Origin of the sequence: Bifidobacterium aemilianum (assembly GCF_003315635.1) — a bacterium.
GTDB lineage: Bacteria > Actinomycetota > Actinomycetes > Actinomycetales > Bifidobacteriaceae > Bifidobacterium > Bifidobacterium aemilianum.
Map to the genome: position 1 here is coordinate 115,344 of NZ_PDCG01000002.1, position 57,671 is coordinate 173,014.

Here is a 57,671-nt window from a genome sequence, read left to right on the forward strand (position 1 = left end):
TGCAAGTACTAGTGCCCGATCGAAGATTCCTGAAAAAGCCTGCACTAGGTTCCGGTCGACCGTATCTACTCAATCCCCGCGTCCAAGAAACTGATGGAAGCGCAAAAGCTTGCCCCGGTTCCGGGGTCACGGACACCAGAGGGGTTTGCCTAGACCTGGAGGCTGTCCCCATCAGTCCATTACCCTTAGCTCCGCCAGGCCCTGCCCCCGGCTACTCCCCTACAGCCTTCCGGATGACGCTGATGGCCGGTTGCCTCAAGGTCGTTCGCGCGGTGAAGAGGGTGGAGAGTGTGCCGGTGGCTACGATTGGCAGGCCCAAGGTAAGGAAGAGCTGCCAGGGGAAGGCCAGACGCAAGCTGCCCGACATGGGCAGGAAGGCCACTGCCGTAAGGACACCAACCAGAAGCGTGGCAGAGGCCGCCACCAGTATGCCGGTGACCATGAGGATGAGACCGTCCAAGGCCACAGGGCCAGTAGCTGGCCAGGGCCGGCGCCCGAGATCTACACCAGGGCCAGGTCCAGCTTACGTTACTTGGAGGAGATGACAAAGCTGGCCACAGCACCGACCAAGGCAATCAGCAGGGCTGCCCAGAAGGCGGTGACCAACTGCAGGGAGACCGCCATGGTTCCCGTCGAGGAGAAGATGCCGCCGACCAGAAGCAGGCAGGCCGTCAGGGAGACGATGGTGGAGCCGAAGGGCCGGCCCCGGCTTCTTACCACTGCCTGGGCCCGGGCTATCTTCCACACTGGCGAGGCGACGGGGACCAAGCGGGTCCAGAACCTGGTACCCCAGCCGATGACAGTCCCACCAGAACGGGCCAGAGCCACCAGCAGGAGGATGATGGCCAAGACAAGTTCCGGGCCCACTGGTGTCAAGGTGTTCATTACCTGCTCGACAGTGAGGCTTGCGGAATTCCTCATGGCCAACTGAAGGGAGCTGACGGCCGGCAGCAGAAGAAAAACCAGAGCCAGGCAGAGGGAAATCAGGCCTCGCCTATTCCCATGCTTGCTCGAAGGGAGTTCGCTGACAGCTTGCCGTAGCGATTGGACTGGAACCATCTCCTTCAGGTCCTTGAGCGTCCTGCGGGCGGCCACGAATGCCGTAAGTAAGCCAATAGCCAATCCGAGCAAGGCATGTGATGGAAGACCATGCCAGGCGAAGGCAAAGGATTGAGACAGGCCGAACACTGAGACATGGAAACGCATGATCATTGGGGCCAGCGTCGGCGCCAACAGCACACCAACCAGGGATGCCAGCAGTGTCAGCACAGCCACCTGGGCCAGTGTGTAGAAAAGCACCTGCCGAGCTGTGGCCCCCAGCAGCGACAGTAGGGCCAGGCCTTGCCGCCGCTGGCGAATCGACGCTTAAAGCGTCATGGCAATGACCAGACCTCCCAGCACCACAGCCGTGGCATTGTCCATGCTCAGGGCAGAGACGAGATGCTTGGCCTCCTCCCCGGTCTTGCCAGGAAACCTGCATAGTAGTCCGCGACACCCGGGCTCACAACAGGGAGCACAGGTTCGTCTGGATAACCACCAACACGAGAAGGACTCCGGACCATATGCCCTTGTTGGCTTTCAGGTCGCTATACACCCACGTCATACTTCCACCCCTTTCCTAGGGAGTCCAGGAGCGGGACCAGAGACGTGGCTTCGCACTCCCCGCCTTGCGCGGCAGCCCGACAACCTGCCATCAGAGTGCCTGTGCTCCATGGGGAACGTTGCCAGGTGGCCGTCCACCATCCGGTAGACAACATCGCACTGACTTGCCAACCCAGGATCGTGGGTGACCACGATGAGGCACTTGCCGGGCTGGTGGGCGAAGGCCGCCAACCCGTCGAAGACCAGCAAACCTGTGTCTGGGTCAAGGGCCCCAGTGGGTTCGTCGGCGAACACCACAGCGGAGTCGGCCAGCAGGGTGTGAATCAGGGCGACCCGATGCTGCTCACCACCTGACAGGGATCAGGCCATGTCGTCATCATGCCCGATCAATCGAAAACGTGACATACGGGCCGACAGCCGACCCGGTTCAGCCTTGCGGCCGGCCAAGGTCAGCGGCGGCATGACATTGTCCAGGACCGACATGGCGGGGACAAGATTGTAGGACTGAAAAACGAAGCCGATATGGGCCCGGCGAAAGATGGCCAGGCCACGCTGGTCCTTGGCGGACAGGTCCTCCACCAGCACCCGCACACTGCCCCTGCAGGGCGCCTCCAGACCCGAGAGACAATAGAGCAGTATGCTTTTGCCGCAACCGGAGGGACCGGCGATGGCCGTCATCCCTCCTCCTGCAGCAAAGCGGACAACATCCAAGACCCTGGTTGCTGAACCATCACCTGAGACAAAATTCTTGGCAAGCCCATCGGCTTCGACCATAGTGCCCTGACGCACATCCGTATCCATAAGCAATCCTCATCTATGGTACTGGAAGGAACCTGCCCCGATGAACTCTTAGGCCTCAGACTAGGGAAGGTGAATGGTGAGGGCCATAGGCCAAAAGTATGAGCCGCATGAGGGTGCATCAGCAGTATGGATGAGGGCGAATGCCCAGTAGACGAATCTGGTGGGTGATGTAGGAATCGAACCTACGACCCCTTCCGTGTGAAGGAAGTGCGCTAGCCGCTGCGCCAATCACCCAGATTGCAAACGTGGCTACTGACCGCTGGGGCCAATAATCAAAAATCGGAGTCTCCTCCGATTTCCGTGGGCGATACAAGATTCGAACTTGTGACCCCTTCCGTGTCAGGGAAGTGCGCTACCACTGCGCCAACCGCCCGGGTCTTCCGTGATGGGGAACTTACATTCCTCACCAAGAGGTGGGTACGAGAGTCGAACTCGTCTATACGGCTTTGCAGGCCGCTGCCTAACCGCTTGGCTAACCCACCGATAGGTCGTCAACTCTTCTGACCTCGAGCGGACAACGGGACTCGAACCCGCGGTCTCGACCTTGGCAAGGTCGCGCTTTACCAACTAAGCTATGTCCGCATGATTTCCGGCCGCTTGCTACTGCCGAAGCACAAGAAGATACTATAACGGCTAGCTTCACTCTTGTCCAATGACGCGTGTCGTGGCCCTATTACCGGCCTACGCGCCGCTTGCCCAGCCATGGACCGACCTGTAGGCAGAGACCATTCAGGAGGGAAAAGTCCCTCTTGTCTGGCGAGATTTTGCCCCAGAGGTGATTCACCCGTGGCGGAAGACACCCGTGGGCGGGAAGGCTTCAGCTAGATTGGGGAGCATGAGAGAAGAAGACGAGACACCGAAAACAGTGATGCTGGCTGCATTCGGAGGCTGGAATGACGCCTGTCAGGCATCAACCAACCTTGTCCGTCATCTGCTGACGCATTATGAATCCCATGAGGTCAGGAGCATGGACTGCGATGACTTCTACGACTACCAGACCACCCGCCCCATGCTCTGCCATGTGACCGGCAGTTCCCGGATCATATGGCCGCAGACCGCCTTCTATGAGATCCACATCTCCCCTGAACGGCACATCTTCGCCCAACTGGCACCCGAACCCAATTACCATTGGAAGGAATATTGCCAGCGGAGCTTGGCCATGGCTGCGGAATTCGAGGTCGACCAGATCATCACCCTGGGGTCCATGTTTGACGATTGCCCCCACACCCGTGCCCTACCCGTATCGCTGTCCGAACACGGCAACGAGTCCCCCGCCGACAGGGAATACAATGGCCCTGTAGGCCTTCCCTCCGTTCTCAATGCCATGGCCGACGAGGACGGCTTGGACACAGCCAGCATCTGGGTCTCGATTCCCCAATACCTGGGCAGTGACGAATGCGCGCAGGCCAGCCTGCAGATGCTGGGAAGCCTGTCAAGCCTGCTGGGCGTTAACCTGGACACTGCGGATCTGCCGGGAAAGGCGGCCCGTTGGAAGGCCCAGGCAGATGTGCTCACCCGCTGCAATGATGAGCTACAGGAGTATGTCAGGCACCTTGAGCATGAGTATGACATGCAGGAGGAGGCCAACCGTTTGGCTGATTTCGGGGCCCCCCAGGCTCAGCAGCTGGTCAAGGAGGCCGAGGAGTTCCTCTCACGCATGGGTGAGTGAGTCAGGACTGTGCTGTTCGCCAATCTCAACGTAGGGTTGCTATCGCTCATGGGCGAGCTGAGTCCCAAAGCCACTAGCCAGCAAGGTCCAAGTCCCAAGGAATCAAGCAACCCATTCACGGCTGCTCACTGCCGCTAAACGATAAGCCGGCTGCCTGCCTTGCGCCTAAAGCAAGGCAGGCAGCCATCTTATCGTTTACTTGATCGCCGATAAGCCGGATAGGGGCGCTCAGGCTCCGGCGGCAACCGGCAGGTTGGCCACAAAGGCCGAGGCGGAGGCCAACTCGGTGGCCGGCAGGACCTTGCTGATCAACAGGATGGCGACGACTACGGCCAGGCAGATCCTATAAATAGCAAAGGCCTTATAGGAGAAGGTCGACACGAACTTGAGGAAGCCGATGATGACCACATAGCCAACCAGGAAGCTGACTATGGTGGCGGCGATGGTGGCCCCCCAGCCTGGGAACATGACGTCTGACTTGATGTCTCGTATGGCCTTGTAGGCCTCTAGGAGGCCTGCCGCGAAGACGGCCGGTATGGCCATGAGGAAGCTGACCCGTACCGCCGCCTCACGGGTGTAGCCCATGGCCCGCCCGAAGGTGATGGTGCCGCCGGAACGGGAGACGCCAGGGATCAGGGCCAGCATCTGGCCCAGGCCGAAGATCAGGGCCTCCTTTGGGTTCATCTCCTCAATGGTCTTGGTCTGCTTGGCCCTCTCGTCAACCACCCACAGGAGGATGCCGAAGAGCAGGAGCATGGCCACAGTGATCCACAGGTTCCTCAGGGTCGTCTCAATGGTGTGCTGGAAGAGGAAGCCCACGATGGCGATGGGCAGGGTGCCGATGATGATGTACCAGCCCAGGGAGGCGTCCTTGTCACCCTGGCCCATCCGCGACTTGAGATCGCTGCCGTTCCTGCCGAAGAGGCAGGAGAACCAGTGGGAGAGGATTCGGACTATGTCATGGCGGAAGTAGAGCAGCACGGCCAGCTCGGTGCCCAGCTGGATGATGGCCGTGAAGGCCGCTCCAGGGTCCGAGCCCAGCATCAGGTCGCCGATGATGCGGATGTGGGCGCTTGACGATACAGGCAGGTACTCAGTAAGCGCCTGCACCAAGCCCAGAATGATGGCCTCAACAAAACTCATGCTTCCTCATTTTCTCATACCGGTCATGCCGGTTCCAAGCTTTTAGCTGTAACCAGCCTACTCACATATGCCCCACAAGCACGAGGGACGGTCGATATTGTCTCATATCGCGCACACAATTGAGACAGCCGGCATGGCGACCTGCATGGTGGTTCTGACTCTGAAGCCAAGCGTCGCCAGTGTTTCCGGGCAGGCCAAGCCGGGCGGCAGGAGAGAAAGGTGTTGACATGGCAACCTATCGCAAGAGCAGGGCTTTCGCACCCGAGGGTTTCTTTGAATGCGAGGGCCGCGGGCTCGAATGGCTGGGTCAGGCCCAGGAACAGGGAGGCCCACGGGTCGTCAAGGTCTACGGTTGGGGCAAGGACTGGTTGGACATCGAACAGGTCTCCTCAGCCTCCCCCACGGCCAAGGCGGCCCGGGACTTCGGCCGGCAGCTGGCCCATATGCACGATGCCGGCGCAGACTTCTTCGGTGCCCCCCCGGCCGGCTACACTGGAAGCTGCTACTTTGGACCCCTCCAGGACCCGGTGCCCATGGATACTGGCCAATGGACCGATCCAGCCAGCTACCTGGCCCATGGACGGCTGATCCCCATGGTTGAGATAGCCATGCGACGCGGGATTCTGGGCCAGAAGGATATGGGACTCACCCAGCAGGTCATCGACCTCCTGCCGCAGATACTGGGCGGCGCGGCCGACGACAAGCCGGCACGGGTCCACGGCGACCTGTGGAGCGGCAACCTCATGTGGACGGCCGACCAGGATGAATGCCAGGCGGTGCTGATCGACCCGGCCGCCCATGGCGGCCACCGGGAGGAGGACCTGGCCATGCTGGACCTCTTCGGTGCATCCTACCTGCATGAGATCATCGAGGGCTACCAATCGGCCCACCCCCTGAAGGCCGGCTGGCAGCAGCGGACCACCCTCTGGCAGCTCTACCCCATCGCCGGCCACTGCGCCTTCTTCGGCGGCGGGTACGTTAGCCAATACCGGTCGATGTGCCGGTCCCTGCTACAGCTATGAAATGCAATGACTGACACCGCTAGGGTCGCCGGTGCAGTCAAGACCACACACAGAAGTACAGTCAGGCAGTGTAGCCAAAAAGACAACAGGTCCCCGCCAGTGCCAGCAAAGCATTCCAGGCGGGGAGCTCTCATATCAGGGCCCTATGGGATCAACCCAAGGCATCCTTGAGCTTGCTGAAGAAGCCCTTCTTACCGCTACCGGTGGGTTTGGAAGTCTGGGAGATGGACTTGGCACCGGAATCATGGCTTTCGGCGAATGCCTCTATCAGGCCCCGCTCCTTGTCGTTGAGCTTGCTGGGGATGAGCACGTTGACATGGACGATCAGGTCGCCCCGCTCCTCCTTGTGGTTCATTCGCGTGACACCCAGGTCCTTGAGCACCACGGTCTGCTCGGGCTGGCAGCCGGCGGGAATGCTGACTGTCTGCTCACCATCGAAGGTGTCGATCGGCAGCTCGTGGCCCAAGACGGCCCAGCTCATGGGCACCTGAATCCAGCAATGGAGGTCATCATCATCCCGGGCGAACTGCTTGTCGGGCTTGATACGCACGTCGATGTAGAGGTCTCCGGCAGGGCCGCCGCCCTCACCGACCTCGCCCTGGTGGGGCAGCCGCAGCCGCATGTCATCGGCAATGCCGGCGGGAATGGTGACACCCACCTCACGGGAGGAACGCACCCGACCATGGCCCAGGCAGGAGGGGCAGGGGTCGGAGATGATGGTGCCGTGGCCCTCGCAGCGCTCGCAGGGGGCGGTGGTCATCATCTGGCCCAGCATGGTGCGAACGACCTTCTGCCGCATGCCCTTGCCCTGGCAGTCCGGGCAGGTGACCGGCGTCTTGCCGTCGGCGGAGCCCGAGCCCCCGCATTGCTGGCAGAGTCCGAAGGTGTTGATGGACACATGGGCCGTACCGCCGAAGACCGCCGTCTTCAGGTCGATGCGGGCCGAGGCCAGGGAGTCACGGCCTGGCTGGGTCCTGGGCACCGGCCCCTGGGAACCGCCACCGAATGCCGAGCCGAAGAACTGGCCGAAGATGTCACCCATGTCGAAGTCGCCGCCATAGCCACCGGAGGCGTTGGGATTGTTGGGGTCGACGCCTGAGTCATACATCCGGCGCTTGTCCGGGTCCGAGAGGACCTCATAGGCGGTATTGACCTCCTTGAACTTGTCCTCGAACTCAGGACCGGCGATGTCCGGGTGATACTTCCGGCTCATCTTGCGATAGGCCTTCTTGATCTCATCGTCACTGGCCGTCCGCTCGACACCCAGAACCTCGTAATAATCTGCCAATGCTCATCCTTATAGTCGTTGATGTCCGCAAGTCATTGTGCCACAGTCCACGGTCAGCGCGGCGGCGGACCGGTGGCGGCCAGGCCTAGCCTTCTTCTCCGGTGGGGGAAATGAGGGCCGTCAGATAGCGGGCCACCGCCCGTACCGCGGTCATGGTCGCGGCGTAATCCATATGCGTGGGCCCAATGGACCCTACGAAAGCCACCGGTTTGTCAGGGCTGGGAGACTGACCGGCGGAAGCGCCCGTGGCCTGGACAGCGACCCCGGATGGTTCGCTGGCTTGGATATGCCCGGTATCCACCTTATGTATTCCCGGCTGCGCCCTGTCTCCTGCATACCCCTGAGCCTTCTGCCCTCTCAGATCAGGGCCGCGAGAAGCCTGAGCGCTTCCCTCCGACCCAGTGCCGCCATCAGTACGGTTGCTGGAGAAACTATGGCCATAGCCGCTGGAGACCACTGAGGCGTTGAGCAGGCCGGGCGTATGGGTCTCGGAGCCGATGGCCACTCCAACATCATTGGATTCCTCACTGAGCGAACTCATCAACCTCATGATGACCACCTGCTCCTCCAGGGCGTCGAAGAGGGGAGCCAATTCGTTCAGCGACTGCTGGTGGGCCAGACGTGAGGTCCCGGCCATATACATATCGGTCGCCTGCTCGTCCTCGGCCATGGAGGCGAAGGTGATTGCAAGCCCGTCAGCCAGGGGCCGAAGCGCCGAGAATTCAGGAGCCAGAGCCAAACCCCTGACCTCCATGGCCGCCTCGGATAGGGACAGGCCCTGGGAGGACTCATTGACCTTACGGGTGAAGTAATCCAGAAGGGAGGGGTCGGGCGGGGAGTCCACACGTAGGGTGTGCTGAACCACACTGCCGGTGTCGGTGATAACCACCAGAAGCAAGGTTTCCGTGGCCAGGGGCACCAGTTCCATATGCCGAAGGACCGATTTTGATAGGGCCGGTGAGGATATGACCGCAACCTGCCCGGTGATGGATGCCAGGAGCCTGGCGGAGCGTTGGAGGGTGTCCTGCAGGCTGACCGACCCGTTCAGGAAGGCTCCGATGGCCCGCTTCTGGGCAGGAGACAGGGTCATGACCGTCGAGAGCCGGTCGACGAAATAACGGTAGCCCAATTCGGTGGGGATTCTACCGGCGGAGGTGTGGGGTTGAATCAGATACCCCATATCCTCCAGGGCCGCCATATCATTGCGGACAGTGGCCGAGCTGACACCCAGATGGTGTTTCCTGGTCAGAGCCGAGGAACCGACCGGCTCCTGGGAACGGATATAATCCTCCACCACGGCACGCAGGATCAACATACGCCTTGTCTGTTCCATGCCCCTCCTCTCAGTGTATGCAGCACAACTGTCCACTGCTTTGATTGTATTAGCACTCTATGAGTTGGACTGCTAAACGTTCGTTCATAGATGATTCCTGGCCCGGCCATCCTCGGCAGGCTCCGGGACCGCAATATGGGATACAGCTCACTGTGAACGCTAACAGCACTGAAGCATCACAAAAGCTACCAAAATAAGCCAAAACCGAAATGCAAAGTCGGCTGCAAAAGCTAGAATCAAAGGGCAATGTGAGGGTAAGCAAGGCACGGCACAAGCCGCAGTCAGGCACCCGAAGTATTGGAAGGAAAGCAGACACTTATGACCGATTTCACCTGGTCGCAGCTGGACGAGCGCGCCGTCAAGATGGCGAAGGCTCTCTCCGCCGATGCCGTCGAGAAGGCCGGCAGCGGACACCCCGGATCCCCCATCTCCCTGGCTCCTATCGCATACACGCTCTACCAGCACTACATCAAGCACGACCCCAAGGATCCCCAGTGGGCCGGCCGTGACCGCTTCATCCTCTCCGGTGGTCACGCGTCATTGACCCAGTACGTCCAGCTCTACTTCTCTGGATATGACCTGTCCTTGGACGACCTCAAGCACTTCCGTGGCGGCGCCGACACCCGCACCCCAGGACACCCCGAGTACGGACTGACCCCCGGCATCGAGATGACCACCGGTCCTCTGGGCCAGGGTCTGGCCTCCGCTGTGGGCTTCGCGTACGGTCAGCGCTTCGAGCGTGGCCTGCTCGACCCCGAAAGCCCTGCCGGGCAGTCCCCCTTCGACCACAAGGTCTGGGTCATCTGCGGTGAGGGCGACGTCCAGGAGGGTGTAGCCTCCGAGGCGAGCTCCCTTGCCGGCAACCAGGGCCTGGGCAACCTGACGGTCATCTTCGATGCCAACCGCATCCAGATCGAGGGCGACAGCAATCTGACCTTTGACGAGGACATCCTCAAGCGTTACGAGGCCTATGGCTGGTACACCGACGAGTTTTCCTTCATCCAGCCCGACGGCTCCTACAAGGAAGACGTAGAGGGCCTGGTCAAGGTTCTGGACAAGGCCGCCCAGGTCACCGACCGCCCCAAGTTCATCAAGGTCGACACCCTCATCGCCTGGCCCACCCCCGGCAAGACCAACGACGAATCCTCCCACGGTTCCGCCCTGGGAGCCGAAGCCGTCGCCGGTCTCAAGAAGGAACTGGGTTACGACCCCGAGGTCAACTTCTATGTGGACAAGGAGGCCCTGGACCACGCCCGTCAGGTCGCCGACCGCGGCCAGCAGGCCCACGCTGAGTGGAACCAACGCTTCGAGTCCTGGAAGCAGTCCAACCCCGACAAGGCCGCACTCTATGAGCGCATGAAGGCCGGCAAGCTGCCCGAAGGTTTCGACCAGGCCATCGACAAGGTCCGTGAGGGCTTCGAGGCCGGCTCCAAGGTCGCCACCCGCAAGGCCTCCGGTGCCGTCCTCAACGGTATCGCCGAGGTCATGCCCGAACTCTGGGGCGGCTCCGCCGACCTGGGTGGTTCCAACAACACCAACATCAAGGGCGCCAAGTCCTTCGGCCCGGTCTCCACCCGCACCTGGCCCGATGTCTCCCCCTACGGCCGCCAGCTGCACTTCGGTGTGCGCGAGTTCGCCATGGGAGCCATCACCAACGGCATCCTCCTGGGTTCCGACACCCGTCCCTTCAACGGCACCTTCTTCCAGTTCTCCGACTATGAGCGCCCCTCGGTTCGCCTGGCCGCCATCATGAAGCTGCCCAACCTCTACGTCTGGACCCACGACTCCGTGGCCCTGGGCGAGGACGGCCCCACCCACCAGCCGATCGAGCATCTGACCGCCTTCCGCGCCATGCCCCAGGTCAACGTGGTCCGCCCCGCCGACGCCATTGAGACCGCCGAGGCCTACCGCGCCTTCTTCGACCGCGAGGAGACCCTGCCCACCGCCATGGTCCTGACCCGTCAAGGCGTTCCCACCCTGGCTGAGACCGCAGCCAAGGCCAAGGACGGCGTGCGCAAGGGTGGCTACATCCTCGTAGACACCGAGGGCACTGCGGATGTCATCATCATGGCCACCGGCTCCGAGGTCCAGTGGGCCGTCGAAGGCGCCAAGACCCTGGCCGGCCAGGGCATCAAGGCCCGCGTGGTCTCCATGCCCTCCATGGAGTGGTTCGAGGAGCAGGATGCGGCCTACCGTGAATCCGTGCTCCCCAAGGCAGTCAAGGCCCGTGTCTCCATCGAGGCCGGCATCGCCATGCCTTGGTATAAGTACCTGGGTGACAAGGGCAAGGCCATCTCCATCGAGCAGTTCGGCCTGCAAGGTGACGGCTCACAGAACATGATCGATCTGGGCATCACCGCTGAGCATGTCGTCCAGGCCGCCAAGGAATCCATTCAGGACACCAAGGCCTGAGCCACCACAGCTGGTCCCGGCAAGCCATGGCCCTGCCAGTACAGCCAGCATTGAAAGTTGTTCCATTGGGTTCTGTGGACACCGATCCGCAGAACCCGGATATAAGGAGAATACAAATATGACTGAAGCTACACAGCGCACCAGCGATTCCGGTGTCTCGATCTGGCTGGACGACCTGTCCCGCACCCGCATCGAGTCCGGCTCCCTTCAGGACCTGATCGCCAACAAGAACGTGGTCGGCGTGACCACCAACCCCTCTATCTTCCAGAAGGCCCTGAGCCAGGTCGGTCCCTACGATGCCCAGCTCAAGGAACTGGGACGTATCGACGTCGAGGAGGCCGTTCGTGAGCTGACCACCACCGACGTACGTAACGCCACCGACATCTTCCGCCAGATCGCCGAGGATTCCGACTTCGTCGATGGCCGCGTCTCCATCGAGGTCGACCCTCGTCTGGCCCACGACACCGAAGGCACCGCCAAGCAGGCCGTGGAGCTCTGGGAGAAGGTCAACCGCCCCAACGCCATGATCAAGATCCCCGCCACCCTGGAAGGCCTGCCGGCCATCACCCAGACCCTGGCCAAGGGCATCTCCGTCAACGTCACCCTTATCTTCTCCCTGGAGCGTTACGAGCAGGTCATTGACGCCTTCATCGAGGGCATGGTCCAGGCTGACCAGAATGGCCATGACCTCAAGCACATGGGTTCCGTGGCATCCTTCTTCGTCTCCCGTGTCGACACGGCTGTGGACAAGCTCCTGGAAACCAACGGTTCCGATGAGGCCAAGGCCCTGATGGGCAAGGCCGCTGTGGCCAACGCCCGCCTGGCCTACGAGCTCTTCGAGAAGAAGTTCGACGCCGATTCGCGCTGGGCCGCCCTGGAAGCCAAGGGCGCCCACAGGCAGCGTCCTCTCTGGGCCTCCACCGGCACCAAGAACCCCAACTACTCCGACTGCATGTACGTCGACGAGCTGGTCGCCCCCAGTGTCGTCAACACCATGCCGGAGAAGACCCTGGAAGCCCTGGCCGACCACGGCAACGGCGCCCCCTCCATCGAGGGCACCTACGAGGAGAGCCATGCCATCATGAACAAGCTGGCTGATCTGGGTATCTCCATCAAGGACGTCACCGAGAAGCTGGAGACCGAGGGCGTCGCCCAGTTCATCAGCTCCTGGGACTCGGTCCTCAACGACACCCAGGCCGGCATCGACCGCGTCAACGCCTGATTGCCTCCTGTACTGTTCTGACGCACAGTAGCAACTGACCGCAAGACCCCGCACAGACTTTCTGAACGGGGTCTTGCCATATCCCTACATGAGCCGTGTCAGGCGCATAGACACGGTGCAGGCCATCATGTCCGGCTAGTGAGGGCAGACCGCTAGGATCATGCCAACGACCTTCTCCCTCCCCTAGCAACTGGTGGATGGGGGGGGGGGGGACTCTCTGCCGGTTGTGCCGCTAAGTGTTGCTAGCGCCTGGGAACCGGGACCAGGACCACCACCCTTCCAGCACTTGGCGACTTCTGTTGAATCAGGAAAGGTTGCGGAAACGGTTTGCTCCTGTGCGATCATGCTTTGTCTTGGAACTGCGCCCTGAGCGATCAGCAGTGCAGACGTGGCCATATATCTCTAGTATCGGCCTGATGCGTGATGACTTCATACCGGATGACATCTCGATGACCACCGATCGCCGCAAGGGCATCAACCACCCTTCGCTCCAGTACGCCGAGAGGGTGCGAATCAACCTGGAACGCCACAAGGACCAGCTACTGGACCGTCTGCGCGATCCAAGCCTCGGGGCCGAAGCCAGGCGGCAGACAGAGCAGGCGCTCAAGGAGGTCAGACAGGATATAGCCACTATTCGCTACCGGCACGACTTCGCCCTCTTGCGAACCATGAGCGGCAAGTACAACAAGAAACAGATATGAAAAAGGCTTCCGGGAGAACCCAGAAGCCTCAATCGTGGAGCTAGGGAGATTCGAACTCCCGACCCCCTCCATGCCATGGAGATGCGCTACCAGCTGCGCCATAGCCCCGTATTCATTTGTTTAGTCCTTAACGAACCTCATTTAGAATACAACAGGCTTGCGAAGCAGGCAACTCGGCGTGTCTTGCAAATCGCCATCCAGTTGGAGCCAGCGTCAGCCCCTGTGCGGCCGACAGTTAATTGCCGCTCCCACTGGTCTGGCCGCCTCCAGGACTATTGCCACCAGTGGTACCGGGCCCACCTGTTGAGGATCCACTGCCATTCTTGCCATCCGTGTGTTTGGAGCCGGTGCCTCCAGCAGTGCCGGTGGAGCCGGGTCCGGAGCCCGGCTGGGTACCAGCATCGCCACCGGTCGAGCTGGAGCCCGACCCCGAGCCAGTGCCAGAGCTTGATCCCGAATCGTTTCCGGTGGAACCGGAGCCTTGGCTGCCGCTGCCACCCCTGCCTCCGGTTGAGCCTGTGGACTTATCGGCATTGCCACCGCCAGTTGATCCCTGGCTGCCCTGGCCATTGTCGGTGGAACCGTTCGAACCCTTGCCTGGCTCAGATGAACCGCTGGAATCCTTGCCGGACTGATTGGGGTTCGGCGTCTGGCCGTCGCTCCCACCAGTTGAGGGGGCCTGCTTGCCGCCTGTATCCTGCTCTTGCTCAGGGGACTGGGTGCCCACTCTCGAATTGTCGACCAGGTCACGGACCACGGTATCGGTACCCTGACCACGGGTGACCAAGCTGATGACACCCGCGGTGATGAGGACCGCCAGTAGGGAGCTGACCACGGCCACGACGATGGCCAGGCGCTTCTTGCCCTTGGGGGTCAGTTTGGAAGCGGCATGGCCGGCCTGATGGCTGCCAAGGGTCCGACCGTCGGCGGGGCTGGCCACCCTGACCGATGTTCCCCCCGGCCCCGATGAGACCTGCCGAGGGTGTGCTGCCATACCTGCCGGGGAGCCAAGCACTCTCGTCTCGTCGCCAGCAGTGATATTCGGCCCACCCAGGGCGGTAGCGTCCCTGGCCTTGGGGAGGACGGAAGTCTGGTCCGCCGCAAGGCCAGCAATCTGACCGATCCCAAGCCCGTCTGCCCCAAGACTGCTGATGACGCGAGTGGATTCATCCTCCCCTGTCCCGGCGGCTGGGTTCTCATTGGACTTGATGACCCCCGTCTGAGCTTCAGCCTCGGATTGGTCCTTGTCCCCATCATCCAAGGACAAGGCCGGCAAAGGAATCTTCTCTGAAGAAACCTTGATCACGTTCTGGTAGATCTGCGAGGCTATGGCCGAGACAATGGAACCTATGGCCACGCCGATAATGGAACCGGCTATGCCGATCTTGGCTGAAAGCCAGAAGGATGTCATGGCCGCCAAGGCTCCGGCGGCAATCTGCGAAACTGAAATGCCCTTGAAAAAATTCCTCACAAGCCTAGACATTAACCAATCATGCTGACCATCGGCTCACAGCGGAGCGAATACGCGCCTAACCCTTACAGATGGATCCCTCACCCGGAGTCAGGGCCACAGAGGGACCACAGGACCTATGGTCGCCTGGACTTGGGCCGGCCAATCATGTGACCTCCAAAGCTGATGGCCTCCACCTTCATCCGGTGGACCGCCGGAATTCTTCCCGGTTGAAGGACGGACATCAGCACTGCGGAGAAGATCAGCACAAAGCCCACCACCGAGCTCCAACCTATGGGCTCACCCCAGAAGAGGACGGAGAAAGCCACAGCAAAGAGGCATTCGGTGCATTCAAGTAGGGAGGCGGTGGTGGCCGGAACGTGGGCCAAGCCGATATTCTGCAGAATCTGGGCGGCCGTGGTGGCTCCAATCAGCAGGTAGAGGAAGCTCCATAGCACCTGCGGCTCCAACCATGCGCTTGAAGGACCCGGTTCGTAGATCAGCGCCCCGACCAGAAAACATACACCAGACACGGCGAACTGCATGAAGGTCAAAGCCAGGGGGTTGAAATGCCCGGCATAGTGACCCAGGAGGGTGATGTTGAAGGCGAAGATGAAGGCGCAGCCCAGCAGCTTGATGTCCCCAGGGGTCAGCTCCGTCACATGGGTGCCTGGCTTCAGGGAGACGAAGCCGACACCAGCCATGCAGATGAGTGCCGCCAACACATTGGTGAGACCCGGCCGGCATTTGGCCACCAGCCAACCGGCAAAGGGGGTGATGACACAGTAGGAGGCGATCAGAAAGGAGCTACGCCCCGGCTCCACGGTCTGCAGGCCCTGGTTTTCCAAAATCATATTGCCGTAATAGGTCAGGCCTATGAGGAGACCAGGAAGCAGGATCTGCTTGTTCACGGCCTTGAGGATCCTGCGACCAAAGAGGGCCAGCATGATCAGGCAGGCACCCAGCATTCGCAGAAACATGAGCCACTGGGGGGAAATGGCCCGTAATGCCACCTTGGCCATAAGGTAACTGCCGCCCCACAAGGCCGCACAAAGCAGCAGCATGATCCTGGCCAGGTTGGGAGGGAAGCTACGGGACAAGCGGCTTCGCAGGCGCTCGATGCGACGGGGAGAGCTACCGGCAGCAGCTATCGAGACAGGTTGGCCTCCCACAGGTGGATGCTCACCACCCTTGTTCTCCCTGCTGGGAGTGACCTGACGCTGAGGAGACGCGCTCATGGCGGACACCTGACCTTCCTGCGGGAGATTCAACAGACAGCTGTGAGCCCGGCACCCGCCCATGGGCCGGCAGGTCTGGACAGGTTCAAAGATAGTCCGGCACAGGACCCAGACACGCCTGCAAGATCACTACATCAGCCCTTGGCGTCCAACAAGGCGGATCAGCAGCCATCCAGCAAGGCTCTCCATCGTGACAGAGTAGTGAGAATTGTCACAAACCCTATCTCTCCTAGGTGAACCTCATGGAAAGGACCTATCCTGAAGGGGTACGCGTATATTCAATACGCTGTGAGGAATAGGGTGGCCCATCAACAAGTCGATGACCCCCGTAACGAAAGGATGGCATCATGGCTGCACTTACCGACGATATGAAGGAATTCATCAAGAACAATCTGGCGTGGATCACCACCATCAGCAAGGATGGGCAGCTGGACATCGGTCCCAAGATGTCCATGTTCGCCCTGGACGACAACCACCTGGCCTACCACGAGCGCACCGCCGGCCAGCATTACCGCAATCTGATGGACGGCAGCCAACTGGTCGTTGGCTATGCCAATCTGGATACCAAGAAGGGCTACCGTTTCCGCGGCAATGTCACCCTCCACACCGATGACGACATCTATGATGCCCAGGTGAAGGCCGCCGAGGAGCATGGCACCAAGAAGCCCGCCGTCATCCCCGTTCTGGAGATCACCGAAATTGATGACCTGTCCGCAGGTCCCAAGGCGGGAACCACCATCGAGAAGAACTGATTGACAGCATCGGCAGCTTAGGCCACACCTAGACTGCCTTTTGTTAGCGCCGACGGCCTCTCCCCAACTGGGGAGAGGCCGTCGGTTTCTTGTAGCTACCAGAGGCATAATCTTGCCTCATTCCCAGCATGTGTCTGCTTAGAATCGGGTGGTCAAGTTGCCGTATTCCGATCCGAATCCGACGCTCTGTCAGTCGAAACCTTGGCTGCCTTGCAGCTAGATGGAGAGCAGCAAGATACCCTGGCTGCTCACGGTGGCATGGGGGCTTGGATCCAGGTTGAGCTCCACTCGCAGCTGCTGGCCCTTGCCTCCCACGAGTTCATAGCTATAGGACCGATTGTCCAGGTGAAGGCTTCTGCTGCGGGCGCTGGTCATCCAGGGGTGCTGGCGGCGGATGGCGATCAGTGATCTGATCAGCTCGAATATATCCGCCCCCTGCGGGCCCAGGTCCTGCGGTGAGACGGGATAGGCCGGGCGTATGGCATCATCACCGCCCAGCCTATCCTCCTTGATGCCCTCCCAAGCTCGCTCGTCGCCATAATAGATCGAGGGAATGCCCCCGACGGTCAGGAGGGTGGTCGCCGCCAGGGCAGTCTTATGGACTCCCAGCCTGCTGGCGATTCTGGAGACATCATGATTGCCCATGAAGGTCTGGGGCAGGAAACTGTCGAGGAAACGGTTGTGCCGCTGCAGGGACCAGTCCAGCTCATAGAAGTTGCCACTCTCCAAGGAGCTCCATATGGCCTTCCACAGCTCGTATTGGGTCAGCGAATCCATGCCGGATTCCTGGATGATCGACGGGTAGTCGCCATGGATGACCTCTCCCAGGAACCAGGCCTGCGGGTAGTCCCTGCGCACGCGGGACAAGACCTGGGCCCAGAATTCGGTCGGCACGGCATAGGCCGCGTCAAGTCGCCAGGCATCGGCTCCCCTAGCCAACCAGTACTCCATGACTTTGACCACCAGTTCCACGGTTCGCTGGGAGCCGTGGTTGAGTTCAGGTAGATCACCGTGGCCCTCGAAAACCGGATAGGTCAGCTGACCGTCCTCCTGCCTCTCGACGCAGAAGAGGGGGTCCTCCTCCTGCTGGTCGGCCTGCAGGGCCTGCTGGAAGAGTGGGTTGCCATAGCCGACATGGTTGAAGACCCCGTCGAGCATGAGCCTGATGCCCTTGGACCTGCAGGCTTGTGCCAGACGGTCGAAGGCCTGGTCTCCCCCGAGTCTGGGATCGATATGGAAGTAGTCGAGGGTGTCATAGCCATGGGTCTGGGAGACGAAGATGGGGCCCAGCAGCAGGCCGTTGGCCCCCATGTCGAGCATGTAATCCAGCCAGTCAATCAGCCCGTCCAAGCCTCGTCGGTCAGGACTTGGACCATGAGTGGTTGATGGCTGGGTCTGCCCTGCCGAAACGCTGGCCTGTGGCCGAATCGGCGCCCCCAGAAAACCCAGGGGGTAAATCTGCCACCAGATGACCTGCTCCTTGGCTGTGACCATGGGCGCTCCTCTTGTTGGGTCTGGCGAATCCGGCCGTATGCAGCCATAGGCAAAGCTGACTTGCCACCACTCTACCGCAGTTTGCCCAGATACGGCCCTGCACATATGAAACATTCCGCCAGTCCCCGCAGGGAGTGGCGGAATGTTGAACTACAGGAAGTAGAAGGACAACTAGTCCTTGCGCATGGCATCCTTGGCGTCATTCTTGGCCTCGGTGGCCTTCTGCTCGGCCTGGGCCTTCTTCTCGTTGACGTTGGCCTTCACCTCGTCGGCCACATCGGACGCCTTGTCCTTGAGGTCCTCGGCGGCATCTGAGATCTTCTCTCCTGCGCTCTTGGCCATATCCTTTGCATCATCCATGAATCCCATGATGTCCTCCTTATGTGGTTTGACATATCCATGGTCGCCGCAGTGCCGCTCCTGCTGTGGAGCTTTCACCACGTTCAGAAAATCCGTATTGTTTTCCGATAGTTTTTATGATAGTCCGCTGACATCATGTTCAGCGGGTAACAAAAAATTGAAATTCGGGGAATAATTCGGCAGCTAGACGCATGTTGACGAAACGTCAACTTCACTCGCCTGTCTCCCAGGAATCACTGTCGGCCAAGGCCGGACCGTGGTTGTAATCGGCCAATCGCCAAACCAGGGTGCCGTCAGCCCCTTCCCTGGACAGGAGCCGCGACCAGTGGGCATTCCTCATGGAGACCAGGCTGCCGAAAGCTGGATCGACCCGGTCCAGGCCCAGAAGCATCTGCAGGGTCTCACCGATGAAGGCCCCATGCGAGAACAGGTAGAGATCCGTATTATCCCCGGCTCTCCTGACCCAATCAGTGATGGCCTCCAAGCCCCGCCTGGCCACCTCTTCCTTGGGCTCGGCCCCGTGTTTGAGCTCTCCGCCGGTTAGCTGCCTCCAGGACCGGTAATCGTCAGCATAGCCCTGGTCCAGCTCCTGGGCGCTCAGGCCCTCCCACTCACCGAAGCTGCGTTCCCGAACCCGCTCATCAGGGTGGACCTCGACCCCCAGGGGGTCGGCAAAGGCATGTGCGGTCTCCTGGGCGCGGCCCAGGTCCGAGCAGATGACCAAGGGATGGCCGCCGTCAGCCCCCTCCCCCATATACAGGCTCCGCAAGGCCGCCCCGGTCTGCGCTGCCTGCCAACGGCCAACAGCATCCAGGGGTATGTCTATCTGCCCTTGCAGACGGTGGGCGGCATTGTAGGCCGTGCGACCATGCCTGACCAGAATCAGGGAGCGGACATGGGGCATCCCAGAGACTGAACAAGCCTCAGCGGAATCATCTCGAAGCATCACTTCCCCTTCCTCTCTCATGGCAGTCCCGCCGGACGGTCCACGGGACCTGCTTCAGCCGGAATCAGTCCCCGTCCTGGGCCGAATCATCGTCACTGCACTCAGGAGCCTGGGGAACATGCAGATCAATGCGTGGGCAATCATTCCAGAGGCGGTCCAGCTGGTAGAAGTCCTGGGCCTCCCGGTGGAGAACGTGCACCACAAAGTCGCCATAGTCCAAGAGGACCCACTGGGCCTCCTCCAGCCCTTCGCGGGAAACGGGCTTGAGATGGCCGCCCTTGAGGTAGAGGTCCTTCTCGACCTCCTCGGCTATGGCCAGGACCTGCCGCTCGTTGGAGCCAACAGCAATGAGCATGGCATCGGTGATGGCAACCGGTTTGGTCACATCGTAGGCGACCAGACCCGTGGCTTTGAGGCGGTCAGCTGCCGCTGCCGCGATGCGGACGGATTCAATGGATGATTCCAGGGCTGACATAGGTCACCTTTCCCATTCGGGCTTCCAGCCCTCGACAAGATGCTGGGTGTTCTCAGAATAGACCATGGCCCCGTCCGGCACCTGGTGGCGAATGACCGAACCCGCACCCGTAGTCACATCATCACCTACCTCAACCGGAGCCACAAAGAGGTTGCCGGCCCCCACATGGACATTCGACCCGATGGAGGTGTGGTTCTTGTGGACCCCATCATAGTTGGCTGTGATGGTTCCGCCGCCGACGTTGCTGTGCTCACCCAGGTCGGCGTCACCTACATAGCTCAGGTGGGGCACCTTGGTCCCCTGGCCGATGTGGGCCTTCTTCATCTCGACGAAGGCTCCGGCCTTGCTGCCCTCACCCAGGTCGTTGCCGGCACGAAGATAGGTCCATGGTCCGATGGATGCATCCTTGCCGATATTGGTGGCCTCGACCCTGGAACGCTCCACCTGTGCACCGGCATCAATCCTGGCGCCGATAAGGGTGGTATAGGGGCCGATGACGGCATCGTGGGCCACCTGCGAGTTGCCCTGCAGGAAACAGCCCGGCAGCACGGTGACGTCCTCCTCCAGGACCACATCGTCCTCGATCCATGTGGTCTGCGGGTCCAGAATGGTCACACCCTTGCGCATCCATTCCTCGCAGACCCGCTGGTTGTGGAGCTTTGCAAGGCGCGAAAGCTGTATCCTGTCGTTGACTCCCTCCACGCTCAGGGGATCCTCGGCCTGGTAGGCCCCCACGGAACCCTTGGCCCGGGCGGCTTCCAAGGCATCCGTCAGGTAGAACTCCCCCTGGGCGTTCTGGTCGTCCAACCCAGCTATGGCCTCAATCAGGGTCTTGGCCTCAAACACGTATACCGAGCTGTTGACCTCCTTGACCGCCAGCTCATTCGAGTTGGCATCCTTCTGTTCCACAATGCGAAGGACCTGGCCCTGGCTATCACGGATGATCCGGCCGTAGCCGGTCGGGTCCTCCAGGCAGGCGGTCAGGATCGTGGCCTCGTGGCCGCTACGCTCATGCTGGTCAAGCAGCTGGCGAAGGGTCTGGCTGTCGAGCAATGGCATGTCGGAGGCCACCACCAGGATTGAGCCGGTCAGGGGGCCATGGCCGGCCTGTGACAACTGCTCCACTGCGCATTGCACCGCACGTCCGGTTCCTGGAATCTCATCCTGCTGGATGATGTTGACACTCTCCTGATAGGAGCTGGCCGCCTCGGCTACCCGCTGTGACTGGTAACGGACCACCACCGAAAGGGACTGGGGGCTCAGGGCCGCCACCGAGGCCATGACACGTTGCAGAAAGGTCTTCCCACAGAATTCCTGCAGGACTTTGGGCTTGGACGAGTGCATCCGTGAGCCTTCACCAGCCGCCAGGATGATTGCCGCTGTCAATGCCATGGATCAGATCTCCAGTTCTGTCGACGAGGCGTAAGCCTTCCAGAGGCGAAGCCGATCGGGCTCCACCGTGCACGAGACTCAATCGGCCTTCGCCAGAAGTTCCTCCACCTGGACTCGAACCAAGACTAAGGGTTCCAAAGACCCGTGTGCTGCCATTACACCATGGAGGAGCGGCGGATCAAACCGCCAAGTAAGTATTATGCCATACCGTTTGACTTTAGGGAAAGCCGCAGGGCCTGTTCAAGCCGAAACCTTGCTGAAACGAACGTTTTGGCAAGCGTGTCGTGTCACCCAAACACATCCTGAGGCTAACCTTCAGCCAAAGATGAGGCAGTCGGCTCAAGCGAAGAGAAAACCTTGGCCGTGATGCTCGGGGTAGGTGTCGAAGAGCTTGGCCACCGAGCCATCCTCAAAGACCGCGTGAATGGCTGATGCCAGCAGTGGAGCCATGGAGAGAACGGTGAGCCCATCCCAGCGCTTCTCTTCGGGAATCGGCACAGTGTCGGTCAGGACCACCTCGCGGGCTCCACAATTCTTGAGCCGTTCGACGGCCGGGCCGGACAGCACCCCATGGGTCGCCACCACGGTGACCGACTTGGCGCCGGCCTTCTTAAGGACAGCGCAGGCCCCACTGATGGTGCCGGCCGTGTCGATCAGGTCATCAACCAGCACGCAGTCACGGCCGGACACGTCGCCGACCACCCGGTTGGCGATGGCCTTGTTTGGTTGGGTGATGTCGCGGGTCTTGTGAACAAAGGCAAGGGGGCCGCCACCGAGCCGCTGGGCCCACTGCTCCGCCACACGAATGCGGCCGGCGTCCGGGGAGACCACAGAGACATTGTCCAATTGCGATTGGAAGCGATCACGGATGTAATCGACCAGGACCGGCATGGCTATGAGGTGATCCACAGGGCCGTCGAAGAAGCCCTGGGTCTGCGCGGCATGCAGGTCGACGCTCATGATGCGGTCGGCCCCAGCGGTGCACAGGAGGTCGAAGACCAGGCGGCAGGAGATGGGCTCGCGTCCCAAATGCTTCTTATCCTGCCGGGAGTAGCCCAGGAGGGGGCAGACGGCGGTGATGGAGCCGGCGGAGGCACGCTTGAGCGCATCAATCATGATGAGTTGCTCCATGATGGCCTTGTTGACATCTCCCGCATGACTCTGGAGCACGAAGACATCGGCGCCACGAACGGACTCGGTGAAGCGCACATACATCTCGCCATTGGCGAAGTCATAGGCTGTGGTCTCCAGGACGTCGATTCCCAGTTGTCTGGCCACATCCTGAGCCAGCCGGGGATGTGCCCTTCCGGTGACTAGAATAAGGTTCTTACTTGGCTTTCCCTCAAGGACTGCGCTCACCGTTTCTCCAAACATTGACGCTGAAGTGGACAAGCCCATCCTATCTGGCCGCATTGACCTCGCGACACGACGACTCCAGCACCGACACAAGCCTTGACAAAGCGGCCGGAACCGTACAATCCAGGCCTCTCATCGGTAGAGCCCATGCTTGTTGATGTACTGAACCACCCCATCCGGCACCAGATACCAGACCGGCTCACCGTTGGCTGACCGGCGACGCACATCGGTGGAGGAGATGGCCAGGGCCGGTATCTCTAAGGTGTCGACCTTGTGGTGGAGCCTATCGCCATCCGGCAATTGGGAATAGCCGGGCCGGGTCACGGCCACGAAATGGGCTAGGTCCCACATGCGGTCGGCGTCCTTCCAACGCAGAATCTCGGCCACCGCATCCGCCCCGGTGATGAAGAACAATTCCGCAGCCGGGTACTGGTCATGGATGTCACGGAGGGTGTCGATGGTGTAGGTGACCCCAGGCCGGTCGATATCCACCCGGGAGACCGTGAAACGGGGGTTGGAGGCCGTGGCGATGACCGTCATCAGATAACGGTCCTCCTCGTTGCTGACCTTCTGCTTGAGTTTGAAGACCGGCCGGCCGGTGGGCACGAAGATGACCTCATCCAGGTCGTAGACCCAGGCCACCTCGGAGGCGGCCACCAGGTGGCCATTGTGAATGGGATCGAAGGTGCCACCCATAATGCCGATGCGTTGGTGCTCGGCAGCCCGGCCGGAATGCTTCCTCCGCAATTGAGCGCTCATACCGAAGGCGTCGACGGGAGCCTGCAGGGAGAGCTCCGCCATTTTGCGAGCTGATTCCTTGTCTGCCTGGCTGTCGGCCCCATCGGGGAAACGATCACTCACTGCTTGCCTCCTGAGTGTTCAAGGCCGCTTCCACTGGCTTGAACGCCCTGTGTTCCCTTCCAGCCAGGCCCGGAGGGCTGGTGGTGGCCGGCGGATTCCGCACGGCCCTCATCAGCCTCCTCGGTCTCCTCCTCCATGGCCTCAAGGGCCGCGTCGGCAGCGGGGGGTTCGATCCGTCCCATGTCCTCATCCCACTCGGCCTGGACCACCCGGCGAATCTCCGCATAGGTCGGCAGGAGGAACTCGGGCTGGTAGAGCCTGCGGACCTGGGCCACCCGCTCGGAAATGCGAACCAGGCTGTCGGTCATGCCATCAATGTCTGCGTTCATCTCAGCCTGGCTGAAGCGGTCGATATACCCCTCCATGGCGCTCATGAGCTCGCCAGCCTTGGCAAGATCGCCTACCTCCAGTGTGGTGACCTCAGGGGAATCCGCATCCGGCCAGCCGATCAGGACCGTGTCCGCATATTCCAAGGCCGCCCGTTGTTCCGCAGAGGCGATGCCATCCTCAATCTGGACCAGGAAGACATAGCGCACAATGCTCAAGCGCTGGGAAGCCACGGTCAGACTCAGGGTCGGATCCTGCAAGTCCATGCCCCGATCCCTGGCCAAGGCCCTGCTGGCCTCAGTAAGCTTGACGGCGGCATCGGCATCCACGGAAACACTGGCGGCCGCCGGCCCCAATCCAGCGGAGCTCCCTCCCTGATTCTGGTCTTCCACCACATCCTCCTCCGTATCCTTCAGGCCACTTGTCCTACGATTGTAGACCAGAGTTTCAGGGACGGACCTGACCGGAGCCATAGCCGATCCATTTGCTGGTGGTCATCTCCCGAAGGCCCATGGGTCCACGGGCATGAAGCTTCTGGGTGGCGATGCCCAATTCGGCGCCGAATCCGAAGACACCACCGTCGGTGAAGCGGGTGGAGGCATTGGCTATGACCACGGCGGAATCCACCCGAGCGGTAAACGCCTCTATGGCCCGGTAGTCCTCGGCAAGGATGGCCTCGGTGTGCCCCGTGGAATGCCGGTTGATATGGGCGATGGCCTCATCGAGTGAACCGACCACCATCACGCCCATCTTCAAGGCCAGGTATTCAGTGTCCCAATCCTCGCGATCGGCCAGGCTCAGGTCCAGCCCTGGAATGGAACAAGCCGAGATGATGTCATAGGTCGTCTGATCTGACCTCAGCGCCACCTTGGCTTGGCTCAGGGCCTGGGCCACCTGGGGTAGGAAGGTCTGTGCGACGTCACGGTGGACCAAGAGCTTTTCAGCGGCGTTGCACACACCCACCCGCTGGGTCTTGGCGTTGAGGACGATGGGAATCGCGGCGGACAGGTCAGCCGAGCGGTCTACGTAGATGTGGACATTGCCCGCCCCCGTCTCGATGACCGGGACCGAGGAATCGCGGACGACCGACTGGATCAGCCCGGCACCCCCACGGGGGACCAGGAGGTCAATGTGCCCCCGGGCCCGCATCATGGCCTTGGCGCCCTGCCGGCCGTATGGATCCACTGATGAGACCAGGTCCTGGGAGAAGCCATGGTCCCTCAGGACCGGCCCAAGGGTCTTGATGATGGTCTCGTTGGTCTGCCTGGCCGCATGGCCCCCCCGCAGTAGGACGGCGTTGCCCGACTTCAGGCACAGGGAGGACACATCCACGGTGACATTGGGCCTGGCTTCATAGATTATGCCAATCAGCCCCATGGGAACCCTCACCTGGTTGAGGCGCATGCCATTGGAGAGTCGATAGCCTCGGATTACCTCGCCGATGGGATCGGGCAGGGATGCCACCTGGCGCACTGCCTGGGCGGCCGCGCCGATGCGCTCGCGGTCGAAACGCAGACGGTCCAGCTTGCCCTGGTCCATGCCGGCCTCAAAGGCGGCCCGCATGTCCAGACTGTTGGCCGCCTCGATCAGGTCGGCCTGGGTCAGCAAGGTGTCGGCCAGGGCTGTTAACAGCTCATTCTTGGCCTCACTATCGGCCTGGGCCAGCAGCTCTTGGGCCCGTCTGGCCTTATCGGCCTGGTCGCAGACCGCCTGGAAGACCTTGGGGTCCAATGCCTGATTGTCAGCCTCTTCCATACCGCCAAGGGCGGAACCATCAGTCCATCCACCATCTGTGCTCATCGTTCCGCGCCCCTTGAAAGGTTCAAAACTCTTGAATATGACAGCCATTATATACAGGTCCTGTGAGAGGCCAGGGCCAAACACGAGAAAGATGGGGCCCAGTGCCATACCAGTGGCTAGAATGCAGGAAGCACATACAGCATTCGATCCGACTCTGCGAGGTTTGACCAGTGGACACCTTCTTTCACAGCACACGGAGCACCAACGGCCATCTGACAGGCAAGCAGGCCATCCGCCAGGGACTGGCGGACGATGGCGGCCTGTTCGTGACCGACGCACTCGGCAAGGACAAGCTCAGCCTGGATGGCCTGGCAGACATGAGCTACCAGGAGATGGCCCTGCAGGTGCTGGGCATCCTCCTGCCCGACTACTCCCAGTCCGAAGTGCGCGATTGCATAGCCCAGGCTTACGGGGAACAATGGTCCGACCCCCTGATCACCCCCCTGCGCCCCCTGGGTGACGACTACCTGCTCGAGCTCTTCCAAGGCCCCACCTGCGCCTTCAAGGATGTGGCCCTCCAGATGCTGCCCAGACTCATGGCCAGGACCCTGCCCACTGGGCAGGAGGCTCAGGACGACCAGAAGATCATGATCGTGACGGCGACCTCAGGAGACACCGGCAAGGCGGCCCTGGCTGGCTTCGCCGACGTGCCCGGGACCGGAATCACGGTCTTCTACCCCTCCGGCAAGGTCAGCCAGGTCCAGGAGCTGCAGATGACCACCCAGACCGGATCCAATGTATCCGTCTGCGCGGTCGACGGTAATTTCGACGACGCCCAATCGGCAGTCAAGGCCATATTCGCGGACCGGGAGCTGGCCCGGGACCTGGACCAGGGCAACCGGGTCATGCTCTCCTCGGCCAACTCCATCAACGTGGGACGACTGGTCCCCCAGGTGGTCTACTACTTCTCCGCCTACGCCCAACTGCTGAGACTGGGCCGCATCAGCCTGGGCCAGGAGGTAGAGTTCGTGGTGCCCACGGGTAACTTCGGCGATATACTGGCCGGCTACTATGCCAAGAGGATCGGCCTGCCCGTCAAGCACCTGGTTGTAGCCTCGGACCGCAACAATGTCCTCTTCGACTTCCTGACCAGTGGCACCTATAACCGCCAGCGACCCTTCTACCAGACCAGCTCCCCCTCCATGGACATCCTGGTCTCCTCCAACCTGGAGCGGATGCTCTACTACATGTCCGGGGGTGACGCCCCCCTGATTCAGATGCTCATGAACGACCTGCAGGGTTGGGGAAGCTTCGAGGTGCCCGAATCCCTGCTCGCCAAGGTCCGAGAGCTCTTCGGCTGCGGCTGGGCCGACGAGAGCCAGGTCAGCCAGAGCATCAGCCAATGCTGGAAGCGCAGCGGCTACCTGATCGACCCCCATACGGCCTGCGGCTACTATGTGATGGATCAGATGCCCAGGGACACGCAGACACCCCGGGTCCTACTGAGTACCGCCAGCCCTTACAAGTTCCCGCGTGTGGTAGGGCAGGCTCTGGGTCTGGACCTGGATGGTGCCGACGATTTCGAATGCATGGACCTCCTGGCCAAGACGACCGGCACGACCGTACCACAGGCCCTGCGGCGGCTTGCGGATTCACCGGTGCTCTTCAGTGACTCCATCAGTACCGGCCAGATGAGGGACTACGTCAGCAGGGCGGCCCAAAGGCTCTGAGGGAGGGAATCAGCCAGCACTCCGGCGAGAGCGAGGCCTGGTCAGGCAAGGCAAGCATGAGCCCGACCAGGCCTTGGCATTTGTTCGGACTGACAAAGAGCTTACAAGCGGGTGGAATCCAACAGCTCCCGGGCGTGGTCAAGCGATGTTGCCGATTCGGAACCAGAGAGCATACGGGCGATCTCCCGGACCCTGTCCTCACCCCCGACCTCGGTGACGGACGTTGAAACGGCCTCATCGGCTCCAGCCTGCCCCTTGGATACCACGAATTGGGACTTGGCCCAGGAGGCCACCTGGGGAAGGTGGGTGACGACTATTACCTGGGCGCTCTGGGCGAGTTTGGCCAAGCGTTTGCCCAATTCCACGGCCGCCTTGCCGCCCACACCGGCATCGACCTCATCAAAGATGAAGGTCATCCCCTGGGGCGAGGAGGCCTTGCCCGCTGCCGCCAATTCCATGGCCAGCATGAGTCGGCTGAGCTCACCGCCCGACGCGCTCTTGCCCATGGGCAGCTGTGGGGAGCCAGGGAAGGGGGTGAAGAGGAACTCGATGTCATCCAGGCCATGGGCATCAAGGGGCCAGGTGCCGCCTTGGCCTTCAGGGCCGGAGGTCTCGCCTGACACACCCGCAGCTGAAGCCTCCTGGGCCTTCCTTGCCGAAACCCTGATGTCCAGCCGTGAACCAGACATGGCCAGGGAATCCAACTCCTGGGAAACCGTGGCCGCCAGCTCACGGGCTGCCTGCTCGCGTCTGTCGTGCAGGGCCTGGGCCGACTTCATGGCCTGGTCAAAGAGCCTGTGCCGGTCCTGATCCAGCTCGGCCAGTTTCTCGGGAGAGGCGTCCAGGTCCTCAATTTCAAAGGCCGCCTGCTCCCTCCACTTGATGACATCCTCCAGGTCAGGCCCCCACTGCCGGGTCAGTTCGGATAGGGCGTGGATGCGGCTGTTGAGACTGTCAAGATCCTCAATCCCCTCCTCCTGGTCCATCTGCCCGGCTAGGGAGAAGACCATGTCAGACAGGTCGGCATTGATGGATTGCAGGCGGTCGGCGGTCTGGTCGAAGAAGTCCCCAACTCCAATGGAGCGCAGGGATGAGATGGCCCTATTAATCAGGTCCACGGCCCCTGCACCTTCAGCGTCGAGGTCCATCTGCGAGGAGTCCAGGGCCGAGAGGGCTGCTGCCAGCCCCTGGTTGATCTGGGCGGCGTTCTCGATCCGGTCCCTGCGTTCCCTGAGCTCAGCCTCCTCGCCTGGCTTGGGATCGACCTTATCTATCTGCCCTATGGCATCACGCAGATAGCTGGCCCGTTGCCTGGCCGATACCTCCTGGCTGCGTAGTCGGGCCAGGCGCTCATCCATGGCCTTCAGGGCCTCCCAGTCCTGGCTGTAGGAGGCGACCAAGGGGGCGTTGCCCGCGACCATGTCAAGGAATTCTCGCTGCCGGGCAGGCGAGGCGATACGCAACTGGTCGGACTGGCCATGGATGGTGATGAGTTCGGCTGAAATCTCAGCCAGCACCGATTTGGGGACCGTATGGCCGTCCAGCATCGCCCGGGACCTGCCGGAGGCTGGCATGCTACGGGCCAGGAAGAGCTCGGCGGTCTGGGTCTTGTCCTGGGCATGCTCCTCACCTTCCAGGTCGGCACCAGCCTCCCGGGCGAGATGGGCCGCCCTGCAGCCTGTCTCCATAGTGAATATCCCCTGGACCCAAGCCTGCTGACTTCCTGCCGTGACCAGTCCGCTGTCCGCATCCCCGCCGGAGATCAGGCGGATGGCATTGAGCAGCATGGATTTGCCCGCTCCGGTCTCACCCGTGATGGCGGTCATACCGGCGGCAGGTGCGATACGGGCCTGGCGAATGGGACCCAGGTCCCGCAGCTCAAGCTCCTCCAGCATCAGCTGTCACCACCTTCCTGATCATCAGTGCCAGCCAACATGGGCCCATCGGGCCGGCCGGCTTGTGACCACTTGGGGCTCTCCTCAGGGTGGACCCTCTGCTCCTGAGTGCGCAAGTAAGCGTTCTGCTCGGCCTCGGCCCGTTCCCGCCAGCCCACAACCGGCAGGTTGAACTTCGTCACCAGTCTCTTGGTGAAGGGGACCTCCGAGAGCTGGGCAAGCCGTAGGGCCTTGCTTGAAGTCCTGATCTTGATCCTGGACCCCCTGGGCACCGGCCTCTGCCGGCGACCGTCACAGCAGATCCAACCCTCAGAGGTGGAATGCTGGAGAATGTCCAGGGTGAAACTTGACTTGGAACCGATGACCAAGGGACGCGAAAACACCGCATGCGCCGCCAAGGGAACCAGTTGCAGGGCCTGGACATCAGGCCAGATGATGGGGCCGCCGGCAGAAAAACCATAGGCCGTGGAGCCGGTCGGGGTGGAGACGATGAGACCGTCGCAGCTGAAGGAGCTCATCGCCACATCATCCACCCGGATGCCCATCTCAATCATCTTGCCCCGGTCAAAGCGCTCCACGGTGATGTCGTTGAGGGCCCAGTCCCGCAGGGGCTCCTGGACTCCTGGAAGCATGAGGTCCGCCTGAGCCAGCACACGTTCATCTATCTGATAGTCCCTATCAGCTACCCGTTCGATGGCCTCACTCATCTGGAAACGCTCAAATTCCGCCAGAAAACCCACGTGGCCCAGGTTGATGCCCAGCAGGGGCACATCGGTTCGATAGACCAATTCAGCTGCCCGCAAAATCGTTCCATCTCCACCCAAAACCAGCACAATCTCCGTATCCGCATCCACCGATGGGGTATCGCCGCCGAATGAGGGTGCCATGATATTGTCGACAATGGAGACCTTGAAGCCGGCATGCCGCAACTGATCAACGACATGGCTGACCACCTGATCACCCTCGCGCAACCTAGCATGGGTCACCATTACCACATGACGCCTAGCGGCCATGAACACACCCCGTTTTCAACAACCGAACAGCCCGCGGTGATGCAGGCCCCTCCCATCCTAATCGAAGGTCCGCCTTGGATACCCGACCCCATCACTATGCAGGAATCTGAAACACCCTGCAGCAATGCCATATGAAATCCCTCGACACCCCTTGCATGCTAAGGTGAGGGCAAACCGAAAGCCACCGCCGCAAGGGAGATCGATGACGACCAATCCCCATCACCACCATAGCGGCTACCGTGAATCCACCAATCCAACCGCAGACAGTGAACCTGCATCATCTGCGAGGTTGAAGTCCGCACAAGCAACAGCAATCCGCCATAACACCATGACGGTCCGCCGACAGACATGCCTTGACGAGGAGGTCAGCTTCGGCACCCTGGTGGTTGATGCAGAGCTTTTCACCTGTGGATGTCGAGGGCGAAGGGTCCTATGCCGCTCCGGTGCCATACACTGCCAGGGAGGGATGAGGATCGGGCAGGTCATTGGCCACGGGGACCTATGGGTGGAGGGGGACCTCCTATGTGGCAGTTTCAACTTCATTGGCCATGTTCACGTCACAGGGCATATCGTCTGTGATACAAGCTTCCAGCACACCGGCAGCTTGGATTGCAGATCCCTGGAGGCCGGCGAGCTGCTGGACCTGCACGAATCCACCATAAGCGTAGTTGCCATGTACTCTCCCCTGATTACCATACACGGCTTCCAATCGCCCCTCCTCAACCGTTTGGGAACCGAACATGAGCGACTGGATACCCCTGTCGGATCCATCTCCTGCCGGGAATTGAAGGCGGGCGATCTGCAATGCGCATCCGTCGAAGCCGATGATGTCGAGTTGACCGGCAGCTGCAGGGTGGAAAAGGTGACCTACGGTAAGGACATACGATATAACCGTGGCAGCGTGATAGGCAGCATTCGCAAGGATGATGGCGAACGACAGGCGCGCACCGCCTGATGCCAGGGCCAGGCAGCTCCCCCATGAGTTGCGCAGCAACAGGCCATCTGAACGGGCCTGCCCACCAGCTGGATCCGCTGGCTTATTTGCTTTTGCCCTTGCCTTTCTTGCCTTCAGCCTCAAGACGGGCCAGGGTCTGTCCTGCGGACTCCGCAGGCGCCTTGCTGTGGTGCTTCTCATCGCCGGGCTGGGCGGGAGCATAGCCCAGGTTGACATCGAGAAGATGCTGGGCCATGTCCTCCTCAATGTTCTCGGAGAGTGCGATCTCTGAGGTCAGAATGTTGCGGGCGCGGGTCATCATCCGCTTCTCCCCTGCGGACAGGCCATGCTCGTCCACATCACGCTGGGCCAGGTCCCTCACCACCTCGGCTATCTTGTTGACATCGCCCGTGGCAATCTTCTCGACGTTCAGCTTGTAACGGCGAGACCAGTTCATTTCCTTCTCGACGATGGGGGTGCGCAGAATCTCAAAGACCTTGGCGACCTCCCGACCATCGACAATGTCCCTGACACCGACCTTCTTGGCATTGTCGACCGGCACATTGATGACCAACCCATCGGAGGAGAGGACCGACAGTTGCAGGTACTCCCTGGTCACACCCTTCACTGTCCGTTCGGTGATCGCTTCGATCTTTGCAGCTCCGTGACGCGGATAGACGACCATATCGCCGACTTTATAACCCATGAACCCTCCGTGAAGAATACAGCATACCAATACAACAGTATCTCACTAAGCAAGGACGTTCCACGGAGCCTTGCCAGCCCTGCCGGCATAGGGATTCATGGCATGAGCCATCCATGATGATAGCCTTAAGGCCAACCCATGGCCTACTGTGGGACAAACCTATCATGAAACTCACGGTTCCGCCCAGGGAGCTGTATCCTTGGAACCGGAAGATTGAAAGGGACCTTATGCTCAACACCTCAGCTCGCCAGCCAAGCTCACGCACCATCCTCGTGGTCGAGGACGAACCTGACCTGGCAACGGCCATAGCCCAGCGCATCACGGCCAAGGGATGGACCGCCCGTGTGGCGGGCGACGGTGCCAGCGCCGTAAAGGCGGCCAGCCAGATCAAGCCGGACCTAGTGATTATGGACATCATGCTGCCCGTCATGGACGGCATCGAGGCGACCAAGCGGATCGTGGCGGAACGGCCGGTTCCCGTGCTCATGCTCACAGCCAGGGACGCGGAATCCGACAAGGTCATGGGCCTTGGCGCAGGCGCCGACGACTATATGACCAAGCCTTTCTCCCCCCGGGAGCTGATAGCCCGCTGCGAGGCCCTGCTGCGTAGGGTCGAGCGGGCCCAGGTCATCGCAAAGAACCTGGAGAACGAGAAACTGCTGGACTTCGGCACCCTGGTCATCGACCCCCGCCAGCGAATCGTGACCTATCATGGCGAGCAGGTTCATCTGACCCCCACCGAGTTCGATCTCCTGGCCACCCTGGCCCGCAGGCCCAAGTCTGTCTTCAAGCGCGAGAGGCTTCTGGAAGAGGTCTGGGACTGGCCCGACGCCTCCGGCACCCGCACGGTGGATTCCCATGTCAAGGCCCTGCGGCACAAGCTGGGACCCGCCATGATCCGTACGGCCCACGGGGTCGGATATGCCTTCGAACCTCCGCAGGAGCATGCCGATGACAGCGGCCAGAACCCCTCCATGGGCGAGGACCATCAAGAACACACGGCGGCCTGAACGGCAGACATCCTCCACCGAACTCCACCTGGCCAGGACGCGGCCAGGTGGAGTTCGGCATCATAGGCCGGTGACAAGCGTCCCCGGCCAGGCGGATACTCATAGATGAACAGCAGGAATCTGGCAAGGGCCGGGCAGGGAGGAAAAGCATGGCAGGACCACGGTGGACCACAGGCACGACAAAGGCGACAGCAGGGTCCTCGGATCGGCGGCAAGCCAGGGACTGCAGGCAACTGCTCCGGTCCACCCGTCCCATAGGCTTCTTCTCCTCCCTCAAGGCCGAACTGAGCATCATCATCGTCATAGCTACGGCGATAGCCTTCGTCATGGCCTGGTTTTTGCTGAAGTTCGGCTGGAGCGGCTGGATCGCCATGCCTCTGACCCTGATTGTGGCCCTGGGCATCACCTACTTCTTCTCACGAGGCTTGACCACCCCCCTGCGGCAGATGCGTGACGCGGCCGAAGCCATGGCCGACGGGGACTATACGGTCCGGGTCCGCACCGGCACCGACAGCAGCGATGAGGTGGGCCGGCTGGCCCGTTCCTTCAATGAGATGGCAGAGGAGCTGCAGCATGCCGACCAGCTGCGCCGGGACATGGTGGCCAACGTATCCCATGAGCTGCGCACCCCCGTATCAGCCCTGCAGGCCATGCTGGAGAATCTGGCTGACGGCGTCGTGGAGCCCACACCCGCCAACCTGGAGGGCATCCTCAACCAGACCCATCGGCTCTCCGACCTGATCGCCTTCCTCCTGGACCTCTCCCGTATGGAGGCCGGGGCGGCCAGTCTTAATATTGAGGTCTTCAATCTGGCCGATTTCATGGATGAGACCATAGAACCCCTGGAGATAGCGGATGCCGGCCACGGCCACCGGATTGACCTGCATGTACCGGAGGACATCAGCCTGGAAGGCGACCAGGACCGGCTAAGGCAACTCTTCACCAATATCATCGCCAACGCCTTCAAGCATTCAGCCGACGACACGGCCATTCTGATCGAGGCCCACGAGGATAGGGACCGGGGCAGCATCGTGACCAATGTGGTCAATTTCGGCTCCCAGATTCCCGTGGAGGACCGCTCTGACATCTTCCGACGCTTCGTCAAGGGCAAGACCGGGCCGGGCACCGAATCAGGCGGGACCGGTCTGGGACTCTCCATCGCCCGCTGGGCCGCCCAGCTGCACGGGGGCAGCGTCCGGGTGGTCGACGACCGCCGGGGCACGGATTTCGAGATTGTGCTGCCCAAGTACCATGTGGGGGCGGACACCGATGCCGCCGTGGCTGAGGAATCGGACTGAACTCAGTGCAGACCCCTCCCTCGGCCCGGCATATGATTTGGCCGGTGCTCCGCCGACCATCCTCTGACCAGGGCATCGCGTCCACCCAGCCTTGTCCTCCCCTCCTTCCATACTAGATATTCGAACAAATGTTCTAACATGGAGAAGGGGAGGTGGTGGCAGTGCCCAGAGCCAGCAGCAGTGCACCGGCATCTCACCGGACCGGGGGCCTACCTAGCGATCAGCAGCTGGCGCGCGGCGGGAAGGATGGCGCGAACCCCTGCCGAGTCGACCAGCTCTTCTCCGCCCGCCTCTGCCCCCTGCCGGTCCCCCTGAGCCTTGAGGCGGTCCATGCGGGGTTTCCCTCGGTGGCCCAGGATTACTTCGCCGGCGACTTCAGCTTCGACCAGAATGTCATCAGCAATCCCGACACCACCTTCATCGTCACGGTTGCCGGAGATTCCATGGAAGGTGCCGGTATTTGGGACGGCGACCTGCTGGTGGTGGACAGGTCCCTTACCCCCCAGGAGGGTGATGTGGTGGTGGCTGTCCTGGATGGGGAGCTGACCGTCAAGCGCCTGCTCATGAGCCATGGCAAGCCTGTGCTTCACCCGGAGAATCCCGCCTACCCTGATTTCATCTCATCGGACGCCCAGAGCCTGATGATCTGGGGTGTGGTGACTGGCAACTTCCACCGGCAAAGCAGGAGTCACCGCAAGGACCGTCCCCTGCCCGGCATTTCCCGGTCCATCAGTCCGCAAACGACCGGGCAGGGCGAGGAATCAACAGCGGCCCAGAAGCCTCGGCACGAGGGAAGCAGGCCAGAACGCTGGGCATCATACCCCCAGCGCGGCCATAGCTGGTGACCCCCATGGCCCAGTTGCTGGTATTGGCGGACGCCAACTCCTTCTATGCCTCCTGCGAGCAGGTCTTCAACCCCTCACTGGTCGACCGACCGGTGGTCGTCCTTTCCAACAACGATGGCTGCGTGGTGGCCCGGTCCCCCAAGGCCAAGGCCCTGGGCATCAGCAATGGAACACCCTGGTTCCAGATACAGGAGCAGGCCATGGAGGATGGGGTGGTGGCCAGGTCCTCCAACTATGAGCTCTATGCCAGCATGTCGGCCCGCATGATGTCGATCATGGGGCGTTTCCTGCCCGGCCAGGAGGTGTATTCCATCGACGAATGCTTCCTGCGCTCCCCCTGGGGGCCGAACAAGACCATGGAGGTCTGCGCGCGGATGCGGGAGGCGGTGCTGACTGGCCTGGGCATACCGGTCAGTGTGGGCATAGCCCCCACCAAGACCCTGGCGAAAATCGCCAATCACTGGGCCAAGGACCACCCAGCCTCCAGGGGGGTGACACTCTGGAGCCAGACCGAGGAACGCTATGGCGACCAGGCCCTGGCCTCGGTCCCCATAGAGGAGGTCTGGGGTGTGGGCCGCAGGCTCACCCGCAGGCTCCAGGCGCTCGGCCTGGTCAACGCCCTGGATCTACGGCAGGCCGACCGCAGCATGATTCGCCATCGTTTCTCCATAACCCTGGAGCGAACCGTGCTGGAACTTCGCGGCATCGACTGCATTGAGGACCAGCCTGACGCCAACGAAGGCAAACGCAGCGGTCAGATCATCTGCTCGCGCATGTTCTCCCAACCAATCACAGGCTTCGACCAGATGAGCCAGGCCCTTTCGGTCTATTCACAAAAGGCCTGCAGGCGGCTCAGACACCAGGGCAGCCTGTGCTGCCAGGTCAGCGCCTTCTGTGCCAGCAGCCCCTACAACACGGCCAGGGACTACATATCGCTCCATAGGACCCTTCCCCTGCCCAACCCCTCCGACGACCCCCTGATTATCTGCAAGGCGGCCTGCGATGCCCTCCGGGACCCCTTCGACCCCCGAGCCAGCTACATACGAGCCGGGGTGGTGCTGGTCGGCCTGGTGGACAAGGGCGATTATCAGACCCTACCGGGACTGGAGGCTGATCAGGACCGTCATGGCCTGGGGATGGTCCTGGATGAGGTCAACCACCGCTTCGGCGCAGCCAGGGTAGGCATTGGCTACGGCGGCATTCGCGGCCAGGGGAAGGGCGATGAGGATACCGGAGCCAGCTGGACCATGCGTCGTGAGCTCCTGTCACCCAGGTCCACCACCCGTTGGGATGAGATGGCTGTGGTCAGGGCCTCATAATCCCTCCGGGGATCCGCCGGCCAGATGCTCTGCCGATGGCCTGAAGGGGTCGACCTAGCAATCCTACTGAGCGAGCGAATCACCAGACTCAGGGGTGTCGCCAGGGGGCGGGGTCCAGGCCAAGGCCAAGCCACCCAAGACATGGGCACCGGCATCATCCAGAAGCGACAGGCACTCCCCCATGGTCGCCCCGGTCGTGATGATGTCATCTAGCAGAAGAACGCTTTGCCCAGCCACGGCAATCCCAGGGCGAATGGACACATGCCCCTTGATGCGTTGGGAACGCTGGCCGGAACCGGTGGTCTGAACCGCCTTGCCTGGCGCCCCACGCAGGCTGAGGGCCCTGCAGACACGGGTCTCATAGCCCTGGGCCCGCAAGAGCCTGCTCAACATGCGCACCAGCGGCAGCATCTGCCAACGCCCGCGCGCCCGCATGGACCGCCCCGAGGAGGGAGCCGGCAGCAGCAGCAAGGGACGGTCTGTCGACTGGTGTGACTGTGATGCAGGACAAGCCTGCAGTACCTCCACAGCCAACTGAGCCAGTGCCTCAGCCAGGATGGGCTCGCATTCCTCATCGCCATGGTCCTTCCAGGCCAAGATGGCCCGGCGCACAGGCCCACGGTAGAGACCGCAGCTGTAGGCTCCTATGGCGCTTCCCGGCAGTAGGCCCAGCTGCCGGTGGTCCGCCAGTAGCGCTTGGCAATCCGGGCACAGGACCCAGTCGGGCCGGTCACAGCCGGCACAGCCTCGAGGCAGGAGAAGATTCAACAGCTCTCGGGCAAGTGCCCTCACGGTGCCATGCCCCCAGTAGCGGCGGAAACAGCGGCGTGACGGAAGGTTGGAAGAGGGAACGTTCATCTGCCCCGGCCAGCCCTGGCCCCGGCGGTAACAAGTTCCCTGAAGGTGTCCACCGGTCTGGTCTGCCAGACGGTGGGCTTGGATCCATGCTGATGATTGGCTCATCCGTCAAGGCTAGGGTCACGAGTGTGGGCACACAAGCCAGCCGGTCCTATGTGGACGAAGGCTGGCCTGCCATAGCCGGCCCGGGAGTGTCTACTGGCCGGTAGGCCGCAGCTCGGCCAGAAGGCGATCGCACAGCGCCAGGGTGTCCTCCGGGTTGCTCACCCGCACAGCCAGAGCCCCGGCCGCAGCCGCAGGGTAGTCATTCCCTCCGGGGGTCATGCGGTCACCGACCATGACCATGTTGGCGACGGGGATATCGAGCAGCTCACTGAGCTTTCGCACGGCATAGGCCTTGTCGATGCCTTGCTTGGACACATCAATGCTGGTCAGCCCACCTGGGTGAACAGCCAACCGCGGAAGGTCTCGGGCCACAGCTTCAGCCAGGCGCTCTTTCTTCAGGTCTGTGGGGTCCCAACCGAGCTTGGCCTCCTCAGGCGCCAACTGCCCCAAGGCGGAAAAGGTGATCTGACTGCCGCGATCCTCGATCCGCTCACCCCAGACAGGACCCTCCAAGAGTCCATCCTCCTGAGCATGACGCATGAGGGAACGCACGGCAGCATCCCGTTCCTCAGCGCTGAGCACGTAGGAATACTCGCAGTGCCAGGCGCCTTGCACCCAGAGGTAAAGCTGGGTGCCGGTGGCCGGCATGAGATACAGGGACTGCTTGTTGGTCTGTTCATCCAGCATATCCAACACCTGCTTGACGACCAGGTCATGACGGCCACCGGTGATGACCGCCAAGGGAATCAACCTGGTCAACTGTGAGATTCTGGAGGCCATGGCCGGGCTCATGGGCTTACGCGAGAAAGCAAGCGTGTTGTCCAGGTCGAAGGCGAGCAGTCTGGCATCCCTGCACAAGGCCGCGGCATCAACCTGGTCCCAGGAGGGAACCTCGATCATCTCCACCCTTCCCCTCCCTATCTTCAGGCCGGCTATGGGCTTGGACCCCAAGATCCCTGCTGGTTGGGCCCGCGTCAGGCCTAGCAGCTGGCGAAACACTAGACTAACAGTCTAATGCAAGGCGTCGCCTTCGGACAATGCCACGGGATTGTCGTAGACTGGAGGCATGTCCCAACCCCCTTGGCAAGCGCATGTCTATAGAGACCGGCACGGCAGAGGAGTCAGAACACCCATGTTCGGTGTTCGGCTACCCCGCTATCGCTCCTCATCAGGCGGTTTCGACGACATGGTGGCAGCCCAGATCCGGCGGCTGAACAAGGCCTGGCCCCAGATGGTCTCCAGCATCCAGTTCGCCGTGGAGGACGTTCCTCCATCAGGTCCCTTGCCCTGGGAGAGCCATCCCAACCCCTTCTCCCGATCCTTTCCGGCAGGCCGGGGCATTCCCGCCCGTATTGTCCTCTACCGTCTGCCCATGCAGACTCATGCCCGCTCACGGCTGGACCTGCAGCTCATGGTCAGGGACGAACTGGTGGCCCGGCTGGCTGAGCTCTTCGGCCGTCATCCAGAGGACATCGACCCCGACTGGGGCATGTAGGAACCCAGCCACCGATTGCTGGGGCATGCCCGACTCGCCGCAGCTGCCGCCCGCTAGCGGATCAGGTTCTGCTGGAAACTGCCCTTTACCTGCACCTTCTGAGGCTCCAAGGCTGAAGGCTCCAGAACTGCGATTCCTGGAACCTTGGCCTCGTCCAGGTCGGACTGGCTCAAACGGGCCGACCACAGCAGATGGTCCGTGCCCTCCAGGGAGAGAAAAGCCGCCTGGGAATCCAGATCCTCGGCCTTGATGCTCATGGAGGAGTGGGCATGCAGGCTTACCGGCTCCTGCTTAAGCTGCTTGCCGGCGGCATCATAGGCGGTCAGTGTGGCTGAATCGTCCGTATCGGTGGGGTTGACCACCGTAAGTAGAGCGCGGGTCTGGGCTGGCAGGGCGATGGCCGAGTGGGCCCCATGTGCCCGGTATGGCTGGGCGAAGGCATAGTCCACCTTGTCTTCCTCGCCCTTGAGTGACAGCTTGGCTTGAGCCCAGAGGGCATGCTTGGACTGGACGGACAAAGCATTGGCTCCCTGCGGCACCTGGCCCAAGTCGATGACGGAGACCTTGCCCGCCGGCAGATGCACCTCCTTGGCCGGAGTTGAACCTTCGGCATTGATCCAGTCGAGGGATATATCCGTGTCCTGAGATGGGGCAAGGGCCAACTGCAAGCCATCGCCTTGGGCCACAGCAGGGATGATGCCGGATTTCAACCGAGTCCCTAGGGGCATGACAAAGTCCGAGCCGCGCGGGTTGAGACCATCCATGGTCACGGTGCGAACCACCGCCGCCACTGCGGTCTGTTCACTGGAGACCTCCACCAGCAGTGCCTCCTGGCCTGGGGCTGCCGCCGAGAGGTCCACCGACTTCTCTCCATGGGCGGGCACACTGACAGTATCGCCCGTCGCCAAGCTGACAGGTCCGGCCTTGTCCGTGCCACGGGCCGAGAGGGTCAAACGGGTGGCCTTGGATGAGGGGTTCGTCAGTATCAACTCCTGGGTGACTCCGGAGGTTGTCTTGGACAGCAGGAAGGTATGCTGTAGGGCAGGGGCCTGGCAGGGAGCCGCGGCGAGCCCCTGCAAATCCCCCTCGGTCGCCCAGGATGCCGTGGCTCCAATGGTGCCGCTGCCTGACTTGGCATAAAGCAGACCGGATTCAATGATTTGGGCACTCTTGTCGGCCTGGCCCTCGGCCGTCTTGATGGAATCCTTGCCGGCGGCCTCCCCATTGGTGAGGTGTATGGTGTCGAAGGCACCGGACTTCAGCGGATCGACTGTGGCCCGGTAGACCGAACCGAAGGCCCCATACCTGGCCGATGAGCTGAGGTTTCCCACGGATGTCTGGAACTCCTTGTCCCCGTAGGCACTTGCATCAGCCAAGCCCATACGCTCCGGACAATAGGTCTGGTAGCGGCTCTGGCTGATGTCTTCGGATGTGGCTGAGGAGGCCGCAGCTGAACCACCATCTCTCATGAAGGCCGGGGGGCGAAAGAGCAGCATAAGGGCGAGGATGCCAAGGAGGACCAGTACCGTCACTGCACCCAGACTAAACTTGACCGCGCGTCCTGGGCGCCTGGCGGTCTGGCCGTTCACCTGTTCGTCTTGCTTGCTCATGCCATCTCCCGTCCATGGCGACCCCAGCGGGGAAGCGCCACCAAACAGTATATGAAGAGGACGATACCCACCATCCACAGCCACAAATAGCGCCAGAAGCTGTCTTGGGCCTGATGCTGCCCAGCCAGGGCTATGCCCTGCTGGTTGATGTCCACCTGGGTGAGCCTATAGTAGGTCCCCGAATCACCGGTAACCACCGATTGGGTGCCGTCTGAAGCGTTGATGTTGCTCAGCAGCTGCTGGTAGGCCTCCTCCGAGTCGGCATCGCCACCGGCTGGAAGCACATAGATGCCACCGAAGCCGAGCTTGCTGATATCGGCCACAGCCTGTGAATCCGCATGGGCGAACAGGCTGGCACTGGCCTTGGTCAGCAGCACCTGGTTGGCATCTGGAGGGTTGAAGGCGTTGCGCACCTGCAGGGCGGCGGAGGAATCCATCAGATCACCGCGACCGGTACGCATGACGGACCAGTCGATGGTATTGTCCGAGCCAGGGCGGATGGCCAGGATCCGGCGGGATTCATTCGCCGCCAGATAGTCAGTGGCCACCATGGGCAAGGCGTCATGACTGACCCTCACATCATCCTTGGATGAGGACAGCCCGTAGACGGCCCAGGAGCAACATGCCGCCAAGAGCAGCAGGACCATAAGCACGCGTCCGGACTTGACCAGCCAACTGTTGGCGCCGGCCAGGAGTCCTGGAGCGGCCTCAAGAGCGATTGGCCCGGACTGGGTCTGGGAGTCCCTCAGGGACCGGTAGGGTTTGACCGCTGGACCTGTCAGCAGGCACAGGCAGGACAGGAGGGCCATAAGGGCAAGACACACACCTGGCAGGACCGAGCCAGCCACCTGCCCCTGAGCATCGACACGGACCAGCAAGAGGGCCGAAGCCGTAGCGGTACCAGCCCCGGCCAGGGCCACCACCCACATCATGCGCGAGAGGCGTAGGGCGAAGGGCAGGAAGAGAGCCAATATGGCCAAGAGCAGCACCATGGCAAGAACCAGCATGGTCAGCTTCCCCAGGAGCCCCAGCTGCGTCCAGAAGGACAGGAAATCACCAGCATCCAAGCCTAATGCCTTGGTGAAGACCTCCAGCAGGTTCAAGGCCCGAGGACCACCCTGGACCGTGGACGCCGGCAGCATGGCATCGGCGAACAACTGCCGCCAAGCGCCTTCCTGTGCGAACTTGATGGAGTTGACAATGGTGGGGGCGATGGCGAAGGCCGAGGGAATGGGAATGAGCAGGAGCATGGTCCTGTGCCTGGGGGTGACCAGCAGGAACACTAGGAAAATCGCAATCAGCGGCAGCAGGAGCTGGGGTTCCGCCGCGACCACGGGGATGAAGCATAGGGCGGCGCAGCCTGCGGCCTGGACGGAGGAATGTGGGCTGACAGGGTCTTCGGTCTGATAGAGTCCCACCGCCCTGAAGGTGAAGGCGAAGGATGCGGGCAGGAAGATCATGACAGTCAGCATGGGCAGATTGGCGCTCTGGTATAGGCCCAAAGCCAACCCCAGACAGGCCCAGAGCAGTCCAGAGGAGGCCCTGACACAGTCGGAACGGGTGAAGATTCCGGCCAGGGCCCAGAAGGACAGGGCGCTCAGGGGTGCGGCCAGGAAGAAGATGAGGCTGATGGCCGCCGCAGGGTGCCCCAAGGTCAGCATAGAGGCCAGGAGCCATACCTGGAGCCAGGGCAGGGGTGGGGCCGGCAGACCGGTGCTGAAGCCATAGCCCCAAGGGGTGCTGGCGGCCTGGGCCAGCTGTTTCATGCTGGCATCAGTTGCCAGGAGTCCTGATGATGATATGGGGTCGCCACTCAGGGCCGCCAGGAACAGGTCCCAGTGGGTCACCAGAATAAGAGCCACGGAGACCAAAGCCATGATTATGGCCAGGCTCCACCTGACCAGGGCACGCCTGCGCAGGTGGGTCAGAGCCAAGGGACTGAGCAGTACCGTATGCTGCTGGCTATCGAAGGCCTTGCAACGATCGCGCCACTGACCTATCTGCTTGCGATCAGCCTGAAGGACAGTCAACCTCTGTTGCGAGGTCGTGGCCTGGGCTACCAGCAGATGCCTGGCACCAAGGGCCGGCAGAAGGGAGACCAGCAGCCGCCAAGGCATAAACAGGGCGCAGCAGGCCTCGTAGGGGCGCTTGGCAAACAAGAGTCTCACGCTGGAGATCAGAGCCTTGAAGAGCCCAAGGATCCACAACAAGGGCCACATGAGGGCGGGCTGATCAGTATAGTAGTAATCCTCCTGGGCCTTCATCACGCCCCGGGCAGGGTTAAGGATCTCATCCTGCGTCAATGGCTCGCCACTGCGGGAACGAACCCCCTCGAACCTGGCACGCCGGTGGGCCATCTTGGCCCCCGGAACAACAACCACTCGGCCACCGCCCAGGCATATTCTCCGGCAGAAATCCGCGGCCTCGCCAAAGCTGCCGAACCAGGAGTTGATCCCTTTGAAGCGTGCAAGGGTTTCCAGGGGCAGCAGACAGCCCACCAGGGATACGGCGAACACGTCACCACGCCCGTCATACTGCTCCTGGTCGGGCTCACCGTCCACCACCAGGGAGCGGATGCTGTGTCTGCCCGCGTAATAGCCGACATCATGGAGGTTCTCTCCGGACCAGTCCAGCTGCTTGGCCCCCAGGAGGCAGGCCGTGGGCGCATTATGCCAGGCCTCCACCAGGGATTCCAGGCAGTGCCCATCAGCGGGACGCGAATCGTCATGCAGGAGCCACAGGCAACGGATGGCCGGGTCCAAATTGGCATAATGCAAGGCCTTGGTCACGGCATCACCGAATGACTTGGCTCCCTTGGCCCGGACCAGCTGAATATCGACGGTCTTCATGACCGGCATGGCCACATCCAGCCCCCCAGGGTGGGATAGGACCTCGATACTGGTATGGATGGGCTGGTCCACCTCGCCGGTGCAATCAGCTACCACTATGGTCGAAGGAAGCACACAACCCGACAGGACCGCTCGCAGACTGTGGGGAAGGAAACGCAGGTCCTCCTCCACTGTCATGACGGCCGCCACCGACTCATTGACATCCTGGTGTTCCACATTCTCCGGGCGATGTTCAATCAGGTCCGTCAGAACCTGCCGGATATTGCCAATGGCCATTGCATTCATGCTTCCAGTGTACGCATAAGCATATGACAGCACTCAGATTTGCCTCTTGTGTTCCTTTTTATAGCGGCGACGTTCCCGCTCACTCATGCCGCCCCAGATGCCAAAGCGTTCGTCATGGTCCACGGCCCAAATCAGGCACTCCTCCCTGACCTCGCATTCAGCGCAGACCTGCTTGGCGTCCCTGGTGGACCCACCCTTCTCTGGGAAAAATGATTCAGGATCCGTTTGCGCGCACAGCGCCCTTTGCTGCCAGGCTAGGCTTGAATCCGGCTTGAAGAGCCCCCAGAGTACATTCTCCGGAGTCTCCGTTTCGTCTTGCGTCAAGCCCCACATGTCAAGCTCCTTGGGTTGCATTCCACCTATCGTGCCCCCCCACGCTCAGAGTAAATTACACACATGTCACTTGGCCTTTGTCAAATGTTTCAGCGTGTCTATCCACACAATCCCGCAGGCTTGTGCTATTCGTATACTCGTGCATATGCCCCGATTCCGGCGTTGAATCATGCCCGCATCCCTCGCTCAAGGGTGAGGCGGCCCGCACGAGGCCCTGCTGCTGGCCAGACCCACACTGTGGAAAGACCGCGAAGATTCGGTAAAAAAACCTGTGGGCATCGGCCCTTTCTCAAGCTTTCTCATGCTGTCGGTCTACAATCGAATGGTTTGCTGCCTTGTGGCGCCGCCCAAGATCGCGAACACATCAAGGGTACCCAAAAGGAGGAAGGCCGCGCATGGCAACCACGCATCATGGAGCACCACACCCCCCCAATGTCGCCGGGTTCAGGCATGTGCGTCCTCGCCACAGCCACGGTTACCGCTTCCACCATACCTTGCGGACCGTGCTCATATGCATCCTGGCGGTGGTCCTGGTAACCCCCGGCTCTGCGGCCGCCATGGCCTGGTTCCAGATCAACCATCTGGTCGAGGAAAGCGGGGTCAAGGTCCTCACCACCGGCAAGCACAAGGAGCTGCCCAAGATCGATCCCAATGCAGGGAAGACCATCAACATCCTCCTCATCGGCCAGGATACGCGCGATGGCAAGGACAACGCGGCACTGGGCGATTCGGACGGGACCGACGCCAACAGCCACCAGGCGGATACGACCATCATTGTTCAGATCAGCGCCGACCGCTCCTATATCAATATGGTCTCCATCCCCAGGGACTCCATCGTCAATGCCCCCAGCTGCCAGACCAGCAAGGGAACCATGCCGGCCAGGTACTCGGTCATGTTCAACTCCATATTCGCCGAAGCCTGGAACAGGGGCGGTGATGTCGATTCCGCGGCCAGTTGCGCCATGGCGGCGGTCAATGACCTGACCGGTTTGGACATACCTGACTTCGCGGTCGTCGACTTCCGCGGGCTGGTCGACATGATCGACGCCAACGGAGGCGTGGACATCTGCGTTCCCGTCGACACCGACGACGACTATACCGACCTGCACCTGGAGAGGGGCCTGCAGCACCTGGACGGCATCAAAGCCACCCAGTACGCCAGGATGCGCCATGGAACCGGCACCGACGGCTCGGACATCATGCGCACCACCCGCCAGCAGTATCTCATCAAGGAACTCATCAAACAGGCCATGCACAAGAACCTGCTCACCCACAGCGATGAGCTCTACCGTCTATCGACCACAGCCCTCAAGTCCATCAATATCAGCGAGAACATGGCCAACACCAATGTGCTGGTTGGACTGGCCATGAGCCTGAGGAATCTTGACACCAACCGCATCTACTCCCAAACCGTTCCCGTCATCCCGGCACCAAGCAACCCCAACCGTGTGATCTGGAGCGACCAGGCCGATGGGATCTGGGAGAAGATGCGCCAGGGCCAAGCCCTGACGGATGCGCCGGAACCGGCCACGAACAAGGAAGCGAACGATGGGGGCAGCGACGGTGTGACACCGCAGGCCCCAGAAGATGCCGAACCCCAACCTGATCCCCAGACCGGATTGATCACCAACAGCGACGGCAGCCTGACTGATCCCAACACCGGCGGCACCGTTGACCCTGAGAATGGCTCGATCCATGACCCTAACACCGGCCAGTACATCGGCATAGCCGATCGCTATCTGAATCTCACCGTCTGTGCGGTTCCTGCGAAGAGTTGATCGGAAGTTCAGACCCCCAACACCGCAATATGCGAGAGTAGCTGAGGCAATCTGTAAGGGAGGTAGTATGAGCGAGGAATCCGGCAACCCCAATGGGCGCGATACTCCTCCTAGCTTTGTTCCCGTGGCATCACGGGCCAGAAAGGCTCCGGTTGCCCAGGCCTCTTCCCAGCCCCCGGCCGTCAAGCCTTCGACCAGGAAGACGAGAACCTCACGCCCGAAGGCCAATGGTCACGCCCAGCAACTGCCAACCTACCCACCGGCCTCAGCAAGGCAGGATGAGGGGCAGCCCAGAAGTTTCAACCCTCCTGCTTCCCGGTCCTCATCAAGCGCCCAGACCCGTCAGCCCAGACGCTCCCAAGGGTCAACCGGGCAGATTCCCGCAGCCACAGCCCTGCCAGGCCAGAAGCAGGCCGGGCTGCCCAAAGGCTCAGGATTTTCCGGAACCGCTTCAGCCACAGTCAGGAAGGTCCATCACCCAGGTAAGATTGTTGCGGCCATTGTGGTGACCCTGGTGGTGCTGCTGGCTCTGCTGGGGTTCGGCAGCTGGAACTGGGTGGATCAACGACTGAGTAAATCCCCCTGGCTGACCGGCAGTCCCAAGGGGCCAGCGACATCATGGCTCATCCTGGGATCGGACGAACGGGAGAACGGTATCGGCGGCACGGAGAGCGATGTTCCAGGCTTCAGAACCGATACCATCCTGGTGCTCACCAAACCCAAGCACGGCAGCAGCTCCCTCATCTCCATCCCGCGTGACACCTTGGTCAGGATCCAGGGAACCTACCTCAAACTCAATGCGGTTGACCAACTCTACGGGCAGCATGCCGTGGTCGATCAGGTCGAACAGGTCAGCGGGCAGAAGATCGACCATGTCATCCAGATCAAGTTCGGCGGTTTGACCCAGGTCGTTGATGCCCTGGGTGGCATCAAGCTCTGCTATGACCAGTCCGTTGACGACCCCTATTCCGGTCTCAAGTGGACGCCGGGTTGCTCCATGGCGGACGGGGGTACCGCCCTGGCCTTCTCCAGAATGCGCTATGCCGATGTCAAGGGTGATTTCGGACGTGCCGAACGCCAACGCATGGTCATCGCCGCCATTACGAACAAGGCCATGTCGGCCGATACCCTGACCAATCCCTCCAAGCTCAAGAAAGTGGCCGAGGCCTCCTTGGGTGCTACAACTGTGGACGACAAGACCAATCCGGCCATTCTGATCGGCATGGCACGGGCCTTCCACAGTGCCTCCGGCAAGCAGGGCGTCACCGGAAGCGTCTACTGGACCGACCCCGATTATGAAGTGGATGGCGTAGGGTCGACCGTCCTTCTTGACAAGGATAAGAACCTCACCCTCTTCGAGGAACTGGTTGCGGGAACCCATAAGCCCGGCACCGTGGGCACCCTGGCCGCCGGTTAGGGTAATCCGGGCGCGTGCGGCCTTACTATTCAGTGAAACACGCCGGTAGGGCGGGCCTTCGACCACAGAGGTCGCTCTCGGTCACAGTCACAGCCTTTTGACGGCATACTTGCACCATGGCAGACAGGGGCAAGGGTGCGAGACGGCACCGGCGGCGACGTGTGGCAAACGGCAGCACAAGGGGATCCGGGAGCGGCTCGCAGGCGAGGACTGGCGGCAACTCAGCTGGGTCGGGAGGGGCCGATATTCGGGGGGTATTCTCCGGCAAGGCCCAACTGCTGACCAGCTACCTACCTACCCTCATCTCCCAGTTGGGCATGCTCATCTTCATGGTCGTCAGCGGCCGAGGAGGCTATGGGCTCATGCTGCTACCCGGCATCATTGGCATGGTCCTCTCCCTCTGGCTGAATCTCAGACCCCGGCCCAAGGGCGGTGACCGGGAACGGGGGTCATGGGAGCAGCCGAAATCCGGGACAACGGCGACGGGGGCATCCGGTCAGCCCGGCCTTGACATACCGGCCCAGCCTTACGATTTTGCTGCCATTAAGGCCCCCTGCCTGGAGGACCTCCTGGCACTGAACGGCAGGGACGATCCACTGGTGTGGAGGACCATTCTGCGTCGCTGGATGGATCCAAGCGGGCTGCGCGCCAGCTTCTCCATGACCCAATCGGGCCCCTTGGCCCTTGATCTTGACCGTCAAGGACCGCATGCGCTACTGGCCGGCACCACCGGGTCAGGGAAATCCGTGCTCCTGCAAAGCTGGTGTCTGGCTTTGGCGCTGGCCAACCCTCCCGAACGCCTCCATTTCATCTTTCTGGACTTCAAGGGTGGTTCCGCTTTCAACCGTCTGGAAGGTCTGCCGCATACCGTGGGCAGTGTATCCGACCTGGACCTCCAGCACGCATCCCGGGCACTGAGGGCACTGGAGCAGGAACTGCGGGAAAGGGAACTGCTGGTCGCCGGGGAACGGGTGGCATCCGTAGCCATGCTTCGAGAGCCGCCCGCAGACCTGGTCATAGTGATTGATGAGTTCTACGCCTTGCGTAGCCAACTGCCGGATTATGCGGACCGGTTGGTCAGGGTGGCTTCCCTGGGGCGTTCCCTGGGCATGCACCTGATCGCCTGCACGCAAAACCCCCTGGGCCAAGTCAGCGCCGACATGAAAGCCAACATGAGCATGAACATATGCCTTCGGGTACGGGACGGCATGCAGTCCAAGGAGCTGCTCTCCAGCGCGGTTGCAGCCTCCATAAGTCCCCTTATGCCCGGCGCCGCATTTTGCGATGACGGGCATAGCCTGCAGGCCCTGCGTTGCTCACCCATCAGGAACATGGATACCCTCCTTGAGGCGGTGGCGAAAGCCCAGGCCTTCCGCCTGGGACCCGGCCGGGCGAAGGCCCTCTTTACCTCTCCCCTGCCCCGGGAAATCAAGGACCTGGCCCCCTATTGCGAGGTCTGCCCCCAGGCTTCTTCCGCAGCAATCCCCTTCGCCCTGGCTGACGACGGCATCTCCCTCTTCCCACTAAGCCTCCCCATCGGACAAGGCAACATCGCTGTGATTGGAGCCGCCGCCCGGGGCAAGAGCACCCTCCTGGCCACTCTGGCTACGACGGCAGCTCAGGTCCCCTCCCTGTCAGTCGAAGTCTGGAGGCAAGGCTTGCCCGGTTGGCAGACCATAGGGATCACCAGCGCGGCAGGGTCCCTGGGGAGCCAGTGGCAGGGCTTGGCAGACGATAGCCCAATCGATGCGCCTGGCACACCAGGGGGTCAGGGAACCAAGCGGTCGGACCTGCCTGGCGCCAGGCAGGTCCTGCTGGTGGACGATGCGGATGAGTTCCTCGACCCCATGCGGCAAGGCAAGATCCGTGACCGCTTTCACCGGGCCTTGGCAGACCCGGATGTAACCGTGGTCTTCGCCTTGGAAAGCTCCCGCCACCTGCGCCTGCCGGAACATTGCTCCGGGAGGATAGTCTTCGCCTCCGGAGAACGGCCAGTGGACCTGATGAATGGCATTCCCTCGGCTCTACTGGCCCAGTCCAGTCAGGATGACTTCAGACTGCCGGGCAGGGGCTTTCTCATCCACCAGGCCCAGGCAACCGCCCTGCAATGCCTCTTGCCGACAGAACAAAGCGGGTGCTGATGGGCCGGCAAGCCACCATGGTCATCTGTGGGCGGAAAGGATGGATATGGTCAGGCTTTTCGACAAAACTCTTGAAAAGTCGCCTTGTTCGTGCTTATCTAGAACAAGAATCAAGTGAAAGATGCCATTACCACCCGTCCTTTATAGGCCTGGAGCCCAGGCCCATGAGTGGGTGATGGATCCATCGGTAGAAGGAGAACAAGGAACGATGAGCAATGCCTTTGATTGGAGAGCCAAGGCCGCATGCCGGGACAAGGACCCTGAACTGTTCTTCCCCGTGGGTAACACGGGTGCCGCCTACCAGCAGATCGAAGAGGCCAAGGCCGTATGCCGAACCTGCAAGGTGATTGATGCTTGCCTCAAGTGCGCCCTGGACACCAACCAGGACTATGGAGTCTGGGGTGGCCTGAGTGAGGACGAGCGTCGTTCACTCAAGCGCCGTGCCATGCGGGCTCGCCGTACCCAGAACATGCAGATGTCTGTCTGATCTCCTCGAACACCTTGTTGTCAGCGGGGGTGCCTTCCAGCCCATGGAAGGCACCCCCGCTTGTTTGCCAGTCGAAACGACCGACAGCCTGGCTTACCTTACGAGAGCATGCCGCTGTCCGCGCTCTCGTCCTGGGCAGCCCGCAGCTTCATCTCCAGGACCACCTTGGTGCCTCCCTCACGGCGGGGTTTCCATGTCACCGTTCCGCCGAAGTCGTTGGTCACGAAGGTATTGATGATCTGGGTGCCCAGCCCAGAACCGGAGGACCTGGCCATGCCGTTGTTCTCCTCGGTATCCAAGCCGGATCCATCGTCCTCAACCACCACATTGAGGTTGTTGCCACCCCGGCCCACCGACACCGTGATATGCCCCTCCGTGCAGCCCTCAAAGCCATGCTCTACCGCATTGGTGATGAGCTCGGTGAGCACCAGGGAGAGGGGGGTGGCGTCCTGCGCCGGCATCATGCCGAACTTGCCCACATAGGAGATGTGAATCTTCTGGTCCTTCATGGAGGCCAAATCAATGCTCATCTTCAGGAGGTTGGAGATGACCTTGTCGTAATCCACAATCTCGTCTGCGGTCTGGCTCAGCCCCTCATGAACCATGGCGATGGTCTGGACCCGCCTCTGCGCCTCCTCGAGCTCTTTCTTGACCTCCCGGGAATCTGTCTTGCGGGCTTGGAGCCTAAGCAAGGCGGAGACCGCCTGGAGGTTGTTCTTGACCCGGTGGTGGATCTCGGATATGGTCGCGTCCTTGGTCTGGATCTCCTTTTCCCTCCTGCGCAGCTCGGTCACATCCCTGCACAGGATCACGGCTCCATTGCGACCCTCGGCATCGAAGATCGGCAGGGAGCGTATGGAGATGGCTGACCGGCTGGCGCACAGTTCCGAATCCACAGCCGCCTTACCCGACAGCACCAGGGGCAGGCTTTCTGGTACTGGGTCATTGTGGTGGAGGAGCTGGGTGCCGATCTCGCTGAGGTACTGGCCCTGGAGGGTGGTGCGGGCGCCCAACCTACGGAAACAACTGATGGCGTTGGGCGAGGAATAGCGGACGATCCCATCGACGGTCAGTAGGATGAAGCCGTCGGACACCCTGGCATTGTGCCGCTGGTTCATGACGGGATTGCTATAGGGAAACTGCTCCCTGGGGATCATCTCAAAGAGCTGCTTGCCTGCGTTGATGCTTTCCGACTCATAGCGTCCGTTGGATTCCCTGGTCGACATGTTGGTCTCCCGGACCACCAGCCCCAGGGTCTTGCCATGGTGCCGTACCGGTGCATAGACGTTGCAGACCGTGGCCCTACCGACCTTGCGCAGGCGAGCCGAACGCAGGACCCCAGAGGAGGCCATGGCCGTGTCCAGTTCCTCCACCATATCCGCAGGAACCGGATTGCCGACCACATCGTCGATGCGCAGGGTCATCACCGTGGAAGGCCTGCACTGTTCCGCCACGGCATATTTACCCGGCTCGGTGGGCAGGATGAGCAGGAGGTCGGCGAAACTGAGGTCCGCAATCACCTGCCAGTCGGCCACCAGCTGGTGGAGCCACTCCCGGTCGCTCTCATCAAGGTTGGATCTGGTGGTCAGAAAATGAGTGAAATCAGCCATGCCACCATCATACGCAATCCCATGGGGCGGCGTTCCAGCCTCCTCCCCCAGCTGACCCAGCCCAGGGTCGGTCGTCAAGAGGCCGTGGATGTCGGAATCGGTGGAACTGTCACAGCAGTAAGTTACGATAGCGTAAGCTACGCAATCGTAACCAATGCTGGAACACCTTGACAAGGAGGTGCCCATGAATGCCGCAGCCACAGGTCGCCAATGCCCGGAGAACCGGGACCGGACGGCCCCACCTGCACCCACCCGAAGAATACGGCTGGATGTTCACGGCCGGCCCAAACCCCTTCTGCGTGGGTGGATCCATGCCATCGCCGCGCCACTGGCCCTAGCCTCCGGCATCGTCCTCATCTGCCTGGCCCAGGGCACCGCGTTAAAATGGGCTTGTGCCGTCTTCATGTTCAGCTCCCTGATTCTCTTCGGCAATTCCGCCCTCTACCACCTGGGTGATTGGTCCGAGACAACCACGGACATCCTGCGGCGGATCGACCATCTCAACATCTTCCTCCTCATCGCCGGCACATACACACCCGTGTCGTTCGCCCTGGCACCAGCCTGGCGCAATGGCATCATAGCAGGCATGTGGCTATGCACCAGCGCGGCCATGATCATCCATGTGCTCTGGATATCCGCTCCCCGCTGGCTCTACACCATGGTCTACATCGTCTTCGGTGTCTCGGGAATAGCTTTCATGGGCCTCTTCTGGCTCTCCCCTGCCGCCGGTCCGGTCGTGGTCATCCTACTCATCGCCGGAGGTGCCTGCTATATCGCCGGAGCCATCGTCTATGCCCTACGCCGGCCCGACCCCTGGCCCAGGATCTTCGGCTTCCATGAGATCTTTCACCTGGGGACCGTCGCCGGCTACAGCTGCCATGTGGTGGCCATCTACATGGTCATCATCAACCTATGGCATTAGCCGCCCAGGGTTCTGGCACGGCCAGGTTGCCCTGATTCAAGTCCATGCCCGGAACTGGTGGCAGTGGGACCCACCATGCATGCAGGCTTGGCATTGACGGTGCCCCGCCTTCTACGTCGGGACACCGTCGGGAACAGCAGCTGCAGGGAGGATGCTAGTTGAGGGGGATGGACTCCTTGATGGTCACTGAAATCTCCCGTCCATTGGGGGCCTTGTAGGAGACTTCCTCTCCCTGTTTGGCACCCATGATGGCCTGCCCGATCGGCGATTCCGGGCTGATGACGTCATAGTCCGTGGCCACGGCGAGATCACGGGAGCCGACCACATATTGCACGGCCCTACCTGCCATATACAAGGTGACCAGGGAGCCGTTGCCGACGATCCCCGCCTTGGGGGCCTTGAGAATCTCAGCGTTGCGCAGCTTGACGATGAGCTCGTTGACTCGGCCCTCGTTCTTGCCCTGCTCCTCGCGTGCAGCCTGGTAACCGCCGTTTTCGGAGAGGTCTCCCTCGGCCCGGGCGGCCGCTATGCGCTCGGTGATCTCGTCCCGGTAGTCGCCTTCGCGCCAGGCGAGCTCCTTCTGTAACTTGTCGTATGCCTCCTGCGTGAGCAGGACGGTCTTTTCCTCGGCCATGTTTCCTCCTGACCTTCCATGAAGTACGGATGCTGCGTATGTTCGCCAAGTCTAATACAGCATGTTGTGCTTCCTAGGCATGCCATATGAAAAACGCCGGGGAAAACCCGGCGCCAGACTCTGCTGCTGTCAACGGGTCTCGATGATATCGATCACAAAGACAAGGGTGTCATTCCCTTCGATGCCGGCCTGGGGAATGCCCCTGGAGCCATAGCCATATTCGGGAGGGATGCTGACCAGCAGACGGGATCCGACATTGTGACCCGGAACACTCTGGTCCCAGCCCCGGATGACCTGCCCCACGCCGATTCCAAAGGAGGCTGGCTGGTGGCGGTCGAAGCTGGAGTCGAAGGGGTCTTCCCTGCCCCAGGCCACCCCATGGTAGTTGACGGTGACGGTATCTCCCCTACGGACCATGGGCCCATTACCCTCAACCAATTCGACGGTCTTCAGGCCTGCAGGCGCAGGACCATCTGGAAAGCTGATGATGGGCTTGGCGCCGAACTCGGCATTCACCTGGGGCATAGTGGCAGTCATGTGACCTCCTTGTAGACAACGCCAATCACTCTAGCACGATTGCCGGGGCTTGCCCAGCCTAGAGGCCATGACCTGCCTAGGGGCCCTGGGGTCAGCATTCCACCACATTGACCGCCAGACCGCCTTTGGAGGTCTCCTTGTACTTGGACATCATGTCCTGGCCGGTCTCCTTCATGGTCCTGATGACCTGGTCGAGGGTCACCAGATGGGACCCGTCGCCCAGCAGGGCCATGCGCACGGCGTTGATGGCGGTGTTCGAGGCCATGGCGTTGCGTTCAATACAGGGCACCTGGACCAGCCCACCCACCGGGTCGCAGGTAAGACCCAGGTGGTGCTCCATGCCAATTTCCGCCGCATTCTCCACCTGCCGGGGAGTGCCTCCCATGGCTGCGCACAGGCCGGCCGCAGCCATGGAACAGGCCGAGCCGACCTCACCCTGGCAGCCGACCTCAGCCCCGGAAATCGAGGCGTTGCGCTTGAGGAGGTAGCCAATGGCGCCGGAAGTCAGCAAGAAGCAGACAATGCCATCCTCATCAGCGGCCGGAACAAAGCGCCAATAATATTCCAGGACCGCTGGCATGATGCCGGCCGCACCATTGGTGGGGGCGGTGACCACCCGTCCACCTCCGGCGTTTTGCTCGCTGACCGCCAAGGCGAAGAGATTGACCCAAGCCACAGCCGAGTCCTCCAAGGCCGACTTGGCCATATGCAGGTCAGCCTGCATCGGGTCCGAGCCGACCGTCAACCGCCGGTATATATCAGGGGCACGACGCCGGACATCCAAGCCACCGGGAAGAATCTCCTGCTTGCTGGTGCAGCCCTCACGAACACACTGGTCCATGACCCCCCAAATCTCCAACAGTCCCTGCCGTACCTCCTCGGCCGAGCGTATGGAGGTCTCGTTGGCCCAGATGATCTCGGAGATACCCATCTGGTGATGCTCGCACAAGGCCAGCAGCTCGTCTGCTGACGAAAAATGATAGGGGGCTTCGGGCGCAAAATCCACACCCTCAACCTCATCCGTGGCAGGCTGCTCGTCATGGGAGGGGTTCTCGTGAATGCCGATCAGCGGGTCATCGACATGGCCCTGCCGGACAAAGCCGCCGCCAATGGAATACCAGACCTGCTCATCGACTGTCTGCCCAGAGGCGGACCAGGCGGTGAAGCGCATGCCATTGGGATGCTCCGCCAGCATCTGCCACTGTTCAAATACCACATCACGCCCATAGTCGAAGGCTATCTCCCGCCTACCACCCAGGACCAGTCGCCCTGAACTCTCGACCTCGCTACGGATGTTCAGGAGATGGTCGGTGTCGACCTGCTCAGGAGTATTGCCCTCCAGGCCCGCCACCGCGGCCCTGTCGGTCCCATGACCCATGCCGGTCAGGGAAAGGGAGCCATAGAGGATGACCTGAACCCTGGACACCTGACCCAGCACCCCCGACCTATCGAGGGCATCGACAAAAGCCTTGGCCGCACACATAGGACCCACGGTATGGGAGGAACTGGGTCCGACTCCAACCGTGAACATATCAAGAATGCTGAACATGAACCCTATCCTAGTGGAAGATGGATCGTAGACCAAAGGCATCGGCAGGCAACATCTCAAGCCGCCACCGGCTGGCCCTTGCTGGCAACCGCTTCAATGTGCACAATCACTGGCGCCTGTATCTGTTGAGGGGCCACTTTGATGTGTGGGAACGATTCCACAAGACCAGCCTGCTGCCGCTACAGGATGCCACCACTGCCAGTACCCCCGGTGGGACTCGAACCCACAAGCCTTACGGCGGTTGATTTTAAGTCAACTGCGTCTACCATTCCGCCACAGGGGCACGGAGATAATATAGCATCGTTGGCATACAGTGGCCGCCTGCGAGGCACCGCTACGAGTGTCGCCGCCGCCCCTGCAGCCAATCATGACCGCTTGGCCAGCAACTTCCTCCCATAATCCAGCACCAAGCCATCCAGGAGCCCATGCTCACTGGATATGAAGGAGTCCAGGTTCCGCCCCTGGGTTTCCGTGACTGCCTGTGCCAACCTGACCAGAATCCTGCTCCAGACCAAGGCTCCACCCGCGGCCACATCAACACGTCCGGGGTGAATGGTCTTGCAACTGCGCAGCTGGGTCCGGCTCGACCTCAGCACCCGTTCGTCGACTGCCAGGGCATCCTGGATGCTGATCCGGGCACCGTCCACGGCGGCATGGTCGTATTGCGTGAGGCCCAGGGCCAGGGCCGCCATGGTGGTCACCGTGCCGGAGACACCAATGATGCTGCCCGTTCTGCCGACCTGGATCCGCTTGAAGGCTTGGTCGATATGCCTGTTTATGTCCGCCACGGCCTCCTGGATCTGCTCATCGGTCGGCGGGGCGTCCAACAAATGCCGTTCGGTCATCCGCACCGAACCGATATTCATGGATAGGGCCTCGCGCACCTGGTCTGCAGGGCTCTCGACCCCATCTCCGCCCAGAACGAACTCGGTCGACCCCCCTCCCAGGTCGACGACCAGGTATGGGGCCCTCAGGGAGTCCTGAGGCAGGCTGCTGCAAGCGCCCAGAAAGCTCAGGGCCGCCTCTTCCGTGCCTGTAATGACCTCTGGCCGAACACCGAGGATGGATTCCATGCCGTCCTCGAACTCTTGCCGGTTCTCGGCATCCCGTGAGGCCGAGGTCGCAACGAAGCGCATACCTTCCACAGGGTACTGCCGCAGCACACGCGCGAACTCCCCCGCCGCCGCGAAGGCCCGGTCCAAAGCCTGGGGCGAGAAGCTGTGGGTCTGGTCGACCCCCTGCCCCAGGCGTATGACCCGAAGCATACGAGGCAGGAGGTCATGACTGCCCTTCTGGTCGACCCTGGAGACCTTGAGTCTGATGGAGTTGGTACCGCAGTCAATGCCGGCGACCACCACAGCATCCTTGGTCTCAGGCTCACGCCCTTGCAGATCATCCGTCACTGACCGACCTCCAGCCCGAACTCAGTGGTGTTCGCCAGAGTTTCAGTGTCCTCATAGTCCAGGGAGCATCGGCATACAGCTGCGTCGAACTGGTCCTCTATGGCGGCCAGGGTCATGTCGGCTATGGGGTTGCTGCCTGGTCCCATGACCAGCCCCTGGGCCAGCAGGGCATGAAGACACTTGACCCGGTCGGGCATGCCTCCGGCGCTGATACCGGCTATATGCTCCTCGCCGTCGCCGGTCAGCCGTGCCAATTCCTGGCGGAAGGCCAGATAGAGTTCATGGGCGTGCCCATAGGCCTGAGCCAGGTCGGGGTCTTCGGCAAGACGATTGGCATAGTCCCGCATGATCCCCTGGCCTTCAAGCTGCGACACGGCCTTCACCGCCTCGGGACTGGTCAGGTAACAGCTGGTCGGAAAGGGAATGCCGCCAGGTAGGACCGGTCGGGTGATGACAGCCAGGGGTTTTCCACAGGCGCAACGGGCACCCACCGCTAGCATGCCTCGGGGAAAACGCCCCAGCTGCCTAGTGACCAGGTCCTGGTCCCGGGGATCAAGCGGCTGTTCCAGCAGATGGTCGGCCAGTTGGCGGACCCAGTCGAATTCCGGACCGGCGAACCTGTATCGGTACTGCCGTTCCTCCTGAGGCTCGGGTCCCTGCCCTGAGTGGGTCAGATCTGCCTGGTCGCTGTGCTGGGTCCGATGGTCATGTGGATTCATGTCCCCATCCTTCATTGTGTTGAATGCTTTGTCTTGGGCCTGCGGCCCATGCCTGCCGACTGCATCATGGCAGGTCATGGGACTACTGCTGATGGCCAGCATCCGGCTGCTGAGCGGGCTGAGGTGCTTCCTGGCCACCACCGGTCGCCGCCTGATTCCCCTTTTGCGGCTGCGCCTTTGAGGGCGCAGGCTCGTCCGCCTTCTGGAAGGCGTATGCCAGTTCGCTGTACCATGGCAGGGCCTGGTTGTCACTGGAGGATCTCTTGTCACTGCCAGCCTTGTCCTTGAGCTGGTCACCGCCGGTCACGACCTCCGGGTGCTCCACCTGTACGGACTGCTCACCAGGGAAGACGAAGCCCAGACGCTCCCTGGCCTGTGCGGTCACGTAGGCCTTGTCGTTCCACCGGGAGATGTCATTCTCAAGATCCTGCTTCCTGGCCGTCAGACTGGCCTCCTGCTTCTTGAGACCATTGAGTTCCGCCGTATTCAGGGCATAGGTGTGAAAGGTCGATAGGAGCTGGATGGAACCCAGGGCGATGATGAACAAGCAGATGAAGAAGGCGACCGGGCCGGAACTGGCTGACTTGGGCCGTGGCGTACGGGTC

General features: G+C 61.4%; 49 protein-coding genes, 7 tRNA genes and 3 pseudogenes (1 of these 59 only partly in view). 19 read left to right on the forward strand and 40 right to left on the reverse strand.

Going from position 1 to position 57,671, the window contains the following annotated elements; all coding sequences use genetic code 11:
- Positions 1–211: 211 nt before the first annotated feature.
- The gene (locus tag CRD60_RS02565; RefSeq protein WP_113859759.1) at positions 212–466 is read right to left on the reverse strand and encodes a hypothetical protein; all 255 of its coding nucleotides are present in this window, start codon (positions 464–466) and stop codon (positions 212–214) included.
- 62 nt (positions 467–528) lie between these two features.
- Positions 529–1,359 (reverse strand): FtsX-like permease family protein, encoded by an 831-nt coding sequence (locus CRD60_RS02570; RefSeq protein ID WP_113859760.1) that lies wholly within the window; start codon positions 1,357–1,359, stop codon positions 529–531.
- A 369-nt stretch (positions 1,360–1,728) separates the two neighbouring features.
- Between CRD60_RS02570 and CRD60_RS02575 the strand changes: the two genes are divergently transcribed.
- Entirely contained in the window at positions 1,729–1,956 is a 228-nt protein-coding gene (locus CRD60_RS02575; protein ID WP_127975626.1) for a hypothetical protein, read from the forward strand.
- Between the two features lie 6 nt (positions 1,957–1,962).
- On the opposite strand, the gene CRD60_RS02580 is transcribed toward CRD60_RS02575, so the two are convergent.
- From CRD60_RS02580 to CRD60_RS02600, 5 genes are all read right to left on the reverse strand, one after another.
- The gene (locus tag CRD60_RS02580) at positions 1,963–2,403 is read right to left on the reverse strand and encodes an ATP-binding cassette domain-containing protein (RefSeq protein ID WP_113859762.1); all 441 of its coding nucleotides are present in this window, start codon (positions 2,401–2,403) and stop codon (positions 1,963–1,965) included.
- 158 nt (positions 2,404–2,561) lie between these two features.
- Positions 2,562–2,637 (reverse strand) — tRNA-Val (locus CRD60_RS02585).
- A gap of 67 nt (positions 2,638–2,704) precedes the next feature.
- A tRNA-Val gene (locus tag CRD60_RS02590) sits at positions 2,705–2,776 on the reverse strand.
- 38 nt (positions 2,777–2,814) lie between these two features.
- Positions 2,815–2,885: transfer RNA gene (locus CRD60_RS02595), tRNA-Cys, on the reverse strand.
- 27 nt (positions 2,886–2,912) lie between these two features.
- Positions 2,913–2,985, reverse strand: a tRNA-Gly gene (locus tag CRD60_RS02600).
- A gap of 253 nt (positions 2,986–3,238) precedes the next feature.
- On the opposite strand from CRD60_RS02600, the gene CRD60_RS02605 reads away from it, so the two are divergent.
- Positions 3,239–4,072: a PAC2 family protein gene (locus CRD60_RS02605; protein WP_407923160.1), complete on the forward strand. Its 834-nt coding sequence runs from the start codon at positions 3,239–3,241 to the stop codon at positions 4,070–4,072.
- Positions 4,073–4,300: 228 nt separating this feature from the next.
- Here the strand turns inward: CRD60_RS02605 and CRD60_RS02610 are convergent, their stop codons facing one another.
- Positions 4,301–5,215, reverse strand: coding sequence for an undecaprenyl-diphosphate phosphatase (locus CRD60_RS02610; protein WP_113859764.1), 915 nt, complete (start codon positions 5,213–5,215; stop codon positions 4,301–4,303).
- A 227-nt stretch (positions 5,216–5,442) separates the two neighbouring features.
- Between CRD60_RS02610 and CRD60_RS02615 the strand changes: the two genes are divergently transcribed.
- Positions 5,443–6,237 (forward strand): fructosamine kinase family protein, encoded by a 795-nt coding sequence (locus CRD60_RS02615; protein ID WP_113859765.1) that lies wholly within the window; start codon positions 5,443–5,445, stop codon positions 6,235–6,237.
- Between the two features lie 151 nt (positions 6,238–6,388).
- Here the strand turns inward: CRD60_RS02615 and dnaJ are convergent, their stop codons facing one another.
- From dnaJ to hrcA, 3 genes and pseudogenes are all read right to left on the reverse strand, one after another.
- Positions 6,389–7,525: a molecular chaperone DnaJ gene (gene dnaJ, locus CRD60_RS02620; RefSeq protein WP_113859766.1), complete on the reverse strand. Its 1,137-nt coding sequence runs from the start codon at positions 7,523–7,525 to the stop codon at positions 6,389–6,391.
- 85 nt (positions 7,526–7,610) lie between these two features.
- Positions 7,611–7,733, reverse strand: a pseudogene (locus CRD60_RS09395) (heat-inducible transcriptional repressor HrcA); the annotation flags it as partial.
- Between the two features lie 198 nt (positions 7,734–7,931).
- Positions 7,932–8,858: pseudogene (gene hrcA, locus CRD60_RS02625) on the reverse strand (heat-inducible transcriptional repressor HrcA); the annotation flags it as partial.
- A gap of 318 nt (positions 8,859–9,176) precedes the next feature.
- Here hrcA and tkt point away from each other — a divergent pair.
- From tkt to CRD60_RS02640, 3 genes are all read left to right on the forward strand, one after another.
- Positions 9,177–11,270 (forward strand): transketolase, encoded by a 2,094-nt coding sequence (tkt, locus tag CRD60_RS02630; RefSeq protein ID WP_113859768.1) that lies wholly within the window; start codon positions 9,177–9,179, stop codon positions 11,268–11,270.
- 118 nt (positions 11,271–11,388) lie between these two features.
- Positions 11,389–12,492, forward strand: a complete 1,104-nt coding sequence (tal, locus tag CRD60_RS02635) for a transaldolase (protein ID WP_113859769.1) — start codon at positions 11,389–11,391, stop codon at positions 12,490–12,492.
- A gap of 449 nt (positions 12,493–12,941) precedes the next feature.
- Entirely contained in the window at positions 12,942–13,193 is a 252-nt protein-coding gene (locus tag CRD60_RS02640) for a hypothetical protein (RefSeq protein ID WP_127975627.1), read from the forward strand.
- Positions 13,194–13,228: 35 nt separating this feature from the next.
- Here CRD60_RS02640 and CRD60_RS02645 read toward each other — a convergent pair.
- The 3 genes from CRD60_RS02645 to CRD60_RS02655 form a co-directional block, all read right to left on the reverse strand.
- Positions 13,229–13,301 (reverse strand) — tRNA-Ala (locus CRD60_RS02645).
- 127 nt (positions 13,302–13,428) lie between these two features.
- Positions 13,429–14,664: a hypothetical protein gene (locus CRD60_RS02650; RefSeq protein ID WP_113859771.1), complete on the reverse strand. Its 1,236-nt coding sequence runs from the start codon at positions 14,662–14,664 to the stop codon at positions 13,429–13,431.
- A 116-nt stretch (positions 14,665–14,780) separates the two neighbouring features.
- Positions 14,781–15,881 carry a DMT family transporter gene (locus CRD60_RS02655; RefSeq protein WP_236630789.1) on the reverse strand — a complete coding sequence of 367 codons (1,101 nt, stop codon included), beginning with the start codon at positions 15,879–15,881 and terminating at the stop codon, positions 14,781–14,783.
- Between the two features lie 347 nt (positions 15,882–16,228).
- On the opposite strand from CRD60_RS02655, the gene CRD60_RS02660 reads away from it, so the two are divergent.
- On the forward strand, positions 16,229–16,633 hold the full coding sequence (locus CRD60_RS02660; protein ID WP_113859772.1) for a pyridoxamine 5'-phosphate oxidase family protein: 405 nt from the start codon (positions 16,229–16,231) through the stop codon (positions 16,631–16,633).
- A gap of 216 nt (positions 16,634–16,849) precedes the next feature.
- Here the strand turns inward: CRD60_RS02660 and CRD60_RS02665 are convergent, their stop codons facing one another.
- The 10 genes from CRD60_RS02665 to CRD60_RS02710 form a co-directional block, all read right to left on the reverse strand.
- Entirely contained in the window at positions 16,850–18,127 is a 1,278-nt protein-coding gene (locus tag CRD60_RS02665) for an alpha-amylase family protein (protein ID WP_113859773.1), read from the reverse strand.
- Positions 18,128–18,298: 171 nt separating this feature from the next.
- Entirely contained in the window at positions 18,299–18,496 is a 198-nt protein-coding gene (locus CRD60_RS02670; RefSeq protein WP_113859774.1) for a YtxH domain-containing protein, read from the reverse strand.
- A 202-nt stretch (positions 18,497–18,698) separates the two neighbouring features.
- On the reverse strand, positions 18,699–19,433 hold the full coding sequence (locus CRD60_RS02675; protein ID WP_113859775.1) for a histidine phosphatase family protein: 735 nt from the start codon (positions 19,431–19,433) through the stop codon (positions 18,699–18,701).
- Positions 19,434–19,497: 64 nt separating this feature from the next.
- A complete protein-coding gene (rsfS, locus tag CRD60_RS02680) occupies positions 19,498–19,908 on the reverse strand; it encodes a ribosome silencing factor (RefSeq protein WP_113859776.1) in 411 nt (136 codons plus the stop codon).
- A 3-nt stretch (positions 19,909–19,911) separates the two neighbouring features.
- Positions 19,912–21,300, reverse strand: coding sequence for a bifunctional UDP-N-acetylglucosamine diphosphorylase/glucosamine-1-phosphate N-acetyltransferase GlmU (gene glmU, locus CRD60_RS02685; protein WP_113859777.1), 1,389 nt, complete (start codon positions 21,298–21,300; stop codon positions 19,912–19,914).
- A 99-nt stretch (positions 21,301–21,399) separates the two neighbouring features.
- Positions 21,400–21,470, reverse strand: a tRNA-Gln gene (locus CRD60_RS02690).
- 169 nt (positions 21,471–21,639) lie between these two features.
- Positions 21,640–22,674 carry a ribose-phosphate diphosphokinase gene (locus CRD60_RS02695; protein ID WP_113859778.1) on the reverse strand — a complete coding sequence of 345 codons (1,035 nt, stop codon included), beginning with the start codon at positions 22,672–22,674 and terminating at the stop codon, positions 21,640–21,642.
- A 114-nt stretch (positions 22,675–22,788) separates the two neighbouring features.
- On the reverse strand, positions 22,789–23,415 hold the full coding sequence (gene nadD / locus CRD60_RS02700; RefSeq protein ID WP_330848976.1) for a nicotinate-nucleotide adenylyltransferase: 627 nt from the start codon (positions 23,413–23,415) through the stop codon (positions 22,789–22,791).
- A gap of 98 nt (positions 23,416–23,513) precedes the next feature.
- Positions 23,514–24,110: a phosphoribosylglycinamide synthetase gene (locus CRD60_RS02705; RefSeq protein WP_236630813.1), complete on the reverse strand. Its 597-nt coding sequence runs from the start codon at positions 24,108–24,110 to the stop codon at positions 23,514–23,516.
- Between the two features lie 181 nt (positions 24,111–24,291).
- Positions 24,292–25,599 carry a glutamate-5-semialdehyde dehydrogenase gene (locus CRD60_RS02710; RefSeq protein WP_113859957.1) on the reverse strand — a complete coding sequence of 436 codons (1,308 nt, stop codon included), beginning with the start codon at positions 25,597–25,599 and terminating at the stop codon, positions 24,292–24,294.
- A 215-nt stretch (positions 25,600–25,814) separates the two neighbouring features.
- On the opposite strand from CRD60_RS02710, the gene thrC reads away from it, so the two are divergent.
- The gene (gene thrC / locus CRD60_RS02715) at positions 25,815–27,314 is read left to right on the forward strand and encodes a threonine synthase (RefSeq protein WP_113859779.1); all 1,500 of its coding nucleotides are present in this window, start codon (positions 25,815–25,817) and stop codon (positions 27,312–27,314) included.
- 101 nt (positions 27,315–27,415) lie between these two features.
- Here thrC and recN read toward each other — a convergent pair whose 3' ends face one another.
- Positions 27,416–29,209 carry a DNA repair protein RecN gene (recN, locus tag CRD60_RS02720; protein ID WP_113859780.1) on the reverse strand — a complete coding sequence of 598 codons (1,794 nt, stop codon included), beginning with the start codon at positions 29,207–29,209 and terminating at the stop codon, positions 27,416–27,418.
- Entirely contained in the window at positions 29,209–30,222 is a 1,014-nt protein-coding gene (locus CRD60_RS02725; RefSeq protein ID WP_113859958.1) for an NAD kinase, read from the reverse strand. Before CRD60_RS02725 ends, recN begins: the two co-directional genes overlap by 1 nt.
- Before the next feature lie 466 nt (positions 30,223–30,688).
- On the opposite strand from CRD60_RS02725, the gene CRD60_RS02730 reads away from it, so the two are divergent.
- Positions 30,689–31,177, forward strand: coding sequence for a hypothetical protein (locus CRD60_RS02730; protein WP_113859781.1), 489 nt, complete (start codon positions 30,689–30,691; stop codon positions 31,175–31,177).
- An 82-nt stretch (positions 31,178–31,259) separates the two neighbouring features.
- Here CRD60_RS02730 and CRD60_RS02735 read toward each other — a convergent pair whose 3' ends face one another.
- A complete protein-coding gene (locus CRD60_RS02735) occupies positions 31,260–31,862 on the reverse strand; it encodes a CarD family transcriptional regulator (RefSeq protein WP_113859782.1) in 603 nt (200 codons plus the stop codon).
- A gap of 227 nt (positions 31,863–32,089) precedes the next feature.
- Here CRD60_RS02735 and CRD60_RS02740 point away from each other — a divergent pair, with 227 nt between their 5' ends.
- The 4 genes from CRD60_RS02740 (at position 32,090) to CRD60_RS02755 (ending at position 36,334) form a co-directional block, all read left to right on the forward strand.
- Entirely contained in the window at positions 32,090–32,872 is a 783-nt protein-coding gene (locus tag CRD60_RS02740) for a response regulator transcription factor (protein ID WP_113859783.1), read from the forward strand.
- Between the two features lie 149 nt (positions 32,873–33,021).
- Positions 33,022–34,170 (forward strand): sensor histidine kinase, encoded by a 1,149-nt coding sequence (locus CRD60_RS02745; RefSeq protein ID WP_113859784.1) that lies wholly within the window; start codon positions 33,022–33,024, stop codon positions 34,168–34,170.
- 155 nt (positions 34,171–34,325) lie between these two features.
- Positions 34,326–35,015, forward strand: coding sequence for a LexA family protein (locus tag CRD60_RS09320; RefSeq protein WP_330848974.1), 690 nt, complete (start codon positions 34,326–34,328; stop codon positions 35,013–35,015).
- Positions 35,016–35,020: 5 nt separating this feature from the next.
- Entirely contained in the window at positions 35,021–36,334 is a 1,314-nt protein-coding gene (locus CRD60_RS02755) for a Y-family DNA polymerase (RefSeq protein WP_113859785.1), read from the forward strand.
- 63 nt (positions 36,335–36,397) lie between these two features.
- Here the strand turns inward: CRD60_RS02755 and CRD60_RS02760 are convergent, their stop codons facing one another.
- Positions 36,398–37,126 (reverse strand): ComF family protein, encoded by a 729-nt coding sequence (locus tag CRD60_RS02760; protein WP_127975628.1) that lies wholly within the window; start codon positions 37,124–37,126, stop codon positions 36,398–36,400.
- A 261-nt stretch (positions 37,127–37,387) separates the two neighbouring features.
- Positions 37,388–38,197 carry an HAD-IIB family hydrolase gene (locus CRD60_RS02765; protein WP_201737200.1) on the reverse strand — a complete coding sequence of 270 codons (810 nt, stop codon included), beginning with the start codon at positions 38,195–38,197 and terminating at the stop codon, positions 37,388–37,390.
- Between the two features lie 166 nt (positions 38,198–38,363).
- Between CRD60_RS02765 and CRD60_RS02770 the strand changes: the two genes are divergently transcribed.
- A complete protein-coding gene (locus CRD60_RS02770; RefSeq protein WP_113859787.1) occupies positions 38,364–38,792 on the forward strand; it encodes a metallopeptidase family protein in 429 nt (142 codons plus the stop codon).
- 53 nt (positions 38,793–38,845) lie between these two features.
- Here CRD60_RS02770 and CRD60_RS02775 read toward each other — a convergent pair whose 3' ends face one another.
- From CRD60_RS02775 to CRD60_RS02785, 3 genes are read right to left on the reverse strand one after another with little or no spacing between them, the layout of a single operon-like run.
- A complete protein-coding gene (locus tag CRD60_RS02775; protein ID WP_113859788.1) occupies positions 38,846–40,402 on the reverse strand; it encodes a DUF5719 family protein in 1,557 nt (518 codons plus the stop codon).
- The gene (locus tag CRD60_RS02780; RefSeq protein WP_113859789.1) at positions 40,399–43,536 is read right to left on the reverse strand and encodes a glycosyltransferase family 2 protein; all 3,138 of its coding nucleotides are present in this window, start codon (positions 43,534–43,536) and stop codon (positions 40,399–40,401) included. Before CRD60_RS02780 ends, CRD60_RS02775 begins: the two co-directional genes overlap by 4 nt.
- A 33-nt stretch (positions 43,537–43,569) precedes the next feature.
- Positions 43,570–43,869 carry a WhiB family transcriptional regulator gene (locus tag CRD60_RS02785; protein WP_113859790.1) on the reverse strand — a complete coding sequence of 100 codons (300 nt, stop codon included), beginning with the start codon at positions 43,867–43,869 and terminating at the stop codon, positions 43,570–43,572.
- Between the two features lie 395 nt (positions 43,870–44,264).
- Between CRD60_RS02785 and CRD60_RS02790 the strand changes: the two genes are divergently transcribed.
- The 4 genes from CRD60_RS02790 (at position 44,265) to CRD60_RS02805 (ending at position 49,692) form a co-directional block, all read left to right on the forward strand.
- Positions 44,265–45,647, forward strand: coding sequence for an LCP family protein (locus CRD60_RS02790; RefSeq protein WP_113859791.1), 1,383 nt, complete (start codon positions 44,265–44,267; stop codon positions 45,645–45,647).
- A 67-nt stretch (positions 45,648–45,714) separates the two neighbouring features.
- Positions 45,715–47,064 carry an LCP family protein gene (locus CRD60_RS02795; protein WP_113859792.1) on the forward strand — a complete coding sequence of 450 codons (1,350 nt, stop codon included), beginning with the start codon at positions 45,715–45,717 and terminating at the stop codon, positions 47,062–47,064.
- Positions 47,065–47,225: 161 nt separating this feature from the next.
- Positions 47,226–49,205: an FtsK/SpoIIIE domain-containing protein gene (locus tag CRD60_RS02800; RefSeq protein ID WP_236630790.1), complete on the forward strand. Its 1,980-nt coding sequence runs from the start codon at positions 47,226–47,228 to the stop codon at positions 49,203–49,205.
- 208 nt (positions 49,206–49,413) lie between these two features.
- Positions 49,414–49,692: a WhiB family transcriptional regulator gene (locus CRD60_RS02805; protein WP_113859793.1), complete on the forward strand. Its 279-nt coding sequence runs from the start codon at positions 49,414–49,416 to the stop codon at positions 49,690–49,692.
- A 98-nt stretch (positions 49,693–49,790) separates the two neighbouring features.
- On the opposite strand, the gene CRD60_RS02810 is transcribed toward CRD60_RS02805, so the two are convergent.
- Entirely contained in the window at positions 49,791–51,302 is a 1,512-nt protein-coding gene (locus tag CRD60_RS02810) for a sensor histidine kinase (protein WP_113859794.1), read from the reverse strand.
- 253 nt (positions 51,303–51,555) lie between these two features.
- Here CRD60_RS02810 and trhA point away from each other — a divergent pair.
- Positions 51,556–52,224, forward strand: a pseudogene (gene trhA, locus CRD60_RS02815) (PAQR family membrane homeostasis protein TrhA); the annotation flags it as partial.
- A gap of 154 nt (positions 52,225–52,378) precedes the next feature.
- Here the strand turns inward: trhA and CRD60_RS02820 are convergent.
- The 7 genes from CRD60_RS02820 to CRD60_RS02850 form a co-directional block, all read right to left on the reverse strand.
- Positions 52,379–52,858: a GreA/GreB family elongation factor gene (locus CRD60_RS02820; RefSeq protein WP_113859795.1), complete on the reverse strand. Its 480-nt coding sequence runs from the start codon at positions 52,856–52,858 to the stop codon at positions 52,379–52,381.
- 129 nt (positions 52,859–52,987) lie between these two features.
- On the reverse strand, positions 52,988–53,395 hold the full coding sequence (locus CRD60_RS02825) for an FKBP-type peptidyl-prolyl cis-trans isomerase (RefSeq protein ID WP_113859796.1): 408 nt from the start codon (positions 53,393–53,395) through the stop codon (positions 52,988–52,990).
- A gap of 91 nt (positions 53,396–53,486) precedes the next feature.
- Positions 53,487–54,944, reverse strand: a complete 1,458-nt coding sequence (locus CRD60_RS02830) for an L-serine ammonia-lyase (protein ID WP_113859797.1) — start codon at positions 54,942–54,944, stop codon at positions 53,487–53,489.
- Between the two features lie 202 nt (positions 54,945–55,146).
- Positions 55,147–55,227 (reverse strand) — tRNA-Leu (locus tag CRD60_RS02835).
- 82 nt (positions 55,228–55,309) lie between these two features.
- Positions 55,310–56,347: a Ppx/GppA phosphatase family protein gene (locus CRD60_RS02840; RefSeq protein WP_236630791.1), complete on the reverse strand. Its 1,038-nt coding sequence runs from the start codon at positions 56,345–56,347 to the stop codon at positions 55,310–55,312.
- Complete coding sequence (locus tag CRD60_RS02845) at positions 56,344–57,066, reverse strand: DUF501 domain-containing protein (RefSeq protein ID WP_113859962.1); 723 nt, start codon at positions 57,064–57,066, stop codon at positions 56,344–56,346. Before CRD60_RS02845 ends, CRD60_RS02840 begins: the two co-directional genes overlap by 4 nt.
- Before the next feature lie 82 nt (positions 57,067–57,148).
- On the reverse strand, positions 57,149–57,671 hold the 3' portion of the coding sequence (locus CRD60_RS02850; RefSeq protein WP_113859798.1) for an FtsB family cell division protein. 38 nt of this gene lie beyond the right edge of the window; 523 of the gene's 561 nt are visible here — the last part of the coding sequence; its start codon lies beyond the right edge, outside the window; its stop codon occupies positions 57,149–57,151.

Bases quoted from the DNA above. Each gene is read 5' to 3' on its own strand.
- CRD60_RS02580 (WP_113859762.1), bottom strand. From the start codon at position 2,403: ATGGATACGGATGTGCGTCAGGGCACTATGGTCGAAGCCGATGGGCTT.
- CRD60_RS02605 (WP_407923160.1), top strand. From the start codon at position 3,239: ATGAGAGAAGAAGACGAGACACCGAAAACAGTGATGCTGGCTGCATTC.
- CRD60_RS02610 (WP_113859764.1), bottom strand. From the start codon at position 5,215: ATGAGTTTTGTTGAGGCCATCATTCTGGGCTTGGTGCAGGCGCTTACT.
- CRD60_RS02615 (WP_113859765.1), top strand. From the start codon at position 5,443: ATGGCAACCTATCGCAAGAGCAGGGCTTTCGCACCCGAGGGTTTCTTT.
- tkt (WP_113859768.1), top strand. From the start codon at position 9,177: ATGACCGATTTCACCTGGTCGCAGCTGGACGAGCGCGCCGTCAAGATG.
- tal (WP_113859769.1), top strand. From the start codon at position 11,389: ATGACTGAAGCTACACAGCGCACCAGCGATTCCGGTGTCTCGATCTGG.
- CRD60_RS02640 (WP_127975627.1), top strand. From the start codon at position 12,942: ATGACCACCGATCGCCGCAAGGGCATCAACCACCCTTCGCTCCAGTAC.
- CRD60_RS02655 (WP_236630789.1), bottom strand. From the start codon at position 15,881: ATGAGCGCGTCTCCTCAGCGTCAGGTCACTCCCAGCAGGGAGAACAAG.
- CRD60_RS02660 (WP_113859772.1), top strand. From the start codon at position 16,229: ATGGCTGCACTTACCGACGATATGAAGGAATTCATCAAGAACAATCTG.
- CRD60_RS02665 (WP_113859773.1), bottom strand. From the start codon at position 18,127: ATGGTCACAGCCAAGGAGCAGGTCATCTGGTGGCAGATTTACCCCCTG.
- CRD60_RS02670 (WP_113859774.1), bottom strand. From the start codon at position 18,496: ATGGGATTCATGGATGATGCAAAGGATATGGCCAAGAGCGCAGGAGAG.
- CRD60_RS02675 (WP_113859775.1), bottom strand. From the start codon at position 19,433: ATGCTTCGAGATGATTCCGCTGAGGCTTGTTCAGTCTCTGGGATGCCC.
- rsfS (WP_113859776.1), bottom strand. From the start codon at position 19,908: ATGTCAGCCCTGGAATCATCCATTGAATCCGTCCGCATCGCGGCAGCG.
- glmU (WP_113859777.1), bottom strand. From the start codon at position 21,300: ATGGCATTGACAGCGGCAATCATCCTGGCGGCTGGTGAAGGCTCACGG.
- CRD60_RS02695 (WP_113859778.1), bottom strand. From the start codon at position 22,674: ATGTTTGGAGAAACGGTGAGCGCAGTCCTTGAGGGAAAGCCAAGTAAG.
- nadD (WP_330848976.1), bottom strand. From the start codon at position 23,415: ATGAGCGCTCAATTGCGGAGGAAGCATTCCGGCCGGGCTGCCGAGCAC.
- CRD60_RS02705 (WP_236630813.1), bottom strand. From the start codon at position 24,110: ATGGACTTGCAGGATCCGACCCTGAGTCTGACCGTGGCTTCCCAGCGC.
- CRD60_RS02710 (WP_113859957.1), bottom strand. From the start codon at position 25,599: ATGGAAGAGGCTGACAATCAGGCATTGGACCCCAAGGTCTTCCAGGCG.
- recN (WP_113859780.1), bottom strand. From the start codon at position 29,209: ATGCTGGAGGAGCTTGAGCTGCGGGACCTGGGTCCCATTCGCCAGGCC.
- CRD60_RS02725 (WP_113859958.1), bottom strand. From the start codon at position 30,222: ATGGCCGCTAGGCGTCATGTGGTAATGGTGACCCATGCTAGGTTGCGC.
- CRD60_RS02730 (WP_113859781.1), top strand. From the start codon at position 30,689: ATGAGGATCGGGCAGGTCATTGGCCACGGGGACCTATGGGTGGAGGGG.
- CRD60_RS02735 (WP_113859782.1), bottom strand. From the start codon at position 31,862: ATGGGTTATAAAGTCGGCGATATGGTCGTCTATCCGCGTCACGGAGCT.
- CRD60_RS02740 (WP_113859783.1), top strand. From the start codon at position 32,090: ATGCTCAACACCTCAGCTCGCCAGCCAAGCTCACGCACCATCCTCGTG.
- CRD60_RS02745 (WP_113859784.1), top strand. From the start codon at position 33,022: ATGGCAGGACCACGGTGGACCACAGGCACGACAAAGGCGACAGCAGGG.
- CRD60_RS02755 (WP_113859785.1), top strand. From the start codon at position 35,021: ATGGCCCAGTTGCTGGTATTGGCGGACGCCAACTCCTTCTATGCCTCC.
- CRD60_RS02765 (WP_201737200.1), bottom strand. From the start codon at position 38,197: ATGATCGAGGTTCCCTCCTGGGACCAGGTTGATGCCGCGGCCTTGTGC.
- CRD60_RS02770 (WP_113859787.1), top strand. From the start codon at position 38,364: ATGTCCCAACCCCCTTGGCAAGCGCATGTCTATAGAGACCGGCACGGC.
- CRD60_RS02775 (WP_113859788.1), bottom strand. From the start codon at position 40,402: ATGAGCAAGCAAGACGAACAGGTGAACGGCCAGACCGCCAGGCGCCCA.
- CRD60_RS02780 (WP_113859789.1), bottom strand. From the start codon at position 43,536: ATGAATGCAATGGCCATTGGCAATATCCGGCAGGTTCTGACGGACCTG.
- CRD60_RS02785 (WP_113859790.1), bottom strand. From the start codon at position 43,869: ATGTGGGGCTTGACGCAAGACGAAACGGAGACTCCGGAGAATGTACTC.
- CRD60_RS02790 (WP_113859791.1), top strand. From the start codon at position 44,265: ATGGCAACCACGCATCATGGAGCACCACACCCCCCCAATGTCGCCGGG.
- CRD60_RS02795 (WP_113859792.1), top strand. From the start codon at position 45,715: ATGAGCGAGGAATCCGGCAACCCCAATGGGCGCGATACTCCTCCTAGC.
- CRD60_RS02805 (WP_113859793.1), top strand. From the start codon at position 49,414: ATGAGCAATGCCTTTGATTGGAGAGCCAAGGCCGCATGCCGGGACAAG.
- CRD60_RS02810 (WP_113859794.1), bottom strand. From the start codon at position 51,302: ATGGCTGATTTCACTCATTTTCTGACCACCAGATCCAACCTTGATGAG.
- CRD60_RS02820 (WP_113859795.1), bottom strand. From the start codon at position 52,858: ATGGCCGAGGAAAAGACCGTCCTGCTCACGCAGGAGGCATACGACAAG.
- CRD60_RS02825 (WP_113859796.1), bottom strand. From the start codon at position 53,395: ATGACTGCCACTATGCCCCAGGTGAATGCCGAGTTCGGCGCCAAGCCC.
- CRD60_RS02830 (WP_113859797.1), bottom strand. From the start codon at position 54,944: ATGTTCAGCATTCTTGATATGTTCACGGTTGGAGTCGGACCCAGTTCC.
- CRD60_RS02845 (WP_113859962.1), bottom strand. From the start codon at position 57,066: ATGAATCCACATGACCATCGGACCCAGCACAGCGACCAGGCAGATCTG.